The organism is Parasutterella sp. St.1A3 (assembly GCF_059728705.1).
In genome coordinates this window covers 1493919-1551589 of sequence record NZ_BAAGFK010000001.1, presented here as the reverse complement: position 1 = coordinate 1551589, position 57671 = coordinate 1493919, and the positions used below count along the sequence as shown (strand labels likewise).

General features: G+C 47.4%; 45 protein-coding genes and 1 pseudogene (1 of these 46 only partly in view). 19 read left to right on the top strand and 27 right to left on the bottom strand.

Annotated elements, in window-relative coordinates; all coding sequences use genetic code 11:
* Nucleotides 1–64: 64 nt before the first annotated feature.
* The 3 genes and pseudogenes from AC6I1F_RS07235 to AC6I1F_RS07225 all read left to right on the top strand — a co-directional run bounded on the left by AC6I1F_RS07235 (nt 65) and on the right by AC6I1F_RS07225 (nt 4249).
* A pseudogene (locus AC6I1F_RS07235) lies at nt 65–1819 on the top strand (flavocytochrome c).
* 119 nt (nt 1820–1938) lie between these two features.
* Nucleotides 1939–3579, top strand: coding sequence for an HAL/PAL/TAL family ammonia-lyase (locus tag AC6I1F_RS07230; protein WP_289163677.1), 1641 nt, complete (start codon nt 1939–1941; stop codon nt 3577–3579).
* Between the two features lie 88 nt (nt 3580–3667).
* Nucleotides 3668–4249 carry a TetR/AcrR family transcriptional regulator gene (locus AC6I1F_RS07225; protein WP_160335908.1) on the top strand — a complete coding sequence of 194 codons (582 nt, stop codon included), beginning with the start codon at nt 3668–3670 and terminating at the stop codon, nt 4247–4249.
* A gap of 49 nt (nt 4250–4298) precedes the next feature.
* Here the strand turns inward: AC6I1F_RS07225 and AC6I1F_RS07220 are convergent, their stop codons facing one another.
* Nucleotides 4299–4628, bottom strand: a complete 330-nt coding sequence (locus AC6I1F_RS07220) for a branched-chain amino acid transporter permease (RefSeq protein WP_160335907.1) — start codon at nt 4626–4628, stop codon at nt 4299–4301.
* Nucleotides 4625–5332, bottom strand: a complete 708-nt coding sequence (locus tag AC6I1F_RS07215) for an AzlC family ABC transporter permease (RefSeq protein ID WP_251570153.1) — start codon at nt 5330–5332, stop codon at nt 4625–4627. Before AC6I1F_RS07215 ends, AC6I1F_RS07220 begins: the two co-directional genes overlap by 4 nt.
* Before the next feature lie 285 nt (nt 5333–5617).
* Here AC6I1F_RS07215 and AC6I1F_RS07210 point away from each other — a divergent pair, with 285 nt between their 5' ends.
* Nucleotides 5618–5980, top strand: coding sequence for a substrate-binding domain-containing protein (locus tag AC6I1F_RS07210; RefSeq protein ID WP_289163674.1), 363 nt, complete (start codon nt 5618–5620; stop codon nt 5978–5980).
* An 8-nt stretch (nt 5981–5988) separates the two neighbouring features.
* Entirely contained in the window at nt 5989–6870 is an 882-nt protein-coding gene (locus AC6I1F_RS07205; protein WP_497801704.1) for a DMT family transporter, read from the top strand.
* 269 nt (nt 6871–7139) lie between these two features.
* On the opposite strand, the gene AC6I1F_RS07200 is transcribed toward AC6I1F_RS07205, so the two are convergent.
* From AC6I1F_RS07200 to AC6I1F_RS07150, 11 genes are all read right to left on the bottom strand, one after another.
* Entirely contained in the window at nt 7140–8132 is a 993-nt protein-coding gene (locus AC6I1F_RS07200; protein ID WP_289163670.1) for a hypothetical protein, read from the bottom strand.
* Nucleotides 8125–8829, bottom strand: a complete 705-nt coding sequence (locus AC6I1F_RS07195; RefSeq protein WP_497801703.1) for a hypothetical protein — start codon at nt 8827–8829, stop codon at nt 8125–8127. Before AC6I1F_RS07195 ends, AC6I1F_RS07200 begins: the two co-directional genes overlap by 8 nt.
* Nucleotides 8819–9412 (bottom strand): RloB family protein, encoded by a 594-nt coding sequence (locus tag AC6I1F_RS07190; protein ID WP_497801702.1) that lies wholly within the window; start codon nt 9410–9412, stop codon nt 8819–8821. Before AC6I1F_RS07190 ends, AC6I1F_RS07195 begins: the two co-directional genes overlap by 11 nt.
* A gap of 4 nt (nt 9413–9416) precedes the next feature.
* Nucleotides 9417–10844: an AAA family ATPase gene (locus AC6I1F_RS07185; RefSeq protein WP_290371780.1), complete on the bottom strand. Its 1428-nt coding sequence runs from the start codon at nt 10842–10844 to the stop codon at nt 9417–9419.
* Between the two features lie 422 nt (nt 10845–11266).
* Complete coding sequence (locus AC6I1F_RS07180) at nt 11267–12403, bottom strand: 4Fe-4S binding protein (RefSeq protein ID WP_497801701.1); 1137 nt, start codon at nt 12401–12403, stop codon at nt 11267–11269.
* Nucleotides 12354–14669, bottom strand: coding sequence for an FAD-dependent oxidoreductase (locus tag AC6I1F_RS07175; RefSeq protein WP_497801700.1), 2316 nt, complete (start codon nt 14667–14669; stop codon nt 12354–12356). Before AC6I1F_RS07175 ends, AC6I1F_RS07180 begins: the two co-directional genes overlap by 50 nt.
* A complete protein-coding gene (locus tag AC6I1F_RS07170; protein ID WP_289164194.1) occupies nt 14666–15271 on the bottom strand; it encodes a 4Fe-4S dicluster domain-containing protein in 606 nt (201 codons plus the stop codon). The genes AC6I1F_RS07175 and AC6I1F_RS07170 overlap by 4 nt, the downstream gene beginning before the upstream one ends.
* Before the next feature lie 222 nt (nt 15272–15493).
* On the bottom strand, nt 15494–16135 hold the full coding sequence (locus tag AC6I1F_RS07165; protein ID WP_497801699.1) for a TorD/DmsD family molecular chaperone: 642 nt from the start codon (nt 16133–16135) through the stop codon (nt 15494–15496).
* A 74-nt stretch (nt 16136–16209) separates the two neighbouring features.
* Nucleotides 16210–17028, bottom strand: coding sequence for a hypothetical protein (locus AC6I1F_RS07160; RefSeq protein ID WP_289164168.1), 819 nt, complete (start codon nt 17026–17028; stop codon nt 16210–16212).
* Between the two features lie 9 nt (nt 17029–17037).
* Entirely contained in the window at nt 17038–17631 is a 594-nt protein-coding gene (locus AC6I1F_RS07155; RefSeq protein ID WP_160335900.1) for a 4Fe-4S dicluster domain-containing protein, read from the bottom strand.
* 3 nt (nt 17632–17634) lie between these two features.
* Entirely contained in the window at nt 17635–20298 is a 2664-nt protein-coding gene (locus tag AC6I1F_RS07150) for a molybdopterin-containing oxidoreductase family protein (RefSeq protein WP_497801698.1), read from the bottom strand.
* 401 nt (nt 20299–20699) lie between these two features.
* On the opposite strand from AC6I1F_RS07150, the gene AC6I1F_RS07145 reads away from it, so the two are divergent.
* Nucleotides 20700–21677, top strand: a complete 978-nt coding sequence (locus tag AC6I1F_RS07145) for a LysR family transcriptional regulator (RefSeq protein ID WP_497801697.1) — start codon at nt 20700–20702, stop codon at nt 21675–21677.
* Nucleotides 21678–21822: 145 nt separating this feature from the next.
* On the opposite strand, the gene AC6I1F_RS07140 is transcribed toward AC6I1F_RS07145, so the two are convergent.
* Nucleotides 21823–23580: a flavocytochrome c gene (locus AC6I1F_RS07140; protein WP_289163923.1), complete on the bottom strand. Its 1758-nt coding sequence runs from the start codon at nt 23578–23580 to the stop codon at nt 21823–21825.
* Nucleotides 23581–23731: 151 nt separating this feature from the next.
* Here AC6I1F_RS07140 and AC6I1F_RS07135 point away from each other — a divergent pair, with 151 nt between their 5' ends.
* The 4 genes from AC6I1F_RS07135 to AC6I1F_RS07120 all read left to right on the top strand — a co-directional run bounded on the left by AC6I1F_RS07135 (nt 23732) and on the right by AC6I1F_RS07120 (nt 28838).
* Complete coding sequence (locus tag AC6I1F_RS07135; RefSeq protein WP_160335894.1) at nt 23732–24706, top strand: LysR family transcriptional regulator; 975 nt, start codon at nt 23732–23734, stop codon at nt 24704–24706.
* 238 nt (nt 24707–24944) lie between these two features.
* Nucleotides 24945–26795 (top strand): sensor histidine kinase, encoded by a 1851-nt coding sequence (locus tag AC6I1F_RS07130; protein ID WP_290448973.1) that lies wholly within the window; start codon nt 24945–24947, stop codon nt 26793–26795.
* The gene (locus tag AC6I1F_RS07125; protein WP_289163920.1) at nt 26785–27408 is read left to right on the top strand and encodes a response regulator transcription factor; all 624 of its coding nucleotides are present in this window, start codon (nt 26785–26787) and stop codon (nt 27406–27408) included. Before AC6I1F_RS07130 ends, AC6I1F_RS07125 begins: the two co-directional genes overlap by 11 nt.
* Nucleotides 27402–28838: an FAD-dependent oxidoreductase gene (locus AC6I1F_RS07120; protein WP_290448974.1), complete on the top strand. Its 1437-nt coding sequence runs from the start codon at nt 27402–27404 to the stop codon at nt 28836–28838. The genes AC6I1F_RS07125 and AC6I1F_RS07120 overlap by 7 nt, the downstream gene beginning before the upstream one ends.
* A 58-nt stretch (nt 28839–28896) precedes the next feature.
* On the opposite strand, the gene AC6I1F_RS07115 is transcribed toward AC6I1F_RS07120, so the two are convergent.
* A complete protein-coding gene (locus tag AC6I1F_RS07115; RefSeq protein ID WP_251570169.1) occupies nt 28897–30789 on the bottom strand; it encodes a flavocytochrome c in 1893 nt (630 codons plus the stop codon).
* A 301-nt stretch (nt 30790–31090) separates the two neighbouring features.
* Between AC6I1F_RS07115 and AC6I1F_RS07110 the strand changes: the two genes are divergently transcribed.
* Both AC6I1F_RS07110 and AC6I1F_RS07105 read left to right on the top strand, forming a co-directional pair.
* The gene (locus tag AC6I1F_RS07110; protein WP_251570171.1) at nt 31091–31507 is read left to right on the top strand and encodes a MerR family transcriptional regulator; all 417 of its coding nucleotides are present in this window, start codon (nt 31091–31093) and stop codon (nt 31505–31507) included.
* Nucleotides 31500–33737, top strand: a complete 2238-nt coding sequence (locus AC6I1F_RS07105) for a VIT domain-containing protein (protein ID WP_251570172.1) — start codon at nt 31500–31502, stop codon at nt 33735–33737. Before AC6I1F_RS07110 ends, AC6I1F_RS07105 begins: the two co-directional genes overlap by 8 nt.
* Nucleotides 33738–33998: 261 nt before the next feature.
* Here AC6I1F_RS07105 and AC6I1F_RS07100 read toward each other — a convergent pair whose 3' ends face one another.
* Both AC6I1F_RS07100 and AC6I1F_RS07095 read right to left on the bottom strand, forming a co-directional pair.
* Nucleotides 33999–35033, bottom strand: a complete 1035-nt coding sequence (locus tag AC6I1F_RS07100; RefSeq protein ID WP_251570173.1) for a RelA/SpoT domain-containing protein — start codon at nt 35031–35033, stop codon at nt 33999–34001.
* 250 nt (nt 35034–35283) lie between these two features.
* Complete coding sequence (locus AC6I1F_RS07095) at nt 35284–35793, bottom strand: hypothetical protein (protein ID WP_251570174.1); 510 nt, start codon at nt 35791–35793, stop codon at nt 35284–35286.
* A 352-nt stretch (nt 35794–36145) separates the two neighbouring features.
* Here AC6I1F_RS07095 and AC6I1F_RS07090 point away from each other — a divergent pair, with 352 nt between their 5' ends.
* Complete coding sequence (locus AC6I1F_RS07090) at nt 36146–37543, top strand: FAD-dependent oxidoreductase (protein WP_251570175.1); 1398 nt, start codon at nt 36146–36148, stop codon at nt 37541–37543.
* Between the two features lie 3 nt (nt 37544–37546).
* Here AC6I1F_RS07090 and AC6I1F_RS07085 read toward each other — a convergent pair whose 3' ends face one another.
* Both AC6I1F_RS07085 and AC6I1F_RS07080 read right to left on the bottom strand, forming a co-directional pair.
* Nucleotides 37547–38578, bottom strand: a complete 1032-nt coding sequence (locus tag AC6I1F_RS07085; protein ID WP_251570176.1) for a LysR family transcriptional regulator — start codon at nt 38576–38578, stop codon at nt 37547–37549.
* A gap of 62 nt (nt 38579–38640) precedes the next feature.
* Entirely contained in the window at nt 38641–40113 is a 1473-nt protein-coding gene (locus AC6I1F_RS07080) for an FAD-dependent oxidoreductase (RefSeq protein WP_290449031.1), read from the bottom strand.
* Nucleotides 40114–40447: 334 nt separating this feature from the next.
* Here AC6I1F_RS07080 and AC6I1F_RS07075 point away from each other — a divergent pair, with 334 nt between their 5' ends.
* From AC6I1F_RS07075 to AC6I1F_RS07050, 6 genes are all read left to right on the top strand, one after another.
* Entirely contained in the window at nt 40448–42079 is a 1632-nt protein-coding gene (locus AC6I1F_RS07075; protein WP_497801696.1) for an AAA family ATPase, read from the top strand.
* A gap of 661 nt (nt 42080–42740) precedes the next feature.
* Nucleotides 42741–44801 (top strand): YadA family autotransporter adhesin, encoded by a 2061-nt coding sequence (locus tag AC6I1F_RS07070; protein WP_497801695.1) that lies wholly within the window; start codon nt 42741–42743, stop codon nt 44799–44801.
* Between the two features lie 186 nt (nt 44802–44987).
* Nucleotides 44988–45776, top strand: a complete 789-nt coding sequence (locus AC6I1F_RS07065; RefSeq protein ID WP_497801694.1) for a peptidylprolyl isomerase — start codon at nt 44988–44990, stop codon at nt 45774–45776.
* Between the two features lie 7 nt (nt 45777–45783).
* Nucleotides 45784–46074 carry a hypothetical protein gene (locus tag AC6I1F_RS07060; protein ID WP_497801693.1) on the top strand — a complete coding sequence of 97 codons (291 nt, stop codon included), beginning with the start codon at nt 45784–45786 and terminating at the stop codon, nt 46072–46074.
* Between the two features lie 237 nt (nt 46075–46311).
* Nucleotides 46312–46587, top strand: coding sequence for a hypothetical protein (locus AC6I1F_RS07055; protein ID WP_497801692.1), 276 nt, complete (start codon nt 46312–46314; stop codon nt 46585–46587).
* Nucleotides 46588–47024: 437 nt separating this feature from the next.
* Complete coding sequence (locus AC6I1F_RS07050; protein WP_497801691.1) at nt 47025–48623, top strand: AAA family ATPase; 1599 nt, start codon at nt 47025–47027, stop codon at nt 48621–48623.
* Nucleotides 48624–48801: 178 nt separating this feature from the next.
* Here the strand turns inward: AC6I1F_RS07050 and AC6I1F_RS07045 are convergent, their stop codons facing one another.
* The 8 genes from AC6I1F_RS07045 to traN form a co-directional block, all read right to left on the bottom strand.
* The gene (locus tag AC6I1F_RS07045) at nt 48802–49776 is read right to left on the bottom strand and encodes an IS5 family transposase (protein WP_290432800.1); all 975 of its coding nucleotides are present in this window, start codon (nt 49774–49776) and stop codon (nt 48802–48804) included.
* A gap of 51 nt (nt 49777–49827) precedes the next feature.
* Entirely contained in the window at nt 49828–51081 is a 1254-nt protein-coding gene (locus AC6I1F_RS07040; protein WP_290432801.1) for a type II toxin-antitoxin system HipA family toxin, read from the bottom strand.
* On the bottom strand, nt 51071–51364 hold the full coding sequence (locus AC6I1F_RS07035) for an XRE family transcriptional regulator (protein ID WP_290432802.1): 294 nt from the start codon (nt 51362–51364) through the stop codon (nt 51071–51073). The genes AC6I1F_RS07040 and AC6I1F_RS07035 overlap by 11 nt, the downstream gene beginning before the upstream one ends.
* Nucleotides 51365–51437: 73 nt before the next feature.
* Entirely contained in the window at nt 51438–51644 is a 207-nt protein-coding gene (locus AC6I1F_RS07030) for a hypothetical protein (RefSeq protein ID WP_290432803.1), read from the bottom strand.
* Between the two features lie 300 nt (nt 51645–51944).
* On the bottom strand, nt 51945–54896 hold the full coding sequence (locus tag AC6I1F_RS07025) for a conjugal transfer protein TraG N-terminal domain-containing protein (protein ID WP_290432804.1): 2952 nt from the start codon (nt 54894–54896) through the stop codon (nt 51945–51947).
* Nucleotides 54897–56336: a conjugal transfer protein TraH gene (locus tag AC6I1F_RS07020; RefSeq protein ID WP_289163467.1), complete on the bottom strand. Its 1440-nt coding sequence runs from the start codon at nt 56334–56336 to the stop codon at nt 54897–54899.
* Nucleotides 56333–57157, bottom strand: a complete 825-nt coding sequence (locus tag AC6I1F_RS07015) for a conjugal transfer protein TraF (RefSeq protein WP_289163466.1) — start codon at nt 57155–57157, stop codon at nt 56333–56335. The genes AC6I1F_RS07020 and AC6I1F_RS07015 overlap by 4 nt, the downstream gene beginning before the upstream one ends.
* A gap of 17 nt (nt 57158–57174) precedes the next feature.
* Nucleotides 57175–57671, bottom strand: the 3' portion of a protein-coding gene (gene traN / locus AC6I1F_RS07010) for a conjugal transfer protein TraN (RefSeq protein ID WP_289163464.1). 1810 nt of this gene lie beyond the right edge of the window; the window shows 497 of its 2307 coding nt (coding positions 1811–2307); the start codon falls outside the window, past its right edge — the gene reads right to left on this strand; its stop codon occupies nt 57175–57177.

The window sequence follows — 57671 nt, the reverse complement described above, 5'->3', positions numbered from 1 at the left end:
TATACTATTTTCAGTCCAGTTAGACTGTTTTAAAAAATAACTCAACCGAAAATAGGAAACCGCTATGAATAAATTCAGTGTGTTAACAGCTTCCGTCCTTTCAGCTCTTATGCTTTCTTCCGTCTCTGCCGCTCCTGTCACAACAGAAGGAACCGGCGTTGGCAAACACGGTGATATCGCCGTCGCTGTCACTTTCGATAACGGCAAAATTACAAAGATTGACGTTGTTCAGAACAAAGAAAACAAAGTGCTCGCTCAGAAGGTCTTCACTGAACTGAAAGACAATGTTGTGCGCACCAACTCTGTTGAAATCGATGGCATCGCCGGCGCAACATTCTCCTCTAAGGGCTTCCTTGACGCGGTTAAGGCCGCTGCCGATAAAGCCGGTGTCAAACTGGCCGCAAAACCCGCTGATACCAAGAAAGCTGACAGCGCCATGGCTCAAAACCAGACCTATGATGTCGTCGTGATCGGTGCGGGCGGCGCAGGTTTTGCCGCGGCCGTTGAAGCTAAATCCAAAGGCGCTAATGTTGTACTTCTGGAAAAAATGCCGACCGTTGGCGGCAACTCTCTGATTTCCGGCGCGGAAATGAACGTTGCCGGCTCTTGGGTTCAGAAGAATCTCAACATCAACGATGACACACCCGAACGCTTTGCTGAAGACACACTCAAAGGTGGTGACTTCAAGGGCGATCCGGAGATCGTTAAAGTCATGACAGTTAACGCGCTGCCGACCGCTGAATGGCTGAAGAATACAGTCGGTGTGTAGTTTGAAGATGACAACGTCTTCCAGTTTGGCGGCCACTCCAGAAAACGCGCTCTGATTCCGCACGGCCATACCGGTACGGAATTCATCACGAAGTTCTCCGCTCTTGCAGACAAGATGGGCATCCCCGTCATCACCAATATGAAGGCTGAAGAACTGATCAAGGATAAAGACGGCAGAGTGGTCGGCGTCAAAGCGGTTTCCGCAGGCAAGGATTACACCTTCAACGCTAAAGGCGGTGTCGTTCTCGCAACCGGCGGTTTCGGCGCCAACGCGGAAATGGTCAAGAAATACAACCCGTCGATTGATGAACGCTTCAAGACTACCGACGCCCCGGGAACCACCGGTGAAGCGCTCTACATGGCTGAAAAAGCAGGCGGTCAGCTCGTTAATATGGGCTATATTCAGACTTATCCGATCTGCGACCCGATCTCAGGCGTGATCGAACTGATCGCAGACGCCCGCTTTGACGGCGCAATCCTTGTGAACCAGGAAGGCAAGCGCTTTGTTGAAGAACTGGAAAGACGCGACGTAATTTCTAAGGCGATTCTTGATCAGCCGGGCGCATACGCTTATGTGCTTTGGAATGACAATATCGGCAAGATCTCCAATACCGTGAAGATTCACGATACGGAATACGATGCCTTTACTAAGCAGGGCATCATGCACACAGCCGACACGCTGAAGGAAGCCGCAGAATTCTTCAAGATTGATCCGGCAGCGCTTCAGGCTACAGTTGACCGCGTCAACAAGTTTGCCAAGGACGGCAAGGATCTGGACTTCAACCACAGAGCCGGTCTTAAAGATCTGTCCACAGGCAAGTACTACATCATCAAGGCAGTTCCCTCCACACACCATACTATGGGCGGTCTTAAGATTAATACCAAGGCTGAAGTGCTGGACGCCAACGGGAAACCGATTCCCGGTTTGTTCGCCGCCGGTGAAGTGACCGGTACAACTCATGGCACCAACCGTCTTGGCGGCAACGCTTACACCGATATCATGGTCTTTGGCAGAATCGCCGGAGCCGGTGCCGCCGCTCAGGCTAAGTAATCCCGCCTAACTTCTCCCATCTGTCCCGTCGTTTTGCATAGCGCTTTGCTCAAAAGCAAAGCGTCGGGGCAGTGTCGTCTCAAATCCCTTTTCAAACACAACCGTCTCGAGAATTTAAAATGAAAACATTCCAACTTTCTCTTATTTCAATCGCTATGCTGACCGCAACAAGCGTAAGTGCTGTGGAGCTGAACGGCTCCTCTTTAACCCAGGATGATGCTTGGGCAATCGCAGAAGGTGCGCCTGTATCCATTGCTCCGGAAGCCATGGATCGAGTAAAAAAATCTTATGAACTGGTGCTTGAAGCGGCTAAAAGCGGCAAAGAAATTTACGGGTTGACGGTTGGTGTGGGTCTTAATAAAGACCATAAGGTGATTTCCGCCAACGGCGAACTGAGTGAAGAGGTTAAAGCCGCAAGCCGTCGCTTCAATTACAGCACTCTGAGAAGTCACAGCATTGGGGCCGGTCCTGCCCTGGATCCGAAACTGGTTCGTCTCGCGATGGTTATTCGCTTGAATACGCTGCTTAAAGGCGGCAGCGGAGTTCAGCCGAGAGTGGCGGAACTCTACGAAGAATTCCTGAATAAAGGCGTTACTCCGGTTGTCCCGACAAAGGGTTCGCTTGGTGACGCGGACATTACACTTGCTTCCCACGTCGGATCCGCAATGATCGGTGAATGGAAGGTCATCAATAAGGACGGCAAGCAGGTCGCCTCTATGGAAGTGTTAAAGGAGAAAGGCATTAAGCCTCTGGTCCCGGAAGGCAAAGACGCCCTTGGCATCCTCTCCAACAGCTCGGTTGCTATGGCTATGACCATGGATGCCGCAAAAGCGGTTCGCCAGATTCTGAAAGTTACGCCGATTGTGTACGGCATCAGTCTTGAAGGCTTAAACGGCAACGTTGCGCCGTTCCTTCCGCAGACCGTAGACTTCCATCCGTTCCCAGGCCTTGCTGAAAAAGCCTCTGAATTAAGAAAGGTCCTTGCCGGCTCCTACCTTTGGGATAAAGACGAAAGCCGCAGACTGCAGGACCCGCTCTGCTTCCGTACTACGGTATACACACTTTCTGAGGCTCAGAACGCTCTGAACGACCTGGACAAAGTCATCAATGTTCAGATTAACGGATCGGACGACAATCCCGGCGTAATGGTCGACGCGGATCGTACCGGAGCAGACATCCCGCAGATCGGTCAGTATTTCATTGAAACTAAGAATGCTAAAGGCGCGATTATCCCGACAGCAAACTTTGAAGTGCTTCCGGTCGCTTTAGCGGTTCAGAGAATGGCTTTAGCGCTTGGTCATGTCGGACACAACGCTGCTCAGCGCACGATGCGTTTGGATGAGCCGCAGTTTACCGATCTTTCCCGTTATTTGGCAGCTGAAGGCAACCTCGGTCACGCATTTGGTGCGACAGAAGACACTCTGATTTCCATCTACTCGGAAAATATTGATCTTGCGAATCCGGTTTCTCTGGACAGCTTCCTGGTTGAAGGCAACATCGAAGATTCCGCATCCAACCTTCCGCGTGCCGCTCAAAGACTGAAACAGTCGGCAGACAATACTTTCCTTGTTCTATCCATGGAACTTCTGCACAACACACAGGCAGCGGATCTGAGAAAGATGAAAAACAAAAACTTCAGAATGAGTCCCGAAACAGAGAAACTGTATAAGGCTTATCGCGCAAAGAGTCCTTTTGTTGATCAGGACCGCATTTATAGTATCGACCTGGAAAACGGCGATCAGCTCTTAAAGAACTACTAATTTCTAATAAATGCCTGAGCCTCAGCAATTTGAGGCTCTTTTTTTATACACTTGAAGCATCCGATAAGAAAAATCTCAGAGAACGACTATGCCCAGTGAAAAAGCTTTAAGAACAAGAAACAAGATACTTGAGGCGACACGCGTGTTTATCATGCGTGAGGGCGTAGCCGCACTTTCGATTGATAAGATTGTTAAAGAATCTCAAACCAGCAAAGGCGCATTTTTATATCACTTTAAAAATAAGAAAGCGCTTTTCCATGCGCTTGTCGAAGAGTATGTTCAGCACTTGGATGAGCGTTTGACGACGAATATGGCCAAGTTTGCCGATAAGAGGGAGCCGCTTGCGCCCGGTTATGCCTCTTGGTATGAGGGGTTTGACGAGGATGACGGCGGGTTTGCCGCTTTGGGTGTGGCGCTTTTAGCACTGCATCTGCATGAGCCGGAGTCTCTGAAGCCTTTTCATGACTGGTATCAAAGACTATTTGAGATGGTAAAAAAATCTCCGATTGATACGCCTCGACTCTTAACCGCGATCATGGCCTTTGAGGGCTTCTTCTTTACCCATAAGATGGGTTTTGACACACTCGATAAAGAAACGAAAGAGGCGACCTGGCGCTTTATTGTGAATGAAGTCGCCCCACAGCCCACTTCGAAAGAAGCGAAAGACTGATAATTTGACTCGGCCTCACTGATTTAGTAGTGCTTCATAGAAAATTTGTCTACACAAAGAAGCTGTTCAAAAGCACAACGTAGCAGGCAGTGCCGCAGAAGATTGAAAGAAGCGGGTTTTTAACAAACCATTGAAGGATCAGTGTTAAGAAGATCGCTGCGGCTTCAGGAATCGGGAGACCGCCTCTGGCCAGGGTGGATTCAGTGGAAGAGTGTACCACAAGAAGCACCATGATGGCAAGCGGGAGGAATGATCCGACAACTTTTACCCATCGCTGTTTGCTGAGCCAGGAAGCAGCGGCAAAGGGGAGAAAGCGTTCGGTGGCGGTAACAGCCGTCATCGCTAAAAAGACGAGGAACAGATAGCTTAAATCTTTCATTTGGCGGTCTCTCCTTTGGCGCGCGGCAGGGGATTCTTAGTAATGCTGAGCATGACAGAGGCAAGCGCGCAGAATGCGATGGCAATTGCCAGAGCGTTTTCCGCGCTGATCATACGAGCTGCGGCGTAGGCAGCTAAAGAGATCCAAAGCGGAGAGCTGCTGATTCTGCCTCTCCACTGTTCGCACAGCAGCATGGCAAAGAGGCTCGTGAGGACAAAATCAAATCCGGCCAGTTCGATATTGGTGCCTGCACCGATTAAACCTCCGAGTATGCTTCCGAGAATCCACCACATCCAGTCAAACACAGCGAGGTACACCAGCTTATTAACCGGGCTTTTCTTAGGTTCAGTCGTGAGAAGCGAGTAAGTTTCATCAGTCAGGAGGAAGGCGACGATCCATTTTTTCCAACCGGTATCTTTAAAGCGGTCGAGAAGGGAGAGGCCGTAGAACACATGCCTTAAATTGACGACCGCGGTAGCGAAAGCGATGGACGCGACGGACATATCCGCGGCGAGCATCGGGATCATCATGTACTGAACGGCGCCGCCGTAGATCAAAGCCGAGCTGATGCCCGGAAGCCACCATGGTCCTCCCGCCTGAACGAAGAGAAAGCCGAACACCACGCCGAGCGGGATGTATCCCATCATGACCGGGATAGATGCTTTAAAGGCAGCTAAAACTAAGGAATTTTCCTGCTGATTCATTTTTGTTTCTGATTTGAGGTTAAGCAAATTTTAATACGTTGCTCTTTCAAATCAGACGTTATGAAGGATTATTTGTTTCGATCAGGGGTGCGTTTACCAGGATAGAGCATATAACGGAGAAGTGCCTGTGATTTTCCAATTTAGTGTGTACGTTGGGGAAAACAAATTCCTGAATCTATGATGAATCAGGCCTGCATCTGAAAATATCTGAGCTGAGCCTCCGAGTATTCTCTGTGAGGTAGCTTAACTCTCTAATTGTTTTCGGAAAATATCGGCGGAATAGCCTTGAGAAGACAAAGGCTTTCATTCGAGCAGCTGATCGCTCAGCCTTTGATTACCCTGCGCAAGAGCGCACTCTCAAGGCGGTATCAGGAACAATACTTCAGTCAATATGGTTTTGATCTTAATCCGTCAATTGAATGCGATAATTTAGATCTGATCATTGAATTTGCAGAAGTAGGTTTTGGTGTTGGATGGATCACAGACAATGTGCTGAGATCGGCATTAAAACAAGGGCGAAAAATTAAAAAAGTCGAATTTTCCCACAGGCTGCCGACCCGAGAGATCGGCGTTGTCTACCATCCTTCTCGAACACTTTCCTTGTGTGCCGAGAAATTCATCGAGCGGATAAGACAAGGAAACATCTAGAGGGCTTTATGAAAAACGCTAATTCTTTCTGGTTGATAGTCGCCGCGTTTTTCTTTTCCTGTATGACTATCACGCTTCGCTATTGCGGACAGGGCTATTTCTTTTACGATTTGATGTTTGCAAGGTATCTGCTCACTTCGCTGATACTACTGGTGCTTCTGAAACTAAAAAACATATCTTTTCGAATGGAGCATCCGATGCTGATAGGCGGGCGCTGCGCTTTTGGGGTGCTGTCGGCCGCGATTAACACATATTTAGTCACTCAGCTTCCTGCGGCTGTTGCTCAGTGCTTTAATTACACCTCGGCTTTTTGGATTGTTCTTATTTTCTTTTTAACTTTTACGATCAAGAAAATAAAGTTTCCCTTAATTGTTATTGCGCCAGTTGTCGTTGGCTTTTCCAGAATTCTGGTCACACTGAATCCTCGAATGGAAGTGATTTCAAATTCGATGCTTTTTGTATGCACGATTTATGGATTTTGCGCTGCACAATCGTCCTTGTTTTTAACAAGGCTTGGTAAGTTTAATGAATCCGCAATACGGGTTGCCTTTTATTTTTCGGTTTCATCGACGATTTTCGGAGGAGTGCTTTCTCTCGTTTACGGATCGGATAATCAGCTTAGGGTACTTTTAGATCCGATGGTTTGGCTGTCTGTAGTTTTCTTATTTCTTTATCTGCTATCCAAGACTTACAGCTGGGAGCATGGCAACGCGCTTCTCAATTCAGTCTTTATGTTTCTTGGTCTTCCGTTTGTGCTGATTCTGGGATTTCTGTGTCTGGATGAGTTTCCAAAGACGCATCAGCTTGTCGGCATTGCCTTAATTCTGACCAGTGCAGTGTTCAGCTATTTCGCGGTCGGAAAACACTTCAAGTCCTCCAAAGGCGTTTAGGCGTTCAATTCTGATTTCAATAGGAGATGTTCGGTATCCAGCGTAGCAGCGTGAAAATGCATTGAATCCCAAAGCAGTCAATCAATTAGCTCGTGAAAAACACGATACTCAAGCCCCTTATATTTCCTCTTCCTCCTCTTGAAAGATTTGGAAAATCACTGCTGATCTCTGTCTTTGTATCTCCTGAAAATCTGCTTGTCGGATCGTCGAACGACAAGTTTTGTGTCCCATTATTTTTGAGGATTTTATAGTTAACCTATAGCCTACGTTTAGAAATTCCAACAATATGGAGTGGACAACTTGACAGAAATTTCAGGTAACGTAACTTTTTGTTTGTCTCCTGAAAAAGTCGAAATGCAATCTCTTCTTAGAGAGGTAATTCTTCCAGCCTGTGATACAACAAAATATAAATGTAAATGGAACTGAAGCGAATTTTCAGGACTCGTGCTAAAGAAATTGACTAGTTCCTGAGGCGGAAACGGAAGTGCAGCTTTATTTAAGAGTTCAATGAGATTGCTGCAAGTCTCTTCCATTGTTAGGCTCAAGAATTCTTTATGTACACAAGGGATGTCAATGTCCCTAAATATTAATAGTTGGTTATGTGATATAGAGCTGTCTAAGAACAGTTTATAAATTTTCTCTAGCGTGGATGTATTCCCATCAGAGGATAAGTAACGGTTTTCAACAGCTTTCTCTATTTGCCTCTTTGCTCTCAAGGCCTGCGCTATGCAGATAGGGTCAATCTCCTGATAGAGCTTTTCAATGAATGCAACTTTAGTTTTGTCATCAAACTGGTTGGAAAGAAGTAGTTCAATGTCGGAAATTGCGACAGCACGTTGATTCGGGTTCATAAAATTTGATACAAGAGGAGAAAACGTACTAAGCAATGCCTGTTGACTCCCTATGATCTTGTCAGCAAGGAGTGCTAAAAGTGTTGCGGCACTAAAGGCCCTATCGAGTATCAGAACTTCATATCGCTCGGCATTTTCTCTAAGTAGTTTATTCAGATTGATTATGGTGGGGAAATTTCCACCTGAAGAGGATAATGCAACAACGATTTTAGGAACTTTCTTATCTATAGAAATCTTATAGTATTTTTTTATCTTTATTAGCTGTTTCTCTACGGAATCTAGAACAGCATGTGTTATATCTGCCGTGAAATCTACCATAGAGGGTGTGTATAAAAGCAGTACTGGAGCGCTGAAGTGCGTTTCGAGTTTTTTTATCTCGATGAGTATTTTTTCGATTTCAAGCTCAAACATGATTAATATTAACCTTGTTTTCTATGGTTGTTAGCTCTTCGTCTGACATCAAATATACATTGAGACCTATTTTTTTTAATTCGGTGAAAAAAGCTGCGCTATCAAAGCTTCCAAGGGAAGCTTGAAAAAAATCAGCGATACTCGATGCCCTAGAACGATACTGCGAATGCATATAAAGTTCCATCATATGGCTGAGCTGATTGTAGTGCAATATCGCAGCATTCCTTGATTTACTTGGGAAAGCTTTTTCGTCAATTCTTTCAAGTTCGACAAGAGCATTGCTGGACTTTACGGCTGTTTCTACATAATTAATCCAGGGAATAAATTCACAGGGGTTTAAATGCCAAGGGGTCCCTAAGCTCATGACAAGGGGGAACTTGTGCATCCAGAACGTTGCATCAACTGAAGCTAACGATGCAAAAGAAGTCATGCGGATTTCCTTAGCTCCTAAGGCAATTATGGTGGAAAAGCTTCCGTTTTTTGACAAAAGCCAGACGGAATATTCAACGTTTTTTTGCTTCAAAAGTTCAACTATTTTAAAGGCAGAAGTGATGTCAAAAGAGAAGGAGTCAAGTACTAGGTTTAATTCACCCGCTTTAGCGGCCTCCTCAATATCAGTCAATAGGGGGTGAATGTTTAGCGGACTTTGGTCGAAAAAGCCGCTCTCATGCTTGATGTAAAAGAAATTATGTCTCATCTATTATCTTTTTGACAAGGTGGTGTAAGTTTGTCCCTTTGCATGGGATCGACTCGAGGTATTCGGGTACATTGTCAATCTGACTATTGCGAATAGCTTGAGAAATAGATTCGGGATTCATTATCTCGCTAGGAATATTGGGTTTTCTTATACTAGGAAATTGCCCCTTAAATGCCTTAAGGCAGTCTTTTTTACTAGTAATCCCAGATCCCTTGCTTTTGTGGAGGATAAGCCAATATTCGAATTGCGGTGCAGATATGCAAAGTAACTTTTTACCTTTTTCTTGCCATTGGAGAAGTTTTTCAAACTCTGCAGGCTTTCTCATATCAGAATCCAGGATAATCGCAACAATATCACCCTTGTATATTTTCCTTTTTTTAACCTCTTGATCTATACACTCTAATAGGGAGTTTGGATCGCTACGATTACCGCTGTTAATGATTTCGAAACAATACTCTGTATTAAATGGTTTTAACTTATTAATGTAATTTTCTTCGGTTTTCCCTTCGCATACGACTAAGATTAAAGTTTTATATCTTCTGCTAGGGGATGATGGTCTTCTTTTAAAGACAGTATTTTTCATTCTTCTATCTGGCACCCACTGTATAGATTGCAGAACTTAACTCAAGAATCATTACTGACTCATCTGAGCAAGAACCATTAGTAAAACCGCAAGAATATGTTTGAATATAATTGCCGGATTGTGGCATTTCATTGCCTTTTCCGAAAATGCTGAATGAATTAGATTGAATGGCACATGAAGCTGAAAGACGTGGTATTCCTCCGACTCGCCCCTGCAGGTAGCTTTTTCTAATGTCCTTATCGGCCCTAAGTTCCTTGAAGTCATTAATTGGATACAAAGTAGTGGAATTATCTCTGTTTCTCTGACAAATCCATAATTCGTCTCTTCTGAAAAGTGATTGGTCTATGAGCTGTACATCGTGTGTTGTAAAGATGAGCTGCTTGCGAGTATTTTCATCGCATGAATCAAGAAACATCTCGACGAGATAACGGGACAGAGTTGTATGCAAACTTCTGTCTAGTTCATCAATGAATACGGTATGATCTGTGGATTGATTTAACGAACGGAAAGCCGGCGATAAATCAAAAAGTCTGATTGAACCGTCGGATTCTTCCGAGAACGGGAAAAGAACCTCTTCGCCGTTTTCATCCTTGTGGACGGCAAGTATTTTAGTCGCAACGAGATTTCCATCGTTGTTCGTAATATTTAACGAACCAACATTGGAATCTCTAAATACCATAGACTGCCCTTCCTGAAGATTTCGGCAAAGAGACTTGAGATGAGGCGGAAGTTCTTCTTTAAATTGGACGGTTTTAACCCCTACGACTCCGGTGTCAAATCCGGTTCCGTCAAAATCTATAAAATCATTATTTCCAATGGCAAGAGCAGTTGGAGTAATGACTTTTAGATTAGACTGAAACCAATCATATACAGGCTTAATGTCAGGAAGAGTACTGAATAGACTAAGAAGCGTGTAATTATCATCGCGAAGAAGCTTCAAAAATACGTTTATTGAATCCTTCGTAACTAGTTTTTTAACTTTATCGTCGCCGTCTATTTCTAGGTTGTTTCTGATGAATACTGTTTGATTTCTCTGCTTAGAGTCATATTTTTTTAAGCACTCGCTTTTTATCCCTTCGTGAGAGAAAGAAATAGAATAGGTATAGACAACGTCCTTAATGCAAAGTTGTATTTCGAATTCCGAAGGCTCCTCTCTTGTTTCAGAATTCAATTTAAAAGATAACCCTTCAGAGTTAAGAAGACCTTTTTTAGGATCCAAAATAAGATTCTGAAGGAATTCAACGGCTTTTATTAAATTAGATTTACCAGCCGCGTTTGCTCCATAGATCGCCGAAATCGGAAGAACTTTAAGTTGATAATTAGGTAGCTTGGCGAGCGTTTCAAAGTGGCTTCTTTCCCTTCCTGCCAGCATGTTTAACGTTGCCTCGCCTTTAAAAGATTTCCAATTTTTTACCGTGAAATATAGAAGCATCTCGCTCACCTAATAGTTAACTGTCTGTCATTATATAGTAATGAAAGGAGAAAAAATCTCCTAATTTGATGATTCAGATGTGGAAATAGCTTTAATATTGACTTGTTCGGAGATATATTCACTAGAGATTTGTTTTAATTAAACGGTGAGCGAGAGGATCGCTTTCAGTATATTGTTACCTTCGGCGTTGGATCCGTTTGATAATTGTCTCAAAAAAGCATTTTTGCGGTCATGTGCATTTTTGTGCAGTTGCTGATCGTTATGCAAAAGGAGCGAGAACAGCAGAGCAGTCCGGAACTAAAGAGAGTCGTGCTCGTTTCTTCCATTGAGGAAAGACAGTTCGTTAAGTGGCACGAGGCGGTGCCGCAGCCTTAGTTTTTTCGGAATAGAAAATTCAATGCTGATTTGCCGTTTTCGAAGCATCAGCTCCGATAAATCGGCACATCAAAAATTTCTTTCATGCGGGCTTCCGCCGATTGTTCCTCTTCGTCCTTTTGCGCGGAAATCTCAGTTAAAACAATTCTGACGGAATCGGAAATGACCGCTTGCGTCCCCGGAATACCGCGCATGACCATCGCCTGCGTCGGACAAGCTTCAATGCATCTTCTGCAGTTAGTGCAGCGCATCGGATCCGCGGTCAGCTTGAAGCGACCGTTCTCGGTTTTATCCGACAGACATCCCGTCGGACAAAGCAAAGTGCAGATATTACATCCGGAGCATTTTCCGCTAATGACGCCGGGGAGCGGAAAAATCTTCTCCGAAATCTCAAAGCCGGGCCTTCTCGCTTTAAGCAGCTCGATGGCCGCGATGAGCATTTCACGCTCCGGCATTGTAAAAACTTTGTCGGTTTTAGGAGCTCCGCCTGATAAAGAAGTAATTTCGCTGATTCCATGCAGACGGTCGGAAAGCCTACTGAAGATTCTTCTTCGGCCAAGACTGATTTTATCTCCGTCATTTTCTTCAGCACATACCGGCCGAAACTGAACGCCTAACTTTGCGCAAAGCGTCTCGCAGTCGTCTGCCAGAGCCTGAGTCGGACAGCCTCCGTTATGGCTCGGGCAGCGCTCGCAGTCGGAACTGTGCAGCTCGATTTTGGTATTGAACAGTAAATGGGAGAGCAAAATCAGCGCGGGATTGACGCCATTGAAGCACCCGACAGGAACACCATTTTTTCTGCTTTGGGCTTTTGGACAGGTAAAAGCAAGGGCAGAAGACGCGGACGCACTATGAAGCCGATTTTTAAGCGCGGCCAGTACGCCAAATAACGGAAATCTGCCGTATGAGAACGCTTCCGTCGGACAGGCTCTGATGCAGGCGCCGCATGCGGAGCATTCGCTGTTTTCGATAGAGATCGTCTGATCTTTAATCGAAAGCGCCCGCTCGCGGCACACCTGAACGCATTGAGTGCAGGATGACTTAGGAAACAGCGTTTTCACACACCGGTTCTTTTCAAAGGTTATGTTCGCGCTGTCCGCCGAACCGGCGTGACGCTCAATTTCGGCGCTGCACTTAGCTAATAACCGGTTCAGCAGGTCTTCCTCTATTGATATCTTCGTCATTTTCTGTTGTTCTCTTGGAGGCTGATTGGCGTACCTTCTCACAGTCCGCACTTAAAAAGTCAGAAATGGCTTTTGCGGCAAGCTGACCGCTTTCAATCGCCGTCGTCACAAACCCCGGCCCGTTGACCGCGTCTCCCGCGGCAAATACCTTAGGATTGCCGGTTCTTACGGAGCCTTTAGTGAGGACGATACCCGCGTTTCTAATGAAATTATCACACGGTCCTTTAAAACCGTAAGCGCAGATCACAAGTTCCGCGGGCAGCGTTAAATCGCTGCCGTCAGGCCTTGTGACTCTAATTGTCTTATCCGCTTCAATCGACTGAATCACCGCTTCTTCAATGAATTGAACGCCTTCCTCTCGTGCGTATTCATAATCATCTCTCGGCGGATTTGCTTTCAGAAGTGATTTGCGGAAGAGACAGGTGACGGAAGAAGCACCTTGTCGCACCGCGGTTCTCGCGCAGTCAAGTGCTGTTCCTCCGATGCCGAGAACAACGACGTGTTTGTTCTTGGCAGACGACTCGGGATTCGGTTTGGAATCTGCGCGCAAATAGGGGAGCGCTTGAGAAACAAAGCTTAAATCCGATCCCGGGACGATTAAAGCGATGGGTTCTTCAGCGCCCACAGCGATGAGCGTCGCGTCGTGGGCGTCTGTAATACAGAGTAGCTCGTCTGCGGAGGCAATTTCTGATCCAAGCTGAAATTCGATGCCGGATTTAGCGTAGAGTTTTCTGCGGTGGATAATTCGATCCTTTGCCAGTTTGAAAGAAGGAATCCCGTACGCAGTCAGACCGCCGATTTCATTTTCGCGTTCGTAAACAGTGATCTTGAATCCCTGAGAACGCAGCATATCCGCGGCCGCGAGTCCGGCCGGACCCGCACCAATCACGGCGACCGAGGGACTCTTGCGGTTCGTGCGCGCTCTGTGCGTCCGATAGCCTCGATCAAGCGTTCTGGAAGAAGCAAAGTAAAGGAGCGCGTGGATGTTCACCGGCTCGGAAATCTCTCCTAACGGGCAGGCCGCCATGCAGAACTTATCCTTCGGACAAAGATGCGAGCACAGCTCCGGAAGTTTGCCTGCCTGAAGAAGCTTTTGTCCTGCCGCTTTAGTCTCGCCGTCTGCGAGCGCTTTCAGTACGTCGGGGATCGGATTGTGCTGAGGGCAGGCCTGAACGCAGGCTCCGCACTGGATGCATCGGCTGCTTTCAAGTTTGGCGTTTTTAAGTGTGAAGGTTTCTTCCGGAGCCGTAAAGGTTTCTTTTGAAACGACGGACTTTTGTGTCGAAACAGCCCCAGGCAAAATCTTTTTTAAATAAACGGGATTGGGCGCCTGACGAGTCGTCTCGTTTTTTTGTTTGGCTTTAAAAAACGGGAAAGACACCGCGGAAACCGGACACTTCTGAGCGCAGGCGCCGCACTTGAGGCATCGGGAACTGTCAGAGCTCGGCACTGATTTTCTGAGATCAATGCTTTCCGGACAGGCATTTCTGCAGACTTGGCAGTTGAGTCCGGAGGCTCTCAGACACTTTTGAGCGTCAATCTTCGGAACAAACGTCTTATTAAAGCGGCTGATTAAAGAAACAAAGGCGCCGATCGGACAGATGAAGCTGCACCATCTTCTTAAAAAGAAGATTTCAAAGAGGAGCACGCCGAGTATGACGAGCGGTGTGATCGTCGGGTCATTGAACTTCAGCATGTGCAGTGTGCCGATGATCAAGGCGAACGTGAGTCCGACAGGACAAATTAAACAGAAAACCGGAAAGGAAAATACAGCGGAAGAAACCAGCGCAGCGGCAAGAACAAAGAACGGGCCTTGTTTCTGAAGGTTTTCTGCACGGATTGCGCTTTGTTTGGATGAATCTGCCGCTTCGTGAATAACAGACTCTTTAACAGAGGTTTCAGAATCGATTTTTTGAGTGCGGATGCAGGTTTGCGGTTTATTGCCGCGGGTTTCTTTCGCCTCGATCGGTTTGGGTTCTGTGCCGAAGAGCTTTCTCAAGGGCGGGACCGGGCAGAGCCAGCCGCAGAAAAAACGACCGAATAACACGATCACTGCCGCAAAGACGGCAAGGCAAATCAAGACATTTAAAGTCGGAGATTTGGACGCGAAGGCGCTCTCGAGCGCGCCGATCGGACAGATCTGAGCGATTGCGCCGATGCCAAAAGAAGAAAGTGTCCCCCAGCCGGTGTGCCAAATGACGCCGGACACTACCGCTAAAAGAAAGAGGCAAAGCGTCAGCGTTCTCAGAAGTGAGAATTTTTTCACGGCGCCTCCTTAGTATCTTTAACCTCCAACGGTACGATTTCAATGCCGCGGACCTTACGTCCTGTATAAGCTTGAAGAACGTTGGCCGGACAAATATGTTCGCAGACGCCGCAGCCGTTGCATTTGTCTTCATCAATGATCGGAATCATTCTCTCGTCCAGAGAAATCGCGTCATACGGGCATTGTTCTTTGCACTTGGTGCAGGCGCCGGTTCTGAGCGCAATACAGGTTTCGGTTAAACGCGCTTTGCCGATCGGAACGGTTTCTCCGACGTAGTCAGTAAGCGCTCCGGTCGGGCAGACTTCGATACATTTGCGGCAGAAGTCGCAGGAGCCGTATTTGTAGTTCATGACGGGCGTGCGCAGGTTTAGGACGCCTTCGGAAAAACCGCCGATCGCAATGACATCCGTCGGACATACGCTTCGGCAGCGGTCACAGCGAATGCATTTGGAAAGAAATTGCGCATTCTGTCCGCCCGGCGGTCTTATGAGAGGCTCGGCTTGAGTTTTAGACGCGCCCCAGCCCAGCGCGAACAGACCTGCAGAAGCGCCTAATGACAGGAGCAGGCCCCGCCTTCCGACAGATGCAGTTTGAGAACTCATATTTGCCTCCAAGCTGCTGGGATTTCATTTGCGGCTATAGTGCCGCGAGGAATCGTGAAGGAGGGCGCAAACCGAAGCAGACAGCGGCTGAAGTCATAATCGTTATCCATGGGGTGAGTTTGTTTGCTTTATTCTGAGTGTTTTTTGATGCATCAAATAGTGCGATTTTGCAAAGAACTCCTTAAAAACAACAAAGTGCCTAAAAATCACTTAGATATGATATTAACCGAGGCGATGGTTTCGAAGAATTCTATCGTGTTCGCGGACAGCGCCTGCAAGCATCATGGCAGCGCCAAGGTAAAACCGCGACCGGACGCTGGCCTTAATTTGGCTGGTGAACTTTGGTACCCAGTTATGGATATGATCATCAAGGAACGACTCCTGATCTTCGATCAGAGGCTCATACTCCGGCGAATTTTCTTCAGTATTTCTTAGCTTTTCGACCAGGTATGCGAGGTATTGAAGCTCAATGGCGATATGATCGTCGTAGAGTTCGCTGTCATTGAACACGCCGCGGGCGTTGAGGATTTTACGTACGTCCTCAAATGCTTTCTGCATCACTAACTGCTGAGGGCTCGTATAGACGGACTCGTAGGGGTAGGCCGCTTTGCTTCCTGCGGTGCCGATAAACGCCGCGGCATATTCGGCTGCGAGAAGATCGAGATAATTATCCGGCTGCTCTTTCGTGAGCTCTTCATGAATGATCTGCGCGCCCCGCCGAATTAAAGGCTCGTCGCAGAAGTCGTCCAAGCCCAGACTAAGGAGCCAGTTCGCGGCTGCCTGATCGATTTCTTCGCCGAATAAGCGCGAGATCACTTTGTAGTTGATTTCAAGATCGAGTAATTCCAGATAGTCAAAGGCCATGATTTGAATTTCCTTGGTTTGAACGCCTGAGGGATGTCAGTGCCGACGAGGTTGAATCGGCCGGCACTGATCTGTTAAGGATTGAAGAAATGCCAGGCTGCTCGTCCGATGTCAAAAATAATACTCTGCCATAAGAACGAAGCAATAAAGACGCCGATGAGTCCGACGGAAGCGAAAAGCTTACGGGCTTTCCTAAGCAGAGCGGCCGCAAGCGGAAGAAGAATGCCGCAAAAGACGCAGCCAATCCAAAACTGCAGACTCAGAACGCCGGTGACAAGCTGCTGTCCCGCTTCCGAGGTGTCCGGGTTTACAAGCAGACCTGCGATATAAGCGCTAAAACCGATGACGCTTATAGCAGAAGCTGCAAAAGAGGACGCTCTTGCTTTGGCGCCGTCCGCGTCTTCTAATTCGCACGCCAGCAGGAAGCTGAGAGAAGCGGCTGTCCAGTACAGGCCGATGAAGGGAATCATCAGCGTGTAGGAACTCAGGACCGGACGCCAGCTCATCACCATGTTTGCGCCGAGCGCAGCGGTTGCGACGAAAGCAAAAAGCGCGGAGAGCAGGATGATGACTCTGGTTATAGTCTGATCAGCCTCTCTGAAGAGCGCAGCCAGATATGCGGCGCTTGTCAGCAGCGCGCCCGCCACACCGATCATCTCCCAGAAAAGCCGGGAAGCGGGATTGGCAAAGACACCTAAAATCATGCTCGGTCTTCCGAGATTGGAAACCGCCGCCAGGCCGCCGAGGGCGAGGCAGACGAAACCGAGTGAGGCGAGCGTCTTCAGAGTTCTCTCAGTAAAGTTCGAGAACTCTGAAGCAGCCAAGGCAGCGAGAAGACCTGAGCCTAAACAGAGTAAGGCTGCAAAAAGTGATAATGTCCAGTCGCCGACCATTTCTTCTCCTTAGAGCATCTTCGGAGGTTTGCTGACCCATTCGCCGGTCTTCTTATGAAGAATGTAGCGAACCGAAGGATGATTTCCGGAGTCCGGCATGCTGTGCACGTTCTCTTCGCCGGCAGCGGCAATCGCCTTAGAAACATCGCTCTGCGGGTCATCGATGTCGCCGAACAGACGAGCGTTGGCGCAGCAGGCCTTAACGCATGCGGGCTGCTCGCCCACTTCCTGAAGGTGACGGCAGAGTGTGCACTTTTCAACCACTTTGTTTTCCGGATTGAAGGAACGAGCGCCGTAGGGGCAGGCCGCGATACACATTTTGCAGCCGATGCATTTTTCTTTGTCCACAAGCACCTGACCGTCTTCCGTCTTGAAAGAGGCGCCGGTCGGGCAAACCTTCACGCAAGGCGCTTCACGGCAGTTCTGACAGACGGTGGGCAGGAAGTACTGCTTCAGGTCGGGGAACTTCCCGACCGGTCCGATGGAAAGTACTTTGTTGTAGTAGACGCCGAGCGGGACATTGTTTTCGTTTTTGCATGCCACTTCGCAGGCAAAGCATCCGATGCAGCGGTCGAGGTCGATAACGAGTGTTTTTTGTGCCATTTTTTATCCTTCGATTTTCGGTGTGTTGTCAGACGGGCTGGGCATCCAGACTTTGAACTGTTCAGGTTTGGTCCATACGCCTTCGGGGCCTTTGTCGGCTTTGGAGATGCGGACTTGGTAGCCGCGCAGCGTATATGTGCCGACCATATCGTTAAACGGAGCCGTGTTCTTGGAGAGCACGTTGACGTTGGCTTCCTTCCAGCCGTGTGTGTCAGACGAGAGTTTTTCCGGGAACCAGAAGCGTTCCATGTAGAGAACGCCCGGATTGATGCCTTCGGTCAGTCTTGCTTTGCCTTGAGTTTTGCCGCGTTTGGATTCAATCCAAGTCCAGTCGCCCTGCTGAATACCGTACTTCGCAGCGGTTTCCGGATTGATCCAGACTTCGGGAACCGGGTAGATTTCGCGCAGATACGGAATGTTTCTGAGCGTGCTGTGGTGGTACATAGGCAGACGGCCGTTGGTCATCACGAGCGGATATTCCTTAGCGATTTCCCGGTTTGGACTTTCATACGGCTCAAGGAAGTAAGGCAGCGGATCGTAATCTTTTTCTACCGGGTCAAGTTTCTGCTGCGCGTAAGGCGCGCCGGTGCGGCCCATGGTGATGAATCGGTCCGCATAGAGTTCAAGTTTCTTGGAAGCGGTGCCGAAACCCACCGGAAGACCGGTCTTCGGATTGATCTTCTTATAGACGTAGTAGCTGTTCCACTTGTCGTACGGCATTGCTTCGATAAAGCCTTTTTTCTTGAGTTCCGCGAATGTGATGCCAAGCGGTTTGAGTTTCAGATCGAGGATCTGATCCATGGAATCCCACTGCGGGAGGTCCGCACCCATGAATTCCGGATCAAAGGATTTGCGGCAGACTTCATGGCCTAATTCGCCGCAGCGCTTGAGGATCTTGGACCAAATGACCGTTTCATGCCGAGTTTCCCAAGTATGTACGACTGCCTGACGAGCCCAAACGGTGTTGAGCGACTCTGCGAGGAAGTCGGTTTCGAGCCATTCGGTTGTCGGAAGCAGCATATCCGCGTACATCGAGAATGAGGTCGGATAGTTAAACATATGAACGATGAAGTCCACGTGCTTTGTGGCTTCCGCCCAAGAACCCGCATCGCCGACGACACCGAGCTTATTGCCGGAGCGTTCAAGCCAGACTTTGATCGGATAGGGTTTGCCGGTCATAATGGCTTCCTGGATTCTTGTCGGCTGGGCGGCGTCCCAAGAGAGCAGGCCTTTGAATTCAACACCGCCCAGGCGTTTGGCAAGCTGTCCCGGAGGCAGCAGGCGCTCGCAGCGAGAAACCAGGCTGTTCTTCGGAGGAACGGCAAGCGGATTGCGGTTCATGAGTGTACCCGGTTTTTCCACGTAGCCCATCAAAGCGTTGAGGATAACCGCGCCCATCGCGGCCTGCACCGAGTTCGGGTTCTGGTCGGTGGCAACGCCCAAAGAGATGCCGCCGGGGCCTTCAGCGTAAATCTTGATCGCTTCTTCGATTTTTTCAGGTTTAAGCCAGCAGGTTTCTCCGGCTTTTTCAAGTGTCCACGGTTCAGCGCGTTCCTTGAGCAGGCGGAAGCCGGTCTTGTATGTTTGTCCGTTATAGGAGAATTCTCCGTCTAAAACCGGATCAAGCGCGTCATTGAAAGGATAGGGAAGCGGCTGAGGCTGATTGGTCTTTGCGTCCCAAACCACGAAATCTTCTTTTTTACCGTCTTTGAAGAGTTCGTTCGCTTTGACGGTCATCTGAGTCTTTGTGTTGACGAGATAAGGCAGGTTAGTCCATCTGAGCACAAAGTCTTTATCAAAGAGGTTATGCGCAATGATGTAGCGGACCCAGGCAAGCTGCAGCGCGACGTCGGTACCCGGACGAATCGGAAGCCAGACATCGGCTTTAGCCGCGCTCGGCGCAAATCTCGGGTCGATAGAGATTGTCTTAACGCCTTTGGCGCGGAGATTTGCAAGCGCGTGGCCGCCGCCCGCGGGACAGCTGTATGAGACGTCTGTGCCCCACAGGACGATGTTTTTCATCGGTGTGTTTTTGTTATAGATTTCGAGCGCGCATTCGTCGGCGATCGAGGTGGACGGTCCGCCGTACATCATGCCGAAGGCCAAGGTTCTCGGCAGGAAGCACTGAGCGCAGCCCGGTTCGTACCAGTTCGGCGTACCGAAGATATTGCAGAAACGCGCGATCATTCTAAAGTGCGGGTTACCGCCGCCGCCCGTGGAGGCCATAACGGACTCGGCGCCGTACTTTTCTCTGGCTTCCATCATCTTGTGCGCGATGATATCGATCGCTTCATCCCAGCTGATGCGTTTCCATTTGTTTTCGCCGCGTTTGCCGACGCGGATCATCGGGTACTTGTTGCGGTCCGGATGGTAAAGCGCGTTGATGCCGGAAAGACCTTTTGCGCAAAGCGTACCTTCGCTCATCGGATAGTTCGGATCGCCTTCGATTTTGACAACCCGGCCGTTGCGAACATGCGCGCGGACGCCGCAGTTATGGATACAGGCTCGGCATGTCGTCGTGATGATCTGAGTGTCATCTTTCAGAGCGGCGTTCTTTTGCGCAGAACCTTCGCCCGCGGCAAAAGCTTTTAACGGAGAAGCTGTAGCGGCTCCGGCAGCGGCGGCTGCTTTGACGAAACTTCTGCGGCTGATTTCGGATAGTTTCATAAAATCACTCCTGAGGTGAGATTGAGTGGGGTAAAGAAAATTCGGACAATAATTCCCCTGTTCGGATGTTTTTAAGGCATCCGATTGAGAAAAGCGGTTAATTGATTTTTAGGACCGGGCTTCAGTCTTTATGCAGGACGATTAACTTTGGTCCCTGATCAGCATTTGAGTGTCGATATTCATGATAGGGTCTCTTTTCTTGGAATCTGATAAATCTATTGTGACCTGCTTCACAAACTTCAGACATGCGGTTTTTATTTGTCAGCCTTCAAAAATTACAATGTCTTTTGTATTCAATAAGATATATTTATAAATTCAGTGTTTTTGAGACAAATTAGATTGATCGCACAGTTATTTGACTATAGGATTAATCCTATCGACTCCATCCCACACCCGACGATATGAAGCAAAAGGATAATTTGCTTGCCTGGCGCGCACTTGCCGTGACCGTAGAGACAGGCAACATCACACAGACTGCGCTGCTTTTGGATTTGGACAGCGCGAAGGTCTCGAGGCTGATTGCCGGATTAGAAAAAGAGATTGGTTTTGAGCTTTTAGTTAAAAACCGCAGACCCTTTATCCCGACGGATCGATGCCGGCAGATTCTCCCGATGGTCCTTCCGCTATTAGACGGGTTCAGCAGGCTTGATGAGTTCTGCGCGGGGACGGCGCAGAAGATACTGATTCGGTTTTCTGCGCCCGTGGAGATGACTCAGCAGTTTTATTCTCAGGAGCTTCTTCAGTATTCTCATCTGAACCCTCGGATTCAGTTTTCCATGCTCCCCGAGATGACGGTTCGCGAGCTTTTAGCGGGTGACACGGATGTCGCGGTGGTGAACCAGTCGCCCGCGGATCAGTCAGAGATTGTCGCGCGTCATGTCGTTTCCAACTCTACGCCGGTGTTTGCGTCTCCGCAGTGCTTGGAGGTTCATGGTGTTCCGCGCACGCCGGAAGATTTAAGTCGGCACGTCGGTCTGCTGCAAGTCATGCCCAACAATGCGCCGACAATGATTTTGTATCGGGACGGCGTCGCGAGCAATATTATTCACTGGCAGAACATTTATCTCAGTCACGATCAGTTTCTGATCAGAAACATGGTGTTGAATCATCAAGGCATTACGCCGGACCTCTATCTGGGACATGTGGTGGAAGAGCTCAGACAGGGGAAGATCGTTCCGATTCTTCCCGGCTGGGAGCGGCAGAACTGGAACATGCACATTTTGGCCAGACGAGACCGTTATTTGTCGGATCCGGTGATTCGTGATTTTGTGAACTGGTTTTCTCAGGTGGAGAACAAGCAGTGTGTTGAACGGATTATGCAGGCAAGAAGCGCGATAGAGGAGGCAAGATCCAAGGGGTTCGCAGAGAATTATGAGTGAGACGGCAGATTCTCTTTGGATAAAAGATCGGTTTTATGCGCATGGAACACGCTTTTTGATGAGTGAACTGATCACTATCAGCGTCGAAAGCGCTTTTAAAGAATCGAAAAGCCGCCGGTGAGGGCGGCTTTAGAGAGGATTTAAATTACTTTAGCGCGGATTGTCCGGAGATCCTTCCGTAAACCATCGCATCGGCAATACCGTTTCCGCCGACACGGTTTGATCCGTGTACGCCTCCGGTGACTTCACCGGCAGCAAACAGGCCCGGAATGACCTTACCGTTTTTATCCAGCACTTGGGCATTCGTATTAATTTGGATGCCGCCCATCGTATGGTGGACCGCAGGCACCATCGGTGTGGCGTAATAAGGGCCTTCAGTCATCGGCTGATCGTCTTTGGTGGATTTCTTAAAGCCGAAGCTGTCTTCTTTGACTTTGCCGGTTACAGCATCGTTGTAGCTTTGGATAGCGGCTTTAAGTTTCTTAGGATCCATACCGGTCTTTGAGGCAAGCTCTTCAACCGTATTACCGGAGAATGCCTGTCCGAGTTTGATCATTTCGCCGATGGTCAGATTCTTGGACTGATAGTCAAGGCTCGGGTATTTCACATGGTTGGAAACAATCCAGTATTTTCCGCCTTCCTTGAAAATAGCCTTGCAGAGAGTGTCGCGGGCGGCGTCTTCGTTAACGAAACGATCTCCCTGCGGAGTCAGGAAGATGCGGTTTCTTCCGCTTGGCCAGCTGGACATAATGCCGGTCTTGGGCGTGCCGCCCGGATGCAGCTGAATGTCGTCGAGATCGATAATGTTGGCGCCAACCTGCTCTGCGAGTTTAAGACCGTCGCCTTGGGATGCTTTGAAATTGTTTGTGCACGGAATGTCCTTATCGAGTTTGACTTCTTTCCATACGCCGGTGTTTTTAGCCTGTCTGAAGTCGACGTTGGAGCCGAATCCGCCGGTCGCAATGATGACACCCTTAGAAGCAAAGAACTTTACTGTTTTGCCGTCATTTTTGCCTTCGACTCCGATGACTCGACCTTGTTCGTCCTTAATGAGACTTACGGCCTGAGTGTCGGTAAATACCTTAACTTTATCCGGATAGGCTTTGATAAAGCGACTCAGTGCATTGACGTAGCCGAATCCGCCTCCCTGAGCTGCATGTCCGCGCTGGTAGAGACCGCCGACAATCGTATGGACTTTAGGGCCGAAACCGAGGCCTTTGCCTTCAAGCCAGTGCATGGTTCCCGGCGCTTCTTCTACCAGGCGTTTGGCGAGTTCGGGATTATTCTTGTTGTGGCCTCCGCGCATAGTGTCCTGGTAATGTTTCTCGATACTGTCGGTGACGCCCTGGCGATTTTGACGTTCCGGGTCAACGGCGTTGTATCCGCCGCCCGACACTGCGGTCGATCCGCCAAGGTAGCCTAATTTCTCAACGATGACGGCAGTGCCGCCGGCTTCAATGACTGAAGCGGCTGCTGCGAGGCCTGCGCCGCCTCCTCCAACGATCACAACTTCAGACTTATAGGAATCGTTCAGCGGAGCTTTGGCGATTTTGGACTGGAATTTAGAAAGATCGGCTCCGGCCTGTTCAAGATTTTTTTTGACTGCGTACTTCAGCGCCATACTGGTGACAGAGGCGCCCGTGATGTTGTCCACATTGACGCTCTGATTACGGATCATTTTTTTGGAGAGATCCGTGATCGCGAATTTACCGACTCCGCTGCTTTCACGGCTATCGGTCAGGATGTTTGCGATTTTGCCGTCCTTCATAATGACATCAACGGTCATCGGTGCATTGTGCGCCTGCACGGTGTATGAGAAAACCTTATTGGCTTCTGCGTTAACAGAGCCTGCCGCGAGCAGCGCAGCAACAGCTGCAGTTAATTGAAACGCTTTTGAGTTCATTGATTTCTCCTTGGCTTCAAGTGAATTAGAGGTTGGAAAAATTTTATGAAGTTTGCGGAATTTGTTTTTTTAAAACGACTGTTTTCGGATGATATTGATAAAATCATCAATATAAATTGATAATTAAATCAATCTCTATTGAGAAGACAAAATGAAGGCTTGTGATCAGATTGACAGCTGGAAACTTTTTATCGCGCTCACTCAGTTAGGCAGTATTCAGAAGGCGGCAGAACGCTGTCAATGTGATTCTGCGGAAATATCACGCAAATTATCAAAGCTTGAGAAGGAACTGAAGTTTCCTCTTTTAGACCGCAGTTCGCGGCCGTTTCGTCTGACGCAGGCAGGAGCTGAGATTCTGCCGTTGGTTGAGGATATGCTGGATCGGCACGCTGAGATTCTGGAAATTGCGGAGCAGAAGACGGACAAGGATCGGGCGGTCATCAGAATGATGATTCCGGATACTTTTGCAAAAATTTCTCATTCGCTATTTTTTGAATACTCGAAGTATTTTTCAGGGCATAGGATTCAGGCGATCTGTCCGGTTAATACGGAAAACTTCAGAAGAGGAGCCGCGGACATTGCGGCCGTGACGGGCAATGTGAATATGCCGGAGGCTGTGCTGATTCCTCGAGGCAGGATGCTTTTCATACCGGCCGCATCTCCGAAGTTCCTGAAGAAATATGGCCGGATTGATGATCCCTCGAGGCTTGCGGAAGTTCCGGTCGGTCATACCTTTGCCGGCGACAGAAATTCCTTTACGCCGTTCAACAGTCTCATCCGAGGAGGAGAGCGGCGGAGCATCACTCTGAATATGCCGATTCAGTGGACGAGTATGAGTTTGATTTATGAAGCGGTACTTGCCGGTGATTGTGTTTCTCCCGGTTTCCCGTTGTTTTACATCATTGATGATTTGAAGGCAGGGCGTTTGGTTCCGATTCTTGACGGCTGGCATCGTGCGTCGCAGGTGAACTATTTAGCGTGTCATCGATCGCGATGGAATGTTTCATATGTACGCATCTTTATGAACTGGTTTGCGGAGAAATTTGCTGAAAAAGAAGCCGGGTACGAGAAAGACTTTGCGGATTTATTTGGCGAAGAGCTTTTGCACGAGTACATGACTTCCTAAACGGAATGTTTTTTGGTTCAGGCGTGTGTAGCCGAAGAATTAGAGGTTATGTGATGGGAGGTAGCGTAAGTTCTGTCATCCGAACTATCTTCTTGACACCGGTGCCCTGACTTCTCTCTCGAAAAATCTCATAATCGCTTCGCAGAAGATATTAATTGTTCTGGTGTCCAACCGATTGTTTTAATGAGTTTGAAATTTTATAGAATAAGACTGACCTCAGAAAATCCACTAAATCTCAATGGAAACCGCGTTTGAAAGAACGAAGCACTTTAAAAGCCGTCGTTTGACGCTGCTAAAGACGGTGTGCGCTTTTGTGCTGGCTTTTTTGTTCACGTTTTTTCAGCTGCTTTGTGTACCTGCTAATGCCAAGAACCAAGAAACTGTAATAAAAGTCGGTATTCTCAATACCATTGATCCGTGGTTCTTCGTTTGGAGCTTTGGTGATTCTATTGAACACCTCAGAAAAGATAACCCTAATTTGAAGATCGAAAGCCGAGAGCTGTCGTTTTCAGAACTTCAAAAGGCTATTGAAGCAAAAGAATTGGATTTTTTTATCGCGCCTAGCGGTTTTTTTGCTTTTGTGTCTGAGTCTGCTGGGGCGGCTCAGTTGGCGACCTTTCACAGAGAGCTCGCTGCAGATCCGGGAAAGTCGGTTGGTTCTGTCTTTGTGAAGCGGGCCGGAGATGAGCGCTATAAAAAGCTGGCAGACCTCACGCATGCAAGAATATCCGCAACAGATTCCAACTCTTTTGAAGGCTGGATCATCGCAATCGGGGAGCTGAGAAAACAGGGGTTGGATATTGAAAGAATTATCAGGAATGCAGTCTTTACCGGCTATGGGCTTCCCGATGTTCTGACTTTTTTATTAAACGGATCGACCGATGTTGGTGTATTAAAGGCCTGTGAGCTTGAGCATCTGATAGATGAAGGAACCATTAAACAAGATGATTTTGAAGTCATTGGTGAAAAGACGACTTCGGAATTGAAGTGCCGGGTTTCGACTCATCTTTATCCGGATGTCGTTTTTGCTTCTCTTCCAAAAGCGCCGTCTGCCTTAGTGAAGGCGTTCTCCGTCTCGCTTCTTACAATGCCGAAAGTTGGCGACGGAACGTGGGGATTTGCGAGCGACTTCAGTACGGTTCATGAACTCTACAGAACTCTAAGGCTTGGTCCGTATGAATATCTCCGACATTTGACGCCGACAGCGCTGCTTTATGAATACCGATATGTCTTTTACGGATTCCTTGCTCTTTTGCTTCTTGCACTGTTCTACATATATGCGGTGAATAAATTAGTAAGGAGGAGAACGAAAGCGCTTCAGGTTGCGCTAGAGAAGAAAGAGAGGGCTCAGGAAGAAGCAAGAAATGTTCAGGAGAGATTGTTTCAATTGGAAAAGGCAGGCATTGTGCAGGAGCTCTCGGCAATGTTTGCACATGAAGCTCATCAGCCTATAGCGTCTCTGATTAACTATTCAGAAGGCCTGAAAATGTACTTTTCTCAAAATAAGGAGAAAGAGGATTCGACCGTATCTGAAGCATTAGAGGAAATGTCCGCTCAGGCAGAAAGACTTTCTCAGATCATAAATCGAGTGAGACGTTACGCGAGAAAAGAAAAAAGGCTGCTGTCGCCGGTGAAATTGAATGAAGTCGCAGAAACAGCGCTTAATCACGTCGTTAAAACGAGAGGGGCTTCTAAAATTGACTTCAGGATTAAGGCTGAAGAAGATGCGTACGCACTGGCAGATTCCCTAGAAATTGAATTGGTGCTGGTTAATTTTCTGAAGAATTCAATAGCGGCACTCAACGATAAGAACGGAGCGAGAGTTGAAATCCAAATTGGCAGGCAGGGTGTCTTTTGGAAAATGTCGGTTTTAGACAATGGAAAATTTGTCTCTGACGATGAATTCGAAAAACTCTCTCAGCCTATTCGCAGCAGAAAAGAGAATGGTTTAGGCATGGGGCTTTCTATCTGTAAGGTGATTGCCGAAAATCATGGCGGAAAAATAATGTTTGAAAGAAGGTCGTCCGGAGGACTGATCGCTTCAATTCTCCTGCCGCAGTTAAATGAAGGTAAGCAAAATGGAAACTAAAGACAATCAGCCGTTGGTTCGTATTGTTGACGACGAAGAAACGATTAGAAAATCTGAAGAATTTATTCTGAAAATTGCCGGAATTGACAGCGTTTCCTATTCAAGTGCGGAAGATTTCCTCAGCCGCGCAGATTTAGAACGACCGGGATGCATCGTTGCGGATCTGCGTATGGACGGAATGGATGGGTTGGAAATGATGGATGAGATGAAGCGACGCGGGTTTGATCTTCCAATTGTTTTTTTAACAGGGCACGGAACTGTTGAGGCTGCAGTTTTTGCTTTGAAAGGTGGCGCTTGTGACTTCCTCCAGAAACCAATCAAGCCGGAGATCCTTCAGGAAATTGTCAAAAAACTGATTCAGAAGAATATTGATGATCGTCGTCTAAGCCAGTACCGAGAACAGAAAAAAGAGCGTTATCAAGAATTGACTGAGCGAGAAAAGCAGATTTTTGAGCTCGTCGCGCAAGACAAAATGAATAAGCAGATCGCTATGGAATTAGGAATCGCCGAGCATACCGTAAAGATTCATCGGGCCAATGCGCTTAGAAAGCTTGGCATAAGAACAGCGATTGAGGCTCATAATTTTCTTAAGGAACTGTCGTACTCATGCTGAGAAGAAATATCCTAGGCTCTCTTGCTGCATTGCCGTCCATGGCGTACGCCTTTGACTTAAAGAAAATATTAGATGCCGGCAGGAGTTCTTATGACGTTATTGTTGTTGGTGCCGGAGCCGCTGGATTAAGTGCCGCAGTCGAAGCGGCTAACACCGGAGCCAGTGTTCTGGTCCTTGAGAAGGCTCCGGATATCGGAGGAAATACGCTGATATCAGGAGGCTTTTATAGTTCTGTTGATAGAAAACTGCAAGAGCCGTTGGGCATCAATGACAGTGAGGAACTGTTCTTTGAGCAGACATACGAGTACGGCGGTTCAATTGCTGATAAGAAACTTGTTGAGCACTTGGTAAAGAATGCCGAAAACTCTCTTCAGTGGCTTGAGAGTTTGGGAATGCATTTCCAGCCTAGAGTTTTTGAGCTGTATGGGGCTCATTGGCCGCGAAGTCACATACCGGTCCTTCCGCTTGGTCAGGGATATATTCGAACACTTTCTTCAGCCGCTCTTGATCGGGGTGTGGAAATAAAGACAAGATGTTCTGTTGATGAACTGATTGTAGAGAGCGGCCGTATAAAAGGAGTGGCGGCCGCAACGGATAATGGAAGAAAATTTTATTTCTGCAGAAAAGGGGTTGTTTTGGCTTCCGGCAGTTTTGCTGCTAACTCTCAGCTCGTAGAGAGATTTGCACCGAAGCTTGCAAAGCTCACAACCAACAACACTCCATACAGCACCGGAGAAGCCATGATGGCAGCTAATAAAATCGGCGCCGATCTGGTAGATATGGAATTCATCCAGTGTCTTCCGGGCTGTCCCCCGGGAAAGAAGCATCGAGTCCGATTCCACAACGACGTCTCAAACTTCGTATTGGTCAATCATGAAGGGAAACGTTTTATCAATGAAGATGCTTCTAGAGATGATCTTCGAGATGCCGTTCTTAGTCTTCCTCAGCGATATGCCTTTTCGATTATCGATGGTCAGGGTTTCCGCAAAAGCGGAATACTGGTTCAAAAAGAAGCGGTTATAGCCAGAGAAGCCGGAGAGGCTTGGAACGCTTCATCAATTGAAGAATTAGCCGTCAAAATAAGCGTTCCGCCCTCAAATTTGGTAAGCACGATTCAAAGCTATAACGACGGAGTTTTAAAGAAACAGGATTCTCTGGGTAAGAAAATAACTCCCCTTACGCTTTGCCTGAAAGAACCGCCGTTTTGGGCTTGTTTTGCCAGTATGACGATCCATTACACAGAGGGCGGGCTAAGAATTGATGAAAAAGCCAGATGCTTAGATAAAGCAGGAAAGCCCATAATCGGCCTCTATGCGGCAGGAGCCGTCACCGGAGGCGTTCACGGCAGGAATCGTCTGGGCGGTAACGGTCTTGCGGAAGCCATTGTATTTGGCCGCACTGCAGGAAAAAGCGCGGCAGAGCGCATATAAAACAGAAACTGCCTCAAGAAGATAAACTCCTTGAGGCGGATCGGGTTAGCCGGATGTTTTACTTAACGAAGTTAAGTGCTGCGATTCTGCCGAATACCAGTGCGTCCGGTACCGCATTGCAGCCGACTCGGTTGGTTCCGTGGATTCCGCCCGTAACTTCGCCGGCAGCATAGAGTCCGGGGATGACATTTCCGGCTTCATTCAGGACCTGAGCTTTTTTGTTGATTGTGACGCCGCCCATCGTATGGTGAACGGACGGAGTCATAAGAGTTGCGTAGTAAGGTCCGCCTTCATCGAGTCTGTGGTCATCCATGCAAGTCGGACGGCCCATTTCGTCACCGGTTCCTTTCTTGCAGAATTCGTTCCAGCGCTTGACGGTTTCGACTAAATTCTTGCCATTGATGCCGGCCTTTTGAGCAAGTTCTTCAAGTGTGTCCGCTTTATAGGATTTGCCGGATTTAAGAATGTCAGCGACTTTAACTCCGTATGCATTGCGGCCGTCCTTGTCGACAAGGGCTCTCTTTGCAGAGGAAATCACATAGAAAACACCGCCTTCCTGAGCAAGATTGGCTTTTGCAAGAACGTCACGTCTTTCAGACTCGTTGACATAGCGTTTGCCGTTCTTGTTGACATAGATACAGGAGTTTTCTCCAAGTTTGAAGCTTGTGGCGCCGGTAGTCGGGTCGCCGGCCGGGAACAGCTGGATCCAGCCCATTTGAGTTAAGCCGGCGCCGGCTTTTTTGGCCAGACTAATACCGTCGCCTGTGGCTGAAGGCAGGTTGGTAGTCGGTGTGGTTTCGCCGAGTTTCTTGCCCCAGAGTTCATCGTATTCATTGCGCATCTTCACATTGGCGCCGAAACCGCCTGTCGTTAAGATGACACCGTCAGCAGCATTTAAAACGTACTTAGTGCCGTTCTTAGCCTGAGCCATAACGCCTGCAACGCGGCTGTCTTTGATGATCAGATCGTTAGCTTTTGTACTGAGAAGGATTTGAACAGGGAGGTTCTTGTCTTTGATGTACTGAAGGAATGTGTCTACATAGCCAACACCGGACTTAAAGTTGGCAGCTCTGTTAGAGCGCGGCCAAAGTGCGCCCACGAACTGGTTTGCATTAGGTCTCCATTCAAAGCCGATGCCTTCAAGTTCCTTCATCATGGACTTGACATTCTGAGTCAGGGTGTAGACAAGCTCAAGATTAGCTTTTCTGTCGCCCGACTTCCATGTCTGGAGCGCATGCAGTTCAGGAGAGTCGAAGAGTTTGTTCGAGCCGGAGGCCGTGTATTCATTCCATTGTTTTTTGAGTTTGTTGATCAGTTCCTGATGAAGAGGATTGAGGGGCTTTTCGGCTAAGATGCCTTCCACAATCTTCTTTTGACCTTCGGTCATTTTGATGTTGTCCTGATTAACGTTGGCGACGTTAAAACAGCCGCCGGAGACAGAAGTGTTTCCGCCCGCAAAACCGTTTTTCTCAAGAAGGACAACTTTCTTTCCAGCCATTGCAGCTGTGACGGCTGCAGACAAGCCTGCGCCGCCCGCTCCGACAATCACGACATCAGCATTTTCAACTTTTGTCTCGCTGCTCTGAGGCGCTTTTGCAGCTGCTTTGCCAAATTCTTTAACGTCTAATCCTGCCTGCTTTAAGCAGTCTCTAACGGCAGCTTTGATTGCAAAGCTTGAGAGTGTGGCGCCGGAAATATTGGCAACGTTATAGGACTGATTTTTAACGATGTTGGGCAGCAGCTCTGTTTTTGTCTGGTCTGCGACAGGATGTGTTTCAGACCAATCAAGAATCTTGACATCAGCGATCTTGTTGTCTTTGATTTGAACCTGAACCTTGATTTCACCATTTCTGCCAACTTCACTCGCGGTATATGTGCCGTCTTTTGCGTTAACGGCTGTATAGCTGAGTGCAAGTGCGCATGCAACAGATAGTGCGGTAAATGTTTTCATGTGTTCCTCCTTGGAATAACAATGAATGTATTTTAGGAAGGAGATGAATTTTTATATATTGCATCTTGGTTCTAGCACTTAGGTTCTAGAGCATAAAGAAGAGCAGCTTTGACATTCCGTTGAGGACATATTAGAGCAGTGGAGATGATTCAGTTATCGCACCTGTTGCAGCGCTGATTCTCCTGTATTGCGATACGACCGGTCTTTACACCATTCTTCTCAAAAAAATCATTGAAATCTTTTTATGACACTTAAGTGTCATAAAAAGATGTACAATAAACTCAGTTTTCAAGGAGAGTTTATGTCTGACTCGTTCGAAGTAGAAACCAAATTCAGTATTGAAGACTTGGTTCGACTGACCGGATTAACCAGGCGAACAATCCGTTTTTACGTTCAGAAAGGATTGCTAAAGGGGCCCGAAGGCGAAAAGCGCGGCGCTTATTACACCACTGAACATCTTGAAGAACTTTTGCGGATCAAGCGCCTGAGTGAAAAGCACGTTCCGCTGAAAGAAATCAAGGCAGCAGCGGATGAAGTCGAAGTTAACCCGGATGTAGGAAGGATTTCCGTGTGTTCGCACATCTGTGTCGGCTCCGGTCTGACACTTGTTGTCGATCACAGTGCGGCTCGAATTCAGGGAGAGGAACTGAAAGCTCTGGCCTCAGAAATCGTCGAAATCGTTAAAAACTTAAAGGCAAATGGTGAGAAAAATGATTAGAAGACCCGAAGGAAAAATTAATTCACCGCTTCAAAATGTCGTTTGGAAGGCAGAGATTTCCGGCCCCCTGATGACTTATACATCGATTCAGCATTATCGTAACGACAGCAGTAATCCTGTAGAAATTGTCTATAGTTTCCCGCTTCCCTACGGAAAGAGCGTCATCTCTAAATTCCGTGTCACGATCAACGGAATCACTCGTGAAGCCAAGGTTTACGCCAAAGAGGAATCGAAGGAGCGCTATGAGGACGGGATCGAATCCGGCGATACACCGATTCTGCTTGAGATTACAGAAAAAGATTTCTGCACGGTTTCGCTCGGGAACATTAAGCCCGGAGAGACTGCAAGTGTTGAGCTTGAGTATTTCCGTCTTTTAGAGTGCTGCGACGGTCGTATTCGTTTAACGATTCCGACTGTGATTGACGATCGCTACGCATCGAATTGGCAGGATATTCCTCAAAATGAGCATGAAATCACAACGAATATTTTTGCCGATTACGGCTGTAAAGGCTTTATTCGAGTTAACGGTGAGTATGCTGACGCGGCCATTTCGTCTCCCACACATCAATTAACGACAAAGAGAATTCGGGACGGATTGGAAGTTCAAATAACTTCAAGCCTTGACCGCGATATTGTTCTTGACATTAAAGCTTCAGCTGCAAGCAAAGTCTATCTGGCAAAAGATGAAAGCGGTTATGCAGCTCTGGCGAATTTTAAGACGGCCGACTCGCAGCAAAGTTCGGATCTGGATTTGACAGTTCTCGCAGATTGTTCCGGTTCTATGTATGGTGACAGAATGGAGTCGCTGAAAGCCTGTCTGAAGGAATTTAGCCGTACGTTGTCAAAAAAAGATCAAGTGGCCTTGATCGCGTTTGGAAGTGAACCAGAGCTGCTGTGTCTGCCAACGAACATACATTTTGATAACGTTGATTCAGATTTTGAATCCGCTGTTGATGAGCTTGACGCCGAACTTGGCGGAACAGAGATATACGACGCAATGAAGTCCGCGGTAACCCTTCTGCCGGGACGAAATTCAAAAAGCTCGATTCTGCTTCTGACGGATGGAGAATTTTGGGATGATCCCGAAAAGATTGCCCAACTTGCCAAGGAAGGCGATCGACGCGTATTTATTCTGGGCATCGGTATGGCACCGTACCATAACGCTCTTCAAAAGATTGCTGAAGAAACCGGCGGCGCGTATGAGTCTGTATATAACAAGTACGATATTGAGTCTGCGGTTAAACGGATGTGCGCTCGCATGCGTTCGGCGGTCATTTCCGACGCTAAAGTTCGCTGGAATGCGCCCGTTCAGTGGCAGTCCGAAACACCTAAGACATTGTTTGCAGCCGACCTTGTTTCTGCTTTTGCATTTTTGAGTGATAAACCGGAAACGGCGGAGCTCTGCTTTACAAAGTATGGGGATTCGCATGTCGAAACGGCAAGCGTTTTAGAAGGCGATGTTGGGTATAAGCTCTGCCAGCTTGCAGCCTGCCAAAGAATGATTGCGTCCAAGAACAGGGCTGAAGTAATGAGAATCGGTCTGAAGTACAGCATTGCAGGGCCGGAGACAAATTTCTTCCTTCTTGTGGAAAGAGACGAAGCGGAAAAAACAGACGCTGCGCCGACCCTGGCAATCGTTCCGCAGATGCCGGCTGCAGACGGAATATGCTATTCAATGGCGGCACCTCAGCTCTCAAAGTCATCTTCGAGAAAACCGGCACGAAAACCTTCACGAAAAGCTTCAAAGTCAGAACGAAGCTCAGTTAATCTAAATTATTGTATGGAAAGTGTGTCGGTATCAGCCTGTGAGATGGATGAAGAACCCGAGGAGTGGCCATATCTGCATAAGCCGTTAGACGCTGATACGCGCCTTGAATTGGCTCAGCTAATTGACGATTTCGTTGATGCTAATGAGGATGTGCGTCAGTTAATCGATTTGCTCGGTGATATACATACCTTGTCTCTCGAGGAGTTATTCAACGCCATAACACAACTGGCGCAAGATGAGCCGGCATTTCTGGAAGTGTTCCTCAGACACAGAAGTTTCGTACCACATTCAGGTCAAGAGCGGGATGATTCATTTGGCCAGCTTTTATTTGTGTTCTTCTTGGTCTCAGCTCTAAACGTGGTTCATGGTAATTCGTTTGAATTGTCAGAGGCATTTGATGACTGGATAGAGAGACTAGAAGTTAAGGATGTACAGGATTTCAAAGAAAAGCTTGGTCTGTAAGATATGCAAATTGCCGGTTAACTAAGTTCGGCCAATGATGTTAACGCCGCAGATGATTGTTTTTATGATCATTTGCGGCGATTTAAAACTGAAAGCGGGTAAAGAAAGAGGAAACTTTTTCAAGGTAACGAAAACTATTAATCGACTATCATTCTCACCTAAAACGATTAAAAGAAAGCTAGACGACACGATAAAAGTCAAACTCTTCGTAAAGGGAAATTAAGTCGATACGGATGGAAATAAACGATGAGCTGGCTGAGCCTAAGAGGTGATGTTCTTAATGTTCCTTAAAAAATCCTTCGTGTCTAAGAAATAATTTGGATATGCTCTTTTTATGTCTCTCAAGTTTCCAGCTGACATCAAGACTACTGCCGTATTCATATCGTTTTTTGTTTCCTGCTCTTTGGTATAGTAAAAACTCTCTGCATCAGACGGATCATCGAAAGCGGTCAATCGAACTTGTCCACGATCTGCAAATAGTTGAATAACTTGATAACCCAAAAAGTTCTTATTGGTAGTCTGGATATGTTTCGTTGAAACTGCGATACCCTCCAGCTTCTTAAGAACGGATAGTTCATTTTCCAAGTCTTTAAATTTAGCAATCAACTCAGACTCAGAATTATCTTTAAATTCTTCAATCACTGGGCTGTCTTCATGAATAGAGAATAATGCGCTGGCGATTTTGAAGAATTTCTTTATTTTTTCATCCCCTTCGCCGCTTTTTAAGGAACATTTTTCTAACATCCCGAGTGTTTCGACAGCAGTTGCCCAAGAGTGTTGTAATTTTGTCCTTATTTGTAATTCAATGCGCAGGTCATTAAATTGTGGGTGTTTTACGTTTCGGTACTTTACTACCTGATGAAGGCTTCTGTATCCGTCCGCTTTAGGTGTTTCGATGTAATTATTCGGAGGCAAAACAAGTTGATGCTTAAATTTACTACTATTCAGTTCACTGTAAAGCCTCGAGACATCGTGTATCGAATTCAATACAACTCTAATTCCTCCGATGTCCTGCATTCTATCCAGGTCCATTGAAGGGAATCGTTCGAGTTTGCTAATAATCGAAGGTGTGCGCTTTAATCTCTGAGCAACAATAGGAGCGGAAAATTTTAAGTCCTTAACCTTCTTGCGGAGGAATGCTTGTAGTGTATTGATAGGTACTGCGTGAACTGCTCTCCAGTTGCTTAATGTCATGAGCGCATCTGATTTGTCTTCGTTGCCCGCAGTGCTAACTAGAACTTTTCCCGCTTTCCTGACGGAGGAGCGAGACGGAACCACGTAGCTATCTATCTCCATTGCATTTCTCCTTTACTTCTTTCGAATTTTAACAAACGCATGATCTTCTCAGCGATTATCCAACAGAGTTACATTCAATAAGAAAGCCCCTCGGAAGCGGCATCTGATAAGTGTTGAGAACGGGATGTCGTCATCGTCAATATTGTCAAGCGGCTGTTTGACTGCTTTTTTTACTGGCGCGTTTTCAAATTCATTGTCGGAAACTGAATTTTTTTTTAGAGGTTTGTCGCTGACGTGTTCTTTCCTGATTTCAAGCAGCTCGACCCTTAGTAACACGTTCTAAGATTTCTTTTGCCACAAGGGATGTGCTAGGTTCGAACGACGTAACCAGATTGACACGATCAGCGACTCGGATTGTTCTGTCGTTGGCTTGATACTCCTCAGGTGCATATTGAAGAAGGAAACCGATTTCACGCCCCGCAAGATCGGGGAATAAATAGGCCTCCTGATCGTTTCCGCTGCGGTCTTTGACCGTGCTCTTGACGGCGTTAACATTTTTGAGGCGATGGCATGTCAGCATGGACATGAACATGTCACGCCCGAAATTTTCCGATCCGTCCTTTTTGAAAAGACAAAGATTAATATTCGCTCTGCCTTCGTGGGCAACGAAAATGACCTCAAGCATCTGAGCGCCGCTGCGGGTGAGGTAAGTGCGGGCTGCCGTGATCTGTTCAGCGAAGGCGCCGGATTTACGGATGTTGGGTGTCTGGCTGTCTGCACGGGCAGCTGCTTTTGTGTCGAGTTGAAAATTAGCAATCATTGATTAACTCCGTTTTGATTGATAACAGTTTGAACTGACAATTGATTTTCTGTTACGTAATAAGGGAGTAAAGAGTGCTTTTTCAATAGGCCAACAAGCTTTTAATCTTTTATTGACAGTTCCCGAGCCTGATGAATATTCCCTGATAAATTCTGCTTCATTCTTGCACGCTCATGCGATAGTTAAAGTCAGCTATAACCTGAAAATTCTAGAAGCTGGTCTTACTGCACTGGAATTTAATTCTTTTATATACCCGTCTGTTTCCAAAATGGAAAGTTATATTTCCGTCGGATGCTAGCGGACATAACTATTTATTGCGACACTGAGGATGTTTTTTACCAAGGAGTTAAAAGTGTCAAATTTAACAACTAAAATCGCCGCAGTATCCTGCACTTTAGTTATCGGCCCGTCTATGGCTTTTGCAGCTCCGGCTCAAGAGTGCGATGTTGTTATCATCGGCGCCGGCGGTGCCGGTATCAGTTCCGCTATCGCTCTGAAAGAGGCAGGAAAACAGAAGGTTTGTCTAATCGAAAAAATGCCGTTTGTCGGCGGTGCGACGAACCTTGCCGCTACCTACTTTACCGTCATTAATACAAAGGAGCAGCAGGCGGCTGGTAAAGGTCAGTCGATCGAAAACTATTTGGAAAGTAAAAAGAAACAGAACTATCCGTACGACATGGACCGACTCAAAGAGTTCTCCGAATCCTCTCAAGAAGCGCTCGACTGGGTGAACAAAATTGGCGCGAACATTACCCGTCCGATGAGCTCCTATCAAATGGGTACGGCAGACGGAAGAAGTCTTGGCAATGCACTGATCCTCGCGATGAAGAAGAAACTCGACGAAAGCGGTGTCGTGCCGATGCTTTCCACTAAGGCTACCAAATTAGTCACCAAGGACGGCAAAATTACCGGCGTGATGACTGAAGGTAAAGACGGAGAAAATCTTCTTAAAACAAACTACGTAATCGTTGCTACCGGCGGATACTCATCCGGTCAGGAAGTTCTTAAGAAATTCGCACCGGAATGGGCGGGGCTGCCCTCTACGTCAGCGGTAGGTTCCACCGGAGATGCTGTTGGTTTGCTAGAGCCGCTCAATGCTAAATTTACACACATGGATGTGCTTCGTTTAAATCCGTCAGTGCATTCCTCTAACGGTCAGCATTACAGCTTATCCGCAGCGCGGGCCGAAGGCGGCATCATGATTAATGCCGAAGGCAAACGCTTCTGCAATGACTACTTCCCGGATTACACACAGCTGTCAAAATGGATGCTGGCTCAGCCAGGCGGTTACGCATATATCGTGATTGACGATAAGGCGATGCAGAAATCAAAACGTCTTCAGGGCTTTAAAGCAAAGGGCTTTTTCCTCGAGGCGCCTACAATCCCAGAATTGGCGAAGAAAATGGGCGTGCCGGAAAAGAATTTGGTCGCGACCGTTGAACGCTACGCGGGTTTCGTGAAAAACGGCAAAGACGAAGATTTCGGACGTAAGCACAATCTGTCTTTAGACTTTTCCACGGGTCCCTTCTATGCGGTAAAAACGACTCCGGGAGTTCAGGTTACATTGGGCGGCGTTCAGGTCGACAAAAATCTCCGCGTAGTCGGCACCAATGGCAAACCGATTCCCGGCTTATATGCGGTCGGTGAAGTTGCCGATGACGGATTGTTCGGTACAGGCCCGACACACATCAATGTGTATTACGGGAAAAAAGCTGCGGAGAACGTGTTGGCTGAAGAAAAACTTCGTTAAAACCTAGTCGGTAATGGGGATTCCGAACTTACGGAACACAGTTTTCCACCTTTTTTCGGAATCCTCAAGCTCCCGTTTCTGATACCAATGAGCAAAAATCGAGACAGCGGAATCCTCCGGCGTTTTTGCGGGAAAAATAATGAATTTTCTCCAGGGCTCTCGATGCCAGCCGGGCAGGACAGGCACGAGAGTACCTTCAGATAATTTGTCCTGAATAAAACTTGCAGGCAAATCAACTGAAATACCTTCTGCCGTCATGACAGAGGCAAAAGAAGAATAATCGCTACTGTAGATTTTTTTAAATCCGGCAGACTCGTCGACAGAAAATTTTCTTTCAATATGCTTTTTGCCGTTAGCGTCAACGGTAAACAATTCCATTCTGTCAAGATCAAATACTTTGTCCCTGTTGATCAGGGCATGACATTCCGGGTAGAAGTCCTTTCTTCTAAATATTAATTTGTGGCGAACGAGTTCATCGATCGTTTTTGGCACACCGTACTTCTCTAGGTAGACAGGGGATGCGACCATAAAATTAAAGCAGCGTCCGCAGGGCAGTTTTGTTAGTTCGGCATAATCAGGTTTATAGGACATCTGCACGACATCTGCTTTTCCGTCTTTTATGTCCAGATGCGACAGCCCGGTGCGGAGCTCAACTTCAATACCGGGATATTCGGCCTTGAATTCGTTGATAAATCTCAAAACATGAGGTGCTATAGAAGTGGTGGATAAACTGAAGACAATTGTCTGAGTTGATCTTCCCACCTTTAATTGCTTTGCGACGGATTCAAGGCGGTCAGCGACCAATATCATGTCCCTAATAAGAGGGATCAGTTTAATCGCATATTCCGTCAGTTCCATCGGGCGGGATTTACGTTTAAGAAGCTGAGTACCCAAGCTCTTTTCTAATTTTCCGATCAATTTGGAAGCGTTTGATAAAGAAATGTCCAGCTCAACACTCGCCAGAGTTATGGATTTCCGTCGGTATATCGCTTCCAAAATCCGCCAAGGTTTCAAATTATCAAAAGTTTCATTCATATGCGTTTGACCGCATGGCAGGTGCCACGCGGTCACGTCCGATTAAGTTTATAAAACAGCAGCTACCTCACTGCGGCTTCTTTACCTGTAATTCTGCCGTAAACGGCCGCACAAGATAAGCCGCTGATGCCTCCGCCTCCTAAGTTTGCCTGATAACCGAGATGTCCGCACACATCTCCGGCGGCATAGAGCCCAGGAATCGGTTTTGATCGTGTATCCAGAACTTGACCTTTGGTATTGATCTCCAAACCGGAGTAGGAGGTATAAATCCTCGGTTCGGCTTCAAACGCGTAGAACGGACCTTTATCAAGAGTCTGAAGCAGTTTGGTACGGCCAAAGTGTCTGTCTTTGCCTTTCGCAACGTCTTCGTTGTAATCCTTAACCGTTTGAAGAAGTCCGTCGACATTAATTTTCTCGCCTTTAGCAAGCGTTTCGAGTGTCGGATATTCGTGAACGACTTCAGTTTCAAATAACGGTTTTAAGCAGCCGTTGCGATATTTTTCAAAGGTTTTCGCGTCAAAAATCCAATAGCCGACCTTGTAGCCTTTTTCCACCATATTGTGGGTGCATGCAAGATAACCTCTGCTTTCGTCCTGAAAACGCTGTCCTTCTTTATTGACAACAATAATCGGCGCTTCTGTCAGAGGCAGTCCCATTGACTGTCCCTTGTGCGTACCGACGAAGAGCATATTCATTCCGAATCCGTTGGTTTCAACAATCATCTGAGCACCGATGTCGGTAGCCGCTCGGATACCGTCTCCTACATTCATCTTTGATCCTAGAGAGGGGACACCTTCCAGGTAGGGATGGTATCTTTTCACCATTTCCGGTCCGTTGGCAAAGCCGCCTGTCGCAAGGATGACACCGCCTGTCGCACGGATATTGAATGTCTTGCCTTTTTCCTCAACGACAGCACCGATAACGGGAGCGCCGAGCTCTTTGCTTTCAGTAATTAAAGAGACGAGTTTGCTGTTTGTTTGAATGACTACTCCGGCTTTAAGCGCTGCCTGGTTCAGAGCTTTGATCAGCTCAGGAGATCCGCGTTTATATCCGGGCGCTACGTAATGTACGCGTTTTCGGTTTCCGATCCCCTGTACCGGCTGGTCTGTGAATTTGACACCGAGGCTTTCCAGCCAGCGCATTGTTTCTACGCCGTTTTCATAGACGGTGCGGGCGACGGTGGTATCCCGCTTGATGAATCGATTAGCAGCAACCCCGCGGTCAACAGCGTCTTTCCAGTTAATTTCCAAAGAATCATCAATGCCGGCATTTTTTTGTTTGTCAGTGCCCCCGATGTAGTAACCGGCACCCGACATGACCGAGTGGCCGCCCAGATATGCTGCTTTCTCGAGCAGGAGTACGTTTTTAGCACCGTTTTGTTTTGCAGAGATGGCGGCAGTGAGGCCTGCCATTCCGCCTCCGAAAACCAGTACATCTACGGTTTTGTTCCACTGCGTATCCGCATTTTTGGCAAAAGCGGCCGGCATTAGGCCCGTCATGGAAGCGACGGTCAAAAAGGTTCTTCTCTTTAGCATGTGATTCTCCAAAGTGATTGAGAATCACAGGATATTAGTAAGGGTTAATTTGAGCTATATCTACTTGGAAATACATCTTTCCAAAATGGAAAGTTGAAGATTTTTAAAGTTGAGAATGCATCACAAGATTTAATACTCCGTCTTCATTTCGAATAAATCTGCTTTCGAAAATAGGTTATTCGGCGCTTTTTTTCGTAAAAACTCACGAAACGCTTCTGCCGTCTACAAAAAAGAACCTCGGGTATTTAGGGACAGGGGCTTGTTTTCAGCGACGGAAACAGACTCTTTTTTATGGTGGATAAGAAAGCAGGCATAATAAAGACATCCAATTAAAATGGAAAAAGCATCAGTGAACGGGTTAGAGCAAATGATGATTGAAAAGTCGAAGAAGCTGCCTCTGGGGACATCAGACTTTACAGCGTTAAGGCTGTCTGATGAGATATACGTGGACAAAACCGCAATGGTTTACGACCTTGCTTCTGTTCGGGGGAAGTACTTCTTAGCTCGTCCCAGAAGGTTTGGTAAGTCTCTGCTTATATCAACATTTGAATCTCTCTTTAAATATGGTCTGAGAGATTTCCAAGGCCTTGCGATTGAAAAACTGTGGAAAGAAGAGAAGACCTACAATGTAGTGAGGTTGGATTTCTCAGAAGTAAAGTCTTCTCTTGGTTTGGAAAAGTTTAGAGAAGATCTTAGGGATCGGGTCATTGATAACTTTTTTCAAGTGGGCTTCAGATATAACCCAATAAGTACATCGGTCTTCAGTCAGTTATCGGCATGGATGAAAAAACAGCCGGCCAATTCGTTGGTTGTATTGATAGACGAGTACGATGCGCCGCTGACTTCGTGTCTAAACGACGCAAAGTTGTTTGAGACGGTGAGAAGTGTTCTGTCAGAGTTTTACGCGATCCTAAAGTCCAATGATGCGGCGCTGCGTTTCGTTTTTATTACCGGTATTACCAAGTTTAATAAGACAAGTATTTTTTCTGAACTTAACAATTTATCTGATATTAGTTTGAGTCCGAGGTATGGCAGTTTGCTTGGTTATACTCATGACGAAGTAAGGAAGTATTTCTCTGAATATTTGGAAAAGTCCGCAAATGCTCTAAGTATTCCAACGAATACTTTGTTAGATAAATTAACACTTCAATATGATGGATTCTGCTTTGAGAGAACCGTTAGTCAAAAGGTATTTGCTCCTTGGTCTTTGCTGAAGTTCTTTAACGAACCGGAGAGCGGATTATTAGATTATTGGTTTGAAAGCGGGGGTAAGCCTTCTGTTCTGGTTGAGTATTTGAAGTCACATGCGCTCAGACATCCTGAAGAGTATGGACGCGAGAAAACAATCTCTTTATCTTCTTTGTCCGGATCTTCCGATGTTGAAACTCTGTCGGATATAGGGCTTTTAACGCAAGCGGGATATTTAACAATAAAATCAATCAAGTACGGAGATACGGTGTTTCTAGACTATCCGAATCTCGAAGTTCGTCGGGCGATGGCGCAGCTTTATATAGAACGTCTGCTGCAAGGCAGAGTGGCCGGTCAGGTAGGAGCCGGTCCGATAGTCAAGGTTTTGAGTGAAGAGTCGGCGGAGTCGTTGTTTCATATCCTTAACCGCCTTTTCTTGGCAATTGACTATAGGAATTATCCGGTTCGTGATGAATCCTCTGTGAGGGCTTATGTGCAGGTATATTGTGCCGGAGCAGGGCTGGATCCGAGGGCAGAACATCATAACGCACATGGCAGAAGCGACCTTGAAGTCAAGGCTGGAGATCGGCATTGGGTGTTTGAGTTTAAGGTTGTTCGCGAGGGTGAAAGCGAAGAGCAGAAGTTGCAGGAGGGCGCTGAGCAGATGGTGTCTAAGCGCTATGGTCAGCAAGAGAGCGGTCCGGAACGGAAGCGGATTGTGCTCGTTTATTCGATAAAGTCAAGACAATTTGTTAAGTGGCGTGAGATAGAGGATTAGGGCTTCCATAGTTTTGGCTCTTTCTAATAGGGCAAGATAAAATTAAGAATAACCCCATGCTGAAAAAATGATTATAAAAAGGGGAATAAAATTTAATTAATTTTTAACGAAGCTATACTGTGGTATAGAAGGCTGTATTTCATTTTGTTATGGAAAATCCTAATCAAATTTGCTTGAACAACGGTCAGAAGTATGTTTAGAATTATTTCATCAAACTAAAAACGAGAAAGAAATGCGAAACGGCAACCTCGAAAAACTCATTTACCCCCCCCCAGCGGCGTTGCGCTGATTGTGGTATAGCTTCTTCTTTTACAGAGAAAAATTCGTGCAGTGTTTTAGACCGTCGTCTCAATTTTGAGGACGGTTTTGCTGTACCTGTAATCGCTTTAAATACGACATTTCAAGCTTCAGAAAACGATAGAAGCGCTTGGAATGACACAAAAAGACCTCTGATAGGTTCGTCCATTCAAAAGGATCGAATTGTCGGAGGTTTTTGTTTATTCAGCTTTGGTTCGAATTTGAGAATTGGTGCGTTAGTTCAGCACTGAAAGAATCCCGTGCAAACGGGTTTGTTAGTCAGTGGCCGAAAGAGCACCTATCAGATTAAAGAACTGAGGAAAGATGTTCTTAGGCTGCTTTTTATTCCTAGGAGTATTTTTATATGAATAAATTTAAAGTTACATTGTTGACATCAATGATTTTGTCGGCGACGGCATTTACGAGTCAGTCTCAAGCAGCTGTTACTACTACAACGTATACGCCAACTTATGGACAGGTAGCTGGAGGAGGGACGGCAATCGGTGGGGATACATATGCCGGAGATAACTCTGTTGCACTAGGTGCTCATGCATCCACCTCTGACAGAACGCAAACGAGCGGATCGCAGCCAAATACGCTGTATTATGGGGCAGTTGCAATCGGAAACTACGCTAAAGCAGGGGGTGACTATTCGGTGTCAATTGGAAACGCCGCCGCAGCTGGGCGCTATTCACTTAGTTTGGGACCAAACAGTACAGCATCTGCAGCAAACTCTGTAGCTTTGGGGCACCATGCGGTAGCCGATCGCGTCGCCGGTACTTTTGGCACAGCGAGTGAAGCAGTCTCCTTCGGCAACGTTGAGAAAACCGGAGCAACATGGGTTTCAAATTATGGTGTAGCCTCTATTGGTTCCAACACTGCGAGTCGTCAGTTGACAGGTCTAGCTGCCGGTTCTCAGGACAACGACGCGGTTAACGTCGCTCAGCTGAAATCTCTGCAGCAGTCTTCTGTTTTCGGTCAGGGTTCAAGCATTGAGATTCCGGCCAGCGAAGACGGCTCCACCCCCGCGGTTAATGCAGTCAATGCCTCAGTGTTAGGTGACAGCGGCAAGGTGATGGCTGACGCAGGATCGGCCTTTGGTGCGAATTCCCAGGTTCAGATAGGAGCTAAGGGAGCGGTGGCAATCGGCGCTAACTCAATTGCCACATCCAGACTTGACGCGAATGGAGCCGCTCCTACCGGATATCTTATGCCAAGTGAAGGCGTAACGGATCAATCTGTTTGGCAGGCAGATGTGAATCATGGCGTAGTTTCCTTTGGCGGCAGCTACGAAGCTGATGACGGTACAGGAAATACTCAAACTGTTACTTTCAACCGCCAGCTCACAGGTGTAGCCGCCGGTTCTGAAGACAACGACGCAGTCAACGTTGCTCAGTTAAAGGAAGTTAACAATCAGGTTCAGGGTTTGGTCTCTGGTCAGACAAAAGTTAGTACGATTGATCTGGTGGCCGATCCCGGTGATCCGGAGAACGGAGTTGAGCCTACGGGAATTGGCTTAAGATTTGAGGCCGCCAGCACTTCCGCAAGAGCTGCTTCTCAATCCGAAGGCGATAATGTTGGTCGCTTAGCGTATACCGATACCGATGGGACGGTTAGACGAGTGGCTACTATGAGTGACGGTATTCTCCTCAGCGGCGGTACAACGACATCGGGCGGAGCAGCGGTTGAATCAGTTAAGGTTGGTCTCGATCAGGGAATCTCCTTCCTTGGTGAAGATGGTTATCTCACAACTGAAGTAACCGCCGGTGAGAACGGCGGAGCAGTTGTGAAGATCGGAACTACTCAGGAACTGAAGAACCTTTTAGCTAATTCCGGAAACACGGGAGACACAGGCAACACTGGCGGTTCAACCGGTGGCTCGACAGGTGGTTCTACTGGCGGTTCGACAGGTGGTACATCGGGCGGCTCCAGCGGCTGGACTCCGACAGCGGCTCAGCAGGCGGCCATGAACGGTACTTTCGAAAACGGTATCAATGTCGGTGCCGGCGGCGCTGTGACAATTGCTGCCGGAGAAGGTAATCAGGCGATCACTCTTCAGCAGAACAACGTCAACATGGGCGGAAACCGCATTCAGAACGTTGGCGCTCCGATCGCGGCAACAGACGCGGCCAACAAACAGTATGTTGACAGCACAGCCAACAGCCTCAGAAGCAAGATTCATGATGTGGATCGTGATCTGAGAGCCGGTGTTGCAATGGCGATGGCTGTGGGCAACCTGCCTCAGGCGTATATGCCCGGTAAGTCGATTCTTGCGATGTCCGCAGGTACTTACCACGGCCAGGGCGGTTTTGCGCTCGGTCTGTCGCACGCCACAAATGACCGCAACTGGGTCTTCAAGGGCGCAGCCTCTGTGGATACACGCGGAAACTTTGGCGGCACACTCTCTGCCGGCTATCAGTTCTAAAGAGAACTAAGTGAAACGGCGTCAGTGCGGAGTTTATCCGCACTGCGCCGCTCCGTAGAGGAAATTCAATACAAAATTCGCGGCTATCCCTAAGGTGGAATCTTTGACATTCTTCTGAGGATGCTGTCTGTCAAAGGAATAAAGATTATGAAAAAAGTGGTCATGTTATGTTTACTCGCAGCGAGTATGTCAACGGCGTTGGCGCAGACAGCGCTGAAAATAAACGGTCAGACGATATCGGCGGCAGAACAGAAAGAGCTGATGGAGCTGCTGGCCAAAGAGAAAGGTATAAAGGGTCAGGAGGCTCAGCTGACAATGGCAAGACAGATTCTGTCGGAGGAGAAGATTATCGGCCAGGCGGCTTGGCGTCAGAAGCTGGAGCGAGATCCGCTGGTTAAGAGAAAGATTGCCGAGAGCAAGAACCGAATTTATAGAGAAGCTCTGGTGAATAGCTACTTATCGAAGCATCCGGTAACGGATCAGGAGCTGTCAGCGGCTTATGAAGCGCTGAAACGACAGCACGATCCCAATGAGGTGCAGATTCGCTACATTCTTGTGGACTCGGAAAAGGAAGCCAAGGACCTTCTGTATTTAATCGAGATCGGAGAGAAGATGGACAAGCTAGCCAAAGAGAAGTCTTTGGATAAGGCGAGCGCCGCTGACGGAGGTCTTCTGCCGTTTACCGCGGTAAGTAAATTCAATATCCCGGGCTTTGCCAATGCGGTTAAAGGATTGAAGAAGGGTCAGCTGTACAGGCAGCCGATCAAGAGTCAGCACGGGTATCAGATTTTCCGCTTGGAGGATAGCCGAGTGGTGCCGATGCCGCCTCTTGAACAGATAAAGACTCAGGTTCAGGCGACAGCGGTACAGCAAAAGAGCACAGCGTACCTGAACAGCTTGTTCCGCGGAGCAAAAATAGAGCAGGCATCATCCGAGAAGAGAAAAGCGAAGACGGTTCTTCCTGCTAGAAAGTAGATCACATATGCAGGAACTTAAATTGCTGATGAGAAACGGCCAGACGCTCTGCGTTTGCAATAGCAGTGAGGGCGATCGTGTGGTATCGGAGTTTGGCCGTTTTCTGGATGAGTTTCGTCTGAGCGAGGGCGCATCAAAAGAGAAATTGTTCATATTTTCGGATCCTCTTCTAATGGTTCGACTCTCTGAGGTTGCAGCGGTCTCTCTGGTGTTTAAGACAACAGAGAGTGAGCAGAGGCAGAAAGAGCAGAAGAAGCGTTTGAGCAGGAAACCGTCAGAAACAAAGGCATTGAATTAGAGATTGAGAAGGCAGTCGTGAAGCAAAAAGAGTTTGATTTGTTTCTCGTGTAGTACTTAGGCCGTACGTTTCTGTAAATATATCCTCAGGTATTTAGAAGGCCGGAGCTTGTTTCCACCAGGACGGAGGCAAGCTCATTTTTTTGCGGCCTTGAAAATTTAAAGTCTAAGGGTATCAGAACGAAGAATACAAATGGACTGCCTCCTCGCAGTAGCACATTCTAGAAGGAATCATCTTATGGCACGTCCAAAAACATTACCGGATGATCATTATCGTCTTTCTACATACAAAAGGGGCTCGAAGCGTTACGTATATGGTTATCGCAATGTATGGGATCCTGTGCGGCGTCAGTCTCGGTCGGCAAAGCGCTTCTATGTTGGCGTTCTTAATGAAGTCACGCGTCAGGTGAGGCCTTGTCAGCGATTTCTTGCGAATCATCCTGAATACGAAGGTAAAGTCCTTTACTACGAAAATCACGAACTGATTGAAAAGCAACAGGCAACTGTGAAATAGGATTGTCAAACAGCAGGTTTAGTGACATGGAGACTGAAGTACCCCGTCCTCCTAAAAACGCAATATCTAGCGAGAAGGAACTGAGGAAGGTCGTTTTATAAATAGTACGTTTGAGGTTACGGTGGCCTCTCTATTATTTAAGACGGCAGTAAGAAGAGGCAGAAAGAACAGAAGAAGCGCTTGGGCAGAAAACTGTCAGAAACAAAGTCATTGAATTAGAGATTGAGAAGGCAGTAGGGTTATCGTCCGAAGCAAAAAGAGATTAATTTGTTTCTCGTGCAGTACTTAGATAGCATGTTCTTGTAAATATATCCTCAGGTATTTATAAGGCCGGAGCTTGTTTCTACCAGAACGGAAACAAGCTCTTTTTTGCAGAGTCAGGAAGGAGAGTCTCATAGAGGAAGGTTAAAATACCAAAAGAAGGGAGATGAGGAAAAATGAAAGATAGAGAGCTAAAGTTACTTCCGTTAGGAACATCGGATTTTACTGCCCTACGGATAAGGGATCAGATATATGTCGACAAGACAGAGCTTATATATCAACTAGCTCGATTTCCGGGAAAGTTTTTCCTTTCTCGTCCAAGGCGGTTTGGCAAATCACTTCTGATATCAACATTTGAATCTCTCTTTAAATATGGTCTGAGAGATTTCCAAGGCCTTGCGATTGAAAAACTGTGGAAAGAAGAGAAGACCTACAATGTAGTGAGGTTGGATTTCTCAGAAGTAAAGTCTTCTCTTGGTTTGGAAAAGTTTAGAGAAGATCTTAGGGATCGGGTTATTGATAACTTTTTTCAAGTGGGCTTCAGATATAACCCAATAAGTACATCGGTCTTCAGTCAGTTATCGGCATGGATGAAAAAACAGCCGGCCAATTCGTTGGTTGTATTGATAGACGAGTACGATGCGCCGCTGACTTCGTGTCTAAACGACGCAAAGTTGTTTGAGACGGTGAGAAGTGTTCTGTCAGAGTTTTACGCGATCCTAAAGTCCAATGATGCGGCGCTGCGTTTCGTTTTTATTACCGGTATTACCAAGTTTAATAAGACAAGTATTTTTTCTGAACTTAACAATTTATCTGATATTAGTTTGAGTCCGAGGTATGGCAGTTTGCTTGGTTATACTCATGACGAAGTAAGGAAGTATTTCTCTGAATATTTGGAAAAGTCCGCAAATGCTCTAAGTATTCCAACGAATACTTTGTTAGATAAATTAACACTTCAATATGATGGATTCTGCTTTGAGAGAACCGTTAGTCAAAAGGTATTTGCTCCTTGGTCTTTGCTGAAGTTCTTTAACGAACCGGAGAGCGGATTATTAGATTATTGGTTTGAAAGCGGGGGTAAGCCTTCTGTTCTGGTTGAGTATTTGAAGTCACATGCACTCAGACATCCTGAAGAGTATGGACGCGAGAAAACAATCTCTTTATCTTCTTTGTCCGGATCTTCCGATGTTGAAACTCTGTCGGATATAGGGCTTTTAACGCAAGCGGGATATTTAACAATAAAATCAATCAAGTACGGAGATACGGTGTTTCTAGACTATCCGAATCTCGAAGTTCGTCGGGCGATGGCGCAGCTTTATATAGAACGTCTGCTGCAAGGCAGAGTGGCCGGTCAGGTAGGAGCCGGCCCGATAGTCAAGGTTTTGAGTGAAGAGTCGACGGAGTCGCTGTTTCACATCCTTAACCGCCTGTTTTTGGCAATTGATTATGGGAATTATCCGGTTCGTGACGAATCCTCTGTGAGGGCTTATGTGCAGGTATATTTTGCCGGAGCAGGGCTGGATCCGAGGGTTGAACATCATAGCGCACATGGCAGAAGCGACCTTGAAGTCAAGGCTGGAGATCGGCATTGGGTGTTTGAGTTTAAGGTTGTTCGCGAGGGTGAAAGCGAAGAGCAGAAGTTGCAGGAGGGCGCTGAGCAGATGTTGTCTAAGCGCTATGGTCAGCAAGAGTGCAGTCCGGAATTGAAGCGGGTTGTGCTTGTTTATTCGATCAAGTCAAGACAATTTGTTAAGTGGCGTGAGATAGAGGATTAGGACTTCCATTGTTTGTAACGTCCTTAAGGAACCTCTGCGAAATAAAAATCTGTCTTCCCGACCTCCTTTGAAGAGGCAACATTCATAGAAAATGAGGTGTTTTTTACTGATATAGGTCAGTTAACCCCTCTTTATTTGTCGATTTATTCTAAAATCATCCCGTACAGACACACTTATCCTATGAAAAACTTATTTTCGTTCGTTTTTCATAGCAAAGTGCAGTAAACATATTGGCGATAGATGCCAACATTGTTAGCCTTGCTGTGTTTTTAACCAATCCCCGATAACGAACTTTTCTATAACCGAATTGAATCTTTATCCGATGGAAAGCGTGTTCAATCTTACTCCTGATTGAACTAAGTCTCTTTTCTTGCACCACCTTAGCTTCCGGGAGTTTTTTCCGCTGGCTATATCGTTTTGCCGCAGCGTAAGTGACGTGCTCCGGATCTGCGCTCTCGCGTTTGTCCATGCCGAGATATCCCGCATCTCCTATGACTTCCCAATCAGTAGGACGTCTTAATTTATCAACCTGAGTTATATCGTGAACATTCGCCGCTGTCGTTGTCACGCTATGAATGACGCCGCTGACTTTGTCCACACCGATGTGAAGCTTCATCCCAAAATGCCAATTGCTGCCTTTCTTAGCCGAACGCATTTCCGGGTCGCGCTTTTTGCCGGCATTCTTTGTCGAACTCGGTGTCTCAATAAAAGAGCCGTCAACTATCCTTCCCTTGCTAAAAAGAAGACCTCTTTGACTTAACTGATGTTTGAATAAATCGAAAATCTGCTTATCCAGGCCGTTTTTTTCGAGTAAATGGCGAAAGCGCAGAATAGTGGTCTCATCCGGACATTTTGAATCCATTGTCAGACCTACAAACCGTCGAGATGAAAAAGAGTCACGAAGCGTTTCCTCACACATCGAGTCGCTCAAATTGTAGACAAGCTGTAGAAAGTGTACGCGAATCATGAGCTCCAACGGATACGGCTGCTGGTCGAGCTTATCCTCACTGTAGTAAAGACTAATCAGAGCACACAAATCCTGCCAAGGAATGATAGCGTCCAATGTCTCAAGGAATTTGGTTCTTCTAGTGCCGCCTAACTGCGGAGAGGTTTCTGCAAATAAGTCTGCAAACGAGGGTGCTTTAATCTTCATAGTCATTACTTAATATAGTACGCTAATTACACCATATCACCCACCTTTTGTTCAGAGATTCCCTAAAAGTTCTTTATTTTGCTGATACAGATCATTTAACGTCTTTGTTATTTCTTTTTGAACAGACTTTTCCACAGCAAGTTCTTTAGCAAGACTAGGAAACTGGGATATTGAATCTAAGACTTCCGTAATAGTTTTATGAGGTTTATCCTCTCCGCTGAGTTTTGCAAGTTCTGCAATGGTCTGCTTCGGCGGTTTTTTGCCATAGCCTTTAAAGGAAGTTGAATGTTCGGAGATTCTATTGGGAGAGTAGGTTGTATCAAAGGCCGGAGATAAGCTCCAATTCCCCAAATCATTTTGAAGAAAATTCCAGTTTTTTGAGTGATCATCCTGGTTGCCGGAAAAAAGATTAAAAATCATTCTTCTGAAGACTTCTTTGGTCTGGTCATGTGATTTTGTTAGTGCTGAACACAGTCGAATAATTTGCTCGTAATCCAGAGACGGTTCTCTCCAATCTGCGCCAATTAAACCAAAGATGCTAGCCGAGAAGATTCTTCTCAGCCCATCACGGTCAAATCGTTTTGTGCTAAAAAGTCTTGAATGATCTGAAAGCTCAAATAGATGAAAATCTGCTGTTGAAATTCCGGCATTTTTCGACATTAAAGAATAAATGTACTCACATACACCTTCTTCAGAGGACAAAAGAGTGGAAGAGGTTTTGAATTTAACAATCCAGGCTTCGTAATCATTTTGGAAATTCTCACTGCATTGAGTTAGATCCTTTGAGAAAAATAAATTTCCTTTTGGTCGTGAACCGCCGGACGACGAGATGTTATTTAAGCTTTTTAGAATTTCAGTACTTTCTTCCTCATAGAAATCGTGTGCACTTTTATTAAGTAAGGGTAGATCACTGAATTTTAGAATGTCCTCAGAAGTTGCAGTGTTATTATTCTCAGAGTCGAAGCTTAACGCGCCAATAGCTCGGTCACCAACATAGCAAAGACGATCTATATCAGTTACAGCCTGTATTGGTATTGATTGCCTTCTGAATTCACGATCCATCAATAGGCGCCCCCACCCATCTGGGAGACTGTCGAGTAAAAAAGAAGGGATGCGGCCGTTCCTTTCCTGTTGTACTCCGGAACTAAATCGTAAAAGAAAGGGAGAAGGATTTGGCCTTGTTAGTAAGTATCGAGAGTTATATTCAAAGAAATATTCCTCACCTCGGCATACAACTCTGCCTAAGAATATTTTTTCTGCCTCCGTGCCAAAATGTCTATAGACGCGTAAAAAATCAATGGTCATGGTTAATTAGTTCCTCAAAGCTTTTTGGCATCTTTTTAACCTTTCCAAGCGAATTAATGAAGTCAATTAATCCCGCTTCATCACTTAAGGCCCACCAAAGAACAGTAAATTGCTTTAATGAGATCTCTCCGGTTTGTTCAAATCTTCGTATAGTCGGAGCTGGTACTCCAGTCTGTTCAGACAATGCTCGCCTGGATTTCTTTAAAGCTTTTCTTCTGCTGAGTAAAAACACTCTAATTTTTTCTTGGAGATCCCAAGGAGTGTAAAGATTGAAATTTTCCATAATTAAAATCTTAAAATATTGATAATATATTATCATATATTGCAAATTTTATTGATATTTTGATATGGTGTTATCAAAATTGATATATGCGAGCTACTGAACAAGACTTTGTAATTTTTAGGGCTGACTCTTTTGCAAGGAACATCACAAATGGATTGAAGAAATCAAAAAAATCTACTTTTTTACAATGGCGCCAGGACAGCTCTTTTAGCTTTGTGCGTCGCTCTGATTTCTGTGCGTTTTTGAGAATTTTGGCGCCGCTGAGCTCTTCAAAAAACATTCTTTTCGCCGAGACAGAATGTATCTTCATTTTTGTAGAGCGGCGCAAGGAAATGAGATTGATTTTCTGAAGATAAAAGACAGGGCTATTAAATGTGCTATTGAATGCCACCTAGATCAAGAAGTAAAGAATTACCTCGCACTCACGTGCGAGGTAGTTCATTAATGTTGGAGTGCGCATAAGACTTTTGTACAAGTTTATTGGCTTAAATTTTTGTTAGAAAGAAGAAGGAGAGAACAACTGCGGTCGAAGTATTCTCCTTCATTCCATCAATAGGACAGTTGAGTATGCCTTTTTCAGCTACTTCTTCTCACTCAAATCATTTTCCTTTTCAGTTTTTCCTGTATCCATAGGCGAGGTGTAGCTGGCTCCGCCTAGGAACGCATTTTTAAGTACGGTAGAAACGCCTTTTTCATTTTGCTGATACTGCTGAGCACTATCTTCGACAGCTTCCTTCTTCAGATCTGTCGCTTCCATGGACGCGGCTGCGGCCAAATCTCTTTGAGAACGGTCTTTGTCGTATTGCCGTAAGAATTCCTCACGAGAACGATTTAGCCGGGTAAAACTGAGATCGGATTCTGTATGGATTTTTTGTTCTTCTTGGTTGATTGTTTTGGAATGATCAAGCTCTGCGCGTTTTAGAGTTTTTTTTCCGATGACAGCGAGCTCTGAGGGAGCGTCTCGCTTTTGCTGAATCTGACCGGTGCCGGCATACTGACCGGAGGCGGATTTGTCCAGCGCGTCAGCGGAAACCGAAGCGCCCAGGTTTTCTCTGGCAAGTTCATCATGAAACAGATGACGCAGCCCTTCTTCTGCAGAATGCCCGCTGGACGATATGTAGCGTCTCATGACGGCAGCGTCTCGGTTGACACTCATTGAATCGTCTCCGCTGAGTCCTTCTGACACGGTTTGTGATGCGGATTGTCCCCGGCTGAGTGTTACGCCGCGATCAGAAGATGTCCGATAGGCTTTGTCGAGAGCCTTTGTGAACGCGCTCGCTGCCTGTCGTACACCGACATCGTCACTCGTTGCAGCAATTTCCTCTGAGGCAGATCTAAGGGAATGATATGCTTCAGCCCGCTGTCTGGCTGTAGCGCTTGTCTTAGAGCCGACAGCCGTATCCACGAGCTGCTGCGCGGTTTTTGTTTCTCCGGAGAGTCCGACGCCGAACCCGTCCGCAGCGCCGCGAAGCGTGGCGCTGAAACTTCCGCTCTTGCCGGTGCTTGAAGTATTGCTGGCTCCGGCGGCTGTTTTATCGACCGCGTAGAGCTGCGGGACGGAGCTCGGAGCATTAAGAAGAGTGCCTTCGGCTGCGGGTTTGGAGACTTCGCCCTCGGCGCCCGTTTCACCTACAGCGGCTTTCATCTGCATGCCGCTCGTGACGCTGAATGCCTCGGAATTCGAGAGACTGCGTGACGCGGAAGTTCCTTCTGCCACACTTTGACTGAGGGACGAGGAAACGCCGCCCGCGGAAACGTCTGAAAGCGCGCTGTGCTTTGCGAGACCTTCTGAGAGCGAATGAGCAAACGAGCGTAGGGAGGAATCCGAAGAGGTAGCGGCAGAGCTGACGGACAAAGCATTTGACTCTGACTGCGTTAGGGAAACGGAGGACGTGGAAGCGGACTGTACAGATCTTGACTGCGTCAGCGAGCCGCTTGACGAAACGCCGAGATCAATAGCAGTGCGCTGCATACCGACAACCGTTCCGTCCTGATCTCTGGTAACCGTTCCGTAGGCGGTCTGAGTGCGTGAGGCATATGGATCCGACCATCCGGCAGACAGATCTGATTTATTAGCGGATTCGGAGTTTCGGGATGTATTTCCAAGTGAGACATTGCCCGCATTAAAATTGCCGCTTCCCGCCTGATTAGCAGCAGAAGAAGCCGCGCCCTGCGCAGGCGCCATAAGGCCAGAGGCCATAGAAACAAAAGCCATGTCGCTTCCCTTGGCAAGCGCAAATGCGATCATCGGAATCAGAAGCGTGAGACTGCCCGCGATCGCCTGTGATGAGCTTCCGGCCTCACGGATTAAATCCGCAGCCTGAAGTGTGCTTCCGCCGAATTCCGCGATCAGTCGGTTCATGGGATTGGCGTCCACTGTAATCATGAGATAGTTGGCGACCGCAAATAGGGGCGCCCACAACTGAACCCAAATGAGCAGAACAAAAAATGATCGAAAGACTACCCCTGCAGCCGAACCGGCAGCGATCATTAGAACAAGCATGAGCGGAAATGCGGCAATGACGATAAATTCCACACAGTTGCGGATTTTAGGAAGGCTCTGCTCGGCTAACTTAGCCAGTGTTCGGTAGTTGATTTCTGATGAAAGGGTTGCGGAAGCCGAAGAAAATTTAACCGCCAAATCGAGCGGAGCTCCCGCTTGGCGCGCAATGCTTTCCAGACCTCGCGGGAGCGCAGACAGCATGACCGAGTGCTTGAGGCTGTCCTCAAGCGATCGGGAGACGCCAAGCAGCAGGGCCTCGCTGTGCGGAAGCGTGCGCGCGATCACTGCGGAAGGATCCGGCTGCTCAGGGACTAGCAGTACGCCGAGGCGTTTTTTAATAAAATCGATTTCAACATTATTTAGATGGTCTTCCAGCGACTGAACCGCCGCTTCGCAGCTTTGCACCGATCCGTCCGGAGCGACCGTGGAGCGGGCAGGATTAACCCAGCCTTCCTGTTTGATTGTGGCCCAAAGATTGCCCGACTGGGCGAGCTCGTTCACTTTGTCGGGATGATCAGTGAGTTCGGGACCTACGCAGTCAGCGGTTACTCGCTCGGAAAGCGCTCTTCCTTCCGGCGTGACAGCGCCCGCGTTCAGCAGCGCTGTGACGGCACGCTGCGGATAGACCAGACCGAATCGGCTGAATCGTTCGGCGTCCGGTAAAGAAAACGCAGTCTCAAATGAACCTGTCAGGAATCGTCCGATGCGTGAGGCGGCTGAAGAAAAGAAACCTACGCCTAACGGGACGCTGTTCACGACATAAACATCGGTGCTTCTCTCGTCATGAATCGCAAGATCAACCTTGGGAACGAGCATGACTGAGTAAAAGAGCACGGCCGCAAAAAGGTAGACTTTAGCGGCAAGGCCCTGCCATTTAAGGAGCGCTCCGGTGATGGCGGCGAGGAAACCTGCGAGAACCGCGGATTTAATCAGACCGGTGTAAGAGGGGCCGGAGCAGATCGCGACAAGCGCCTCGAATAGGTCACGGATCTGACCTCCGTTCCAATAAGCGTAGTAGTCCAACACCATTTAATTTGCGGCTCCGAATTTAAGGTTGGCGGCAAGATCGGCCGCAAGTGCACCTTTAACACTTCTTTCCAGGTGAGAAATCTGCGTCACAAAAGAGTGCGTTCGGCTCATCTGCTGAAATACGGCATCGCTTCGATCTGCTAAATCCCTGCGGACGGCGTCCACTCTCTGCTCAATCGCTTTAAGATGGTCGGCCGCGATGACGCTGGTTTGGGAGGCAGAAGACGCGGAAATCGCGGTTTTAATATCCAGAGACAATCGGTCCATGGCGCGGATCACGGCTTCGTAGGCGGCTGCCTCCACGTAAATTCTGAGCACATCCTGAGAAAATCCGAGATATCGGTGCGAGGTGGTCGCGTTGATCAGACGGATTAACGGAATCGTGGATGAGGAGGCGAGCAGAGTCAGGTCGTTTTTAGAGACGAGCGAGGGATCTCTGCTGAGAATGGAATTACGGTAGGCAGCCGCGGCGCGCATAAATTCGTAGGGCAGGTTCATTTCATCGAGCGGCGTTTTACGAACCGTGAGACAGCGATCGCCTCCGTCCTCTTTGACGCAGCGAAGACGAAAGGACTCCGCGTCGAGCGCCTCTTCATCAGGTCTTCCGAATAAAAATCCGACTAAATCCTGGCCCGCGATCGGGATCGCGCGTGTCACAGCGTCGTTTCCGCTGCCCTCCTGAACATAGATGACGGTCCCAACGAGCGTCATCATGAGCTCTTTGAGCTCGTCGCTGTAATCCGCGGAGAATTTGCCGCCCGAGAGCAGTGACCAAGTGAGGTTGAGTTCCGGCGCGTCTACGATGTTGCCTCCGGAATCTCGTCTGGTTGGCGAATTTTCTATGACGGCGGAACCGTTGGTGCGTGTCATCGCGTCAGCTTCAGAGGCGTCGGAGACGGTGCCTGAAGAGCGCAGTTCATTTTTGGAGTCGTAGCTCAGCTTATGCAGCCATTGTTCGGCACCCGACATCTTAATCAGATTCTGAGCAGTGGTGCAGGAATCCTGAAACATACCGGTGTACTGTCGGATCATGTCACGGAAACTGGTGACCTGTTCATTTAAGTCCGGCGCGAGCGACTGCAGCGCGAGCTGGAACGCGAGCCCCGGAAGCGCAGTACCGATATTGCGCAGGAATGCAACGAATTCCTCTCGGCTCGGGATACCGAATGCGCCCATAAATATGTCGATACCGCCGCAGCCGGCGGACAGGGAGGGCGGCGTAAAGTAGAAAGCGTTGAAATCCTTTCTTGGGGCTCGATAAACAAAACCGCCCGCGGTCACAGTGTTCATGCCTGCGGACTGATAGACGCCTGCTTCAGTGAGATTGCCCTGGTAGGATCCGGCAGCGGAATAGAAATCTTTCATGAATCCCGCGTTTGCCGAAGTAGACGCGGAGACGGCGCAGAGCGCTGCGCAGAGAATTTTTTTAAGCTTAATCATGATGCGTTCTGATGGGAGCTGAGAGCGTCTTGGCCTCTGAAGAGAGACTGGCCGGGAGATTTAAGCGCTAGCGTCTGTATGCGGGAGAGCATGTCCTCAAGCGAAAGAACGCCTGACGAAACCAGATAGCTTTGCGATTTATCGCTTTTAACCATAAAAAGAGCCGGAACGCGTGAGAGTCCCTCTCCGTTGGTGAGCAGCTGAGAGACGCCGTTATCCGGAAGCGCGTCCGGGAAATGCGGGTTTGCAGAGCCGTCCAAAGAGACTGCAAGCAGCTCAAACCCGTATTCTGTCTGCAGACGTTTAATGAGCGGAGACTGAATCTCGCAGAATCGGCAGTCAGAGCGGTAGAAGTACATCAGTCCCCATGACTGAGTCAGAGACCGGACGTCCTCTTTCTTTTGTTCAGCGCGGGACGAATTGAGCGCTACCTGCGCAAAGTTTGCCGCCGGGTTGAGTGTCGAGAAATCAAACTGAGGGTTCTGCCAGGAGGTTCTGCGATAGACATCTGTAAAGAGAGAAGCTTTTTCCTGTACGAAGTAGTTGACCTCCTGAAACGCGAGAACATTTTCTTCCGTAGGATTAAAGGAGGCGTTCGCTAAACGAAACGCGTGTTCTGCCTTGAGTTCATCTGCGCTTTGGATGCTATTTAGATCTTTGAACGGAGTTGTTTTAGGTTTGGGCTTTTCTTCGTCGGGGTAGTACAGAAAGCCGCGGTCCTGGTTTTTCCAGACATCTTCCTTCCAGAAGTCGGATGCGCAAGCCTGTGTCGAGACCGCGCAGAGAAAGAGCGTTAACAGGGATAATTTATGAAGTTTCATATCGATTAAAAATAGGGTTAGGGTTTAGGCTGTTTGAGATTTCGCTTCTTAGCGGGCAGCTGCGGCTTACCGGTGAAATTCGGATCTACCACGGCGGACGTCCCGACAGAGGGAGAAACATATGCGCCGAGGTCTTTACTGATGAGGTTATCGAGATGCGTTTCTCCGCGATCCTTTGCCGCAGCGTCATCAAGACCGTTCTTAGTGACGATCAGCGCCTCAAATTCGGAGAGATCCATTTTGTCGAAATCCAATGACTCGAGTTCCTCCATCGTGAATCCGGTACAAACCGGGTCTTTGGCCGAGCCCCATGTTTTTCCGAGCTGGATCCTTCCTTGCTCCTGCAGGATTCTTGCGAGCGGCGAGTTGTAGCAGCAGTAACTTTCGCTGCGTTCAATACAGCCGAACTTCTCGCCCTTGGAACAGTAGGTGCCGACGTAATGACACAGGTTTTGGCCTTTTTTCAGCATTAGGGTCTGCTCGGACTGTTCGCACTGCAGGTAATCCATCGCGA

Coding starts and splice junctions, on each gene's coding strand:
- AC6I1F_RS07215 (WP_251570153.1), bottom strand. CDS start 5,332: ATGAATCAGCAGGAAAATTCCTTAGTTTTAGCTGCCTTTAAAGCATCT.
- AC6I1F_RS07075 (WP_497801696.1), top strand. CDS start 40,448: ATGGAAAAAGCATCAGTGAACGGGTTAGAGCAAATGATGATTGAAAAG.
- AC6I1F_RS07040 (WP_290432801.1), bottom strand. CDS start 51,081: ATGACCATTGATTTTTTACGCGTCTATAGACATTTTGGCACGGAGGCA.
- AC6I1F_RS07180 (WP_497801701.1), bottom strand. CDS start 12,403: ATGACGAAGATATCAATAGAGGAAGACCTGCTGAACCGGTTATTAGCT.
- AC6I1F_RS07185 (WP_290371780.1), bottom strand. CDS start 10,844: ATGCTTCTATATTTCACGGTAAAAAATTGGAAATCTTTTAAAGGCGAG.
- AC6I1F_RS07100 (WP_251570173.1), bottom strand. CDS start 35,033: ATGGAGATAGATAGCTACGTGGTTCCGTCTCGCTCCTCCGTCAGGAAA.
- AC6I1F_RS07050 (WP_497801691.1), top strand. CDS start 47,025: ATGAAAGATAGAGAGCTAAAGTTACTTCCGTTAGGAACATCGGATTTT.
- AC6I1F_RS07205 (WP_497801704.1), top strand. CDS start 5,989: ATGAAAAACGCTAATTCTTTCTGGTTGATAGTCGCCGCGTTTTTCTTT.
- AC6I1F_RS07120 (WP_290448974.1), top strand. CDS start 27,402: ATGCTGAGAAGAAATATCCTAGGCTCTCTTGCTGCATTGCCGTCCATG.
- AC6I1F_RS07150 (WP_497801698.1), bottom strand. CDS start 20,298: ATGAAACTATCCGAAATCAGCCGCAGAAGTTTCGTCAAAGCAGCCGCC.
- AC6I1F_RS07080 (WP_290449031.1), bottom strand. CDS start 40,113: ATGCTAAAGAGAAGAACCTTTTTGACCGTCGCTTCCATGACGGGCCTA.
- AC6I1F_RS07115 (WP_251570169.1), bottom strand. CDS start 30,789: ATGAAAACATTTACCGCACTATCTGTTGCATGCGCACTTGCACTCAGC.
- AC6I1F_RS07135 (WP_160335894.1), top strand. CDS start 23,732: ATGAAGGCTTGTGATCAGATTGACAGCTGGAAACTTTTTATCGCGCTC.
- AC6I1F_RS07065 (WP_497801694.1), top strand. CDS start 44,988: ATGTCAACGGCGTTGGCGCAGACAGCGCTGAAAATAAACGGTCAGACG.
- AC6I1F_RS07070 (WP_497801695.1), top strand. CDS start 42,741: ATGAATAAATTTAAAGTTACATTGTTGACATCAATGATTTTGTCGGCG.
- AC6I1F_RS07095 (WP_251570174.1), bottom strand. CDS start 35,793: ATGATTGCTAATTTTCAACTCGACACAAAAGCAGCTGCCCGTGCAGAC.
- AC6I1F_RS07225 (WP_160335908.1), top strand. CDS start 3,668: ATGCCCAGTGAAAAAGCTTTAAGAACAAGAAACAAGATACTTGAGGCG.
- AC6I1F_RS07055 (WP_497801692.1), top strand. CDS start 46,312: ATGGCACGTCCAAAAACATTACCGGATGATCATTATCGTCTTTCTACA.
- AC6I1F_RS07085 (WP_251570176.1), bottom strand. CDS start 38,578: ATGAATGAAACTTTTGATAATTTGAAACCTTGGCGGATTTTGGAAGCG.
- AC6I1F_RS07035 (WP_290432802.1), bottom strand. CDS start 51,364: ATGGAAAATTTCAATCTTTACACTCCTTGGGATCTCCAAGAAAAAATT.
- AC6I1F_RS07110 (WP_251570171.1), top strand. CDS start 31,091: ATGTCTGACTCGTTCGAAGTAGAAACCAAATTCAGTATTGAAGACTTG.
- AC6I1F_RS07015 (WP_289163466.1), bottom strand. CDS start 57,157: ATGAAACTTCATAAATTATCCCTGTTAACGCTCTTTCTCTGCGCGGTC.
- AC6I1F_RS07190 (WP_497801702.1), bottom strand. CDS start 9,412: ATGAAAAATACTGTCTTTAAAAGAAGACCATCATCCCCTAGCAGAAGA.
- AC6I1F_RS07025 (WP_290432804.1), bottom strand. CDS start 54,896: ATGGTGTTGGACTACTACGCTTATTGGAACGGAGGTCAGATCCGTGAC.
- AC6I1F_RS07105 (WP_251570172.1), top strand. CDS start 31,500: ATGATTAGAAGACCCGAAGGAAAAATTAATTCACCGCTTCAAAATGTC.
- AC6I1F_RS07165 (WP_497801699.1), bottom strand. CDS start 16,135: ATGGCCTTTGACTATCTGGAATTACTCGATCTTGAAATCAACTACAAA.
- AC6I1F_RS07145 (WP_497801697.1), top strand. CDS start 20,700: ATGAAGCAAAAGGATAATTTGCTTGCCTGGCGCGCACTTGCCGTGACC.
- AC6I1F_RS07060 (WP_497801693.1), top strand. CDS start 45,784: ATGCAGGAACTTAAATTGCTGATGAGAAACGGCCAGACGCTCTGCGTT.
- AC6I1F_RS07160 (WP_289164168.1), bottom strand. CDS start 17,028: ATGGTCGGCGACTGGACATTATCACTTTTTGCAGCCTTACTCTGTTTA.
- AC6I1F_RS07220 (WP_160335907.1), bottom strand. CDS start 4,628: ATGAAAGATTTAAGCTATCTGTTCCTCGTCTTTTTAGCGATGACGGCT.
- AC6I1F_RS07125 (WP_289163920.1), top strand. CDS start 26,785: ATGGAAACTAAAGACAATCAGCCGTTGGTTCGTATTGTTGACGACGAA.
- AC6I1F_RS07030 (WP_290432803.1), bottom strand. CDS start 51,644: ATGTTTTTTGAAGAGCTCAGCGGCGCCAAAATTCTCAAAAACGCACAG.
- AC6I1F_RS07020 (WP_289163467.1), bottom strand. CDS start 56,336: ATGATTAAGCTTAAAAAAATTCTCTGCGCAGCGCTCTGCGCCGTCTCC.
- AC6I1F_RS07170 (WP_289164194.1), bottom strand. CDS start 15,271: ATGAGTTCTCAAACTGCATCTGTCGGAAGGCGGGGCCTGCTCCTGTCA.
- AC6I1F_RS07045 (WP_290432800.1), bottom strand. CDS start 49,776: ATGAAGATTAAAGCACCCTCGTTTGCAGACTTATTTGCAGAAACCTCT.
- AC6I1F_RS07155 (WP_160335900.1), bottom strand. CDS start 17,631: ATGGCACAAAAAACACTCGTTATCGACCTCGACCGCTGCATCGGATGC.
- AC6I1F_RS07130 (WP_290448973.1), top strand. CDS start 24,945: ATGGAAACCGCGTTTGAAAGAACGAAGCACTTTAAAAGCCGTCGTTTG.
- AC6I1F_RS07195 (WP_497801703.1), bottom strand. CDS start 8,829: ATGAGACATAATTTCTTTTACATCAAGCATGAGAGCGGCTTTTTCGAC.
- AC6I1F_RS07200 (WP_289163670.1), bottom strand. CDS start 8,132: ATGTTTGAGCTTGAAATCGAAAAAATACTCATCGAGATAAAAAAACTC.
- AC6I1F_RS07230 (WP_289163677.1), top strand. CDS start 1,939: ATGAAAACATTCCAACTTTCTCTTATTTCAATCGCTATGCTGACCGCA.
- AC6I1F_RS07140 (WP_289163923.1), bottom strand. CDS start 23,580: ATGAACTCAAAAGCGTTTCAATTAACTGCAGCTGTTGCTGCGCTGCTC.